A 57,421-nucleotide genomic window follows, 5' to 3' on the forward strand; every position below is an offset into this window, starting at 1 on the left:
GGTCGGCGTTCTCCCCAAACAACAAAAGCTAACCTTGTGTCTTGAGGTAGAAAGCGGCGTGCCTCGCTTCGTTGGGGCGCTCGAGGACGCGGGCGGCGCTAGGCCAGCTAAGGTGCTAGCCGAGTTACCCCCCTGCCCTATCGGCCAACCGCCCGCCGCTGTGTCGGCGTGGTTCTCGCACGTCTCTTCCATCGTCTTGCCTGAGCATGATGGTACCCTGCAGACGGCCCGGGATGCGGCCGAGGTGTTCAACCAGTTAGCCAAGTCAGGTAACACGCTGCGGACTTACCGTTCGGCAGTGCGTGGCTGGTGTCGTTGGGCGAGCGACCACAACCTCCCTGCCCTTCCCGCATGCAGTGATGATGTCGCTGCTTATCTCTCTGATATGGCACTGCGTGCACGAAAGGTATCTACGATCGATATCCATCGCGCCGCGCTGCGCTATCTGCATCACTTGGCGCAGATCGCCATTCCTACAAGCCATCCTCTGGTCTCAGGGGCTCTGGCAGGTATTCGCCGCAATGCAATCAACCCACAGCCGGAGCAGAAGACCGCTCTCACCTGGGAGTCATTGACGGAGGCAGTTGATGCGATACCCGGTCTGGATCCGACGTCGCGCAGAGACCGGGCCATCCTGCTTTTGGGCTTTGCCGGGGCGTTTCGTCGTTCTGAGCTATCAGGGCTGCTCATGTCCGATCTGACATTTTCTGAGGATGGGTTGATCGTTCGTCTGCGACATTCGAAAGGTGACAAGGCGCGGAAAGGCGAACTGATCGGCATCCCCTCTGGAATAACCCGTCACTGCCCTCTCCTCGCGCTTAACGCCTGGTTCCGTGTTGCGGGTATTAAAGAGGGGCCAGTATTTCGCAGGGTCTGGCTACCTGCCCAGGTCAGAGCCGGCATGCCCTCCTCTGCCCTGCCGAAGATCGGCGTGGATGCGCTTTCCGACCGTGCGATCGCAGACATTATTCGCAAGCGATGCTCCGCAGCCGGGTTGGAAGGTGATTTCTCAGGTCACAGCCTGCGGCGCGGTGCGATTAACACCGGCGCCCAGGATGGATACGACCTGCTCGAGCTCAAGCGTTTCTCGCGACACAAGAGCCTCCAGGTTGTCGAGACCTATATCGACGAAGCCAGTGTGAAGGCTCGTAATCCGGGCCGTAGCAGGTTCTGAGCGGCCTGATGCAACGTTGCATCATCCTCGGGATCTTAGAATGGCCTGCAGATCAGAAATTACCTGCTGTAACGTTCCGCAATCAGCTTCACTGAGATTGGCAGTCTCTTTGCGGATCTGGTCTACCAGCTTTGAGAATCTCTTAACCGGGCTGCCCTTTGAGCTGACAGGCCTTTTAGCCTTCTGGTCATGTTTATGCGACGAATCTGTTTTATTGAGCGCGGCTACAGTTAACTCTCCGCTCAATGCCCGTTCCATCAAATTTTTTCGACGATCGGGGGCCTTTTCACGAGCGATCCCGACTAGAACGTTCATCGGAACTCCGGCTCGACCTGCTTCGTCGAGGAAGTCGGCAGGGAGTGATAGTATCTGCAGACAACGACTGATGCGGGCCTGATCCATCCCCATCTCTGTTGCTGCTTGTCGCTGGGTCCACCCATTGTGTTCAATGAGGTTGGCGAGCGCTTGTGCTTCCTCCGCCGGTTGAAGGTCGACACGCAAGAGGTTTTCCACCAGCGCGGCGGAGCGCGCATCGCCCGTGTGTGGGATAGCAAGTATGCTGGTCCAGCCGGCTTCTTGAGCTGCGCGCCAACGTCTTTCCCCTGCGACGATGATCCAGTGCGTTCGATCGCTGGGATCCTCGCGTACGAGTATTGGTTGTAATTGCCCGTATGCCTTTAAGGAGGAAGCAAGTTCAGATATTTGACTCGGGTCGATGTGACGTCTTGGTTGATCGGGGTCAGGCGCCACCTCGCCTATTCGTACCTCAAAGCTGTGTTTGAATTTTCCTTCGCCAAGGAATGGTGCGTCTATTTTCGCCATAGTCTCTGCATGATTCCGGGAGAAGGTCGATTGCGGGCGTTCCTTGAATGGACGCTTCATTAGATTTCCTCCTCGCTGCTAGCAGTCACTGAGGCGTCGGTTGCGGTAACGAAGTTGCGACGTCCTGCTATCGCTTCGGCAAGTCGAACATAGACGCGAACTGCATTTGAGCGAGGACTAACCTCTACCGGTATCCTAGATGCCCATGCTGCATTACTAAATGACGTGCTAGCTGGTACGGGCTCTAATACCGGAGCCCTCGCTCCCATGACGTTGATCAAGTGCTCTACGATACCGACATCGACGTACTGGCTTTGCGAATACTGCGTCGGAATGATGCCGCCCAACTTTAGGCGAGGGTTGCTCCTGCGATGAACTTTCGCGATCGTATCGAGAATAAGGTTCACGCCCATCACGTCGTAGGGCTCCGTGCGGACGGGAACGTACACCGTATGAGATGCTGCAAGGGCCATCCACGTGAGGAAGCCGAGATGCGGTGGTGAGTCGACAATGATAAACTCATAAGAGTCGGCGACTGTCGCGAGGGCGTCTTTCAACAGTCCTTCGGTTCCAGGTTCGCGGCGGATATCCACTTCGGCTAGATCGATATGGCTCGGGCAGAAGTCGATAGGGAGGGTAATATCTGTTCCTTCAATCGATCCTTTTTTTACGATGCAGTCGATGAGAGAAGCATCCTTGAGCAAGGCGTGCGCCAGAGTCGCCCCTCGGCGGTAGAGGTCGACAATATGCATGCCTAGCAGAGCGGAGGTTGCACTTGCCTGTGGATCAACATCGACGAGCAGAACGCGATAACCCATTTTGCCCAAAGCCACAGCAATATTCAGTGCGCTGGTGGTTTTACCAACCCCACCTTTTTGATTGGCGAAAGTAATAACTGTGGTCTGTCGCTTCTCGTTATTAGCAAGCTGGCGCATTTCATCCATGATTTCGGGTGGAATAGGCTGCTTGCCATTCTCCCAGCGTGAGATGGTATGTCGATCGTAGCTTCGTCCTAGACGAAGGTTTAACGTCTCTTTGAGTTGGCTCTGCGAGAAGCCAAGCTTTTCTCTCATATCTTTAAACGACATCGGCAACGTCCTCCGCTTGGTGACTGTTGACGGTCAACAACCAACAACCAACATCAACAGAGCATATAGGAGTAGTAGCGTCAAACATTTTCAGAACAGATGGCTGCAGAAGAACTGCGTGATGCAACGTTGCATCACGGCGTCATGGTGTATGTGCGGACTTGTTTATTGGACTGCTTACATCGGCGGTGAAGCGGAACGCAGTTGACAAATAGGAGACGAGAGGAGAGAGGCGGACCAGAACCCGCCGTCATGGCTAAGCCGTGGCTCCTCGCCATGCTCCCGACCTGCGGTCGCTCCGCGTGGCTGCGGTGCCGGCGCGCGAGCGCACCGGGCCTAGCCCTGCCGACGGGTCCCGGTGCCGGAAATGGAGAAGGGAGAGAGAAAAGAAAATCTCGATCCCGGACCTTCTCCAATCACCGCATCCTCCCGCGTCACAGAGCGCAGGTGAGGTCCGGTCCTGCACGGATGCCAGAAGATGTCGAACGCCGATTTCCAACTCAGCCTGTTTGGCGATACCGCCCTTGATGGCAATGCGAACCTGTTCTGGGGCGAACTGGAAGGCGAAGAGTGCGATGCACCGGGCGCGCTGCTGCCTGCGGTCGAACCCCTCGTCATTCCTCAGACTGATTTCCGTCTCGCCGGTCTGCGTGGTCTGGCCCAGGGCTGGAAGGCGCGTGCGCGTGACAATATCGAGGCGATCAAGCTGGTCGCGACCCTCGAGCGTGAGGCCCGTAACGCGACGAGCGAAGAGCAGGTGCAGCTGAGCCGCTTCACAGGCTTCGGGGCAGGGGAGCTGGCAAACGCGCTTTTCCCCCGCGCCAATGAAGCCTATCGCGCAGGGTGGGAAAAGCTGGGTGCCGATCTCGAATCCTGCACCACCGAGGCAGAGCGCAGTGCCCTCGCACGCTCGACCCAGTATGCCCACTACACCCCTGAAACGGTCGTTCATGCCATGTGGGACTTCATGATGGCGCGCGGCTTTGCCGGCGGGTCCGTGCTGGAGCCGGGGTGCGGGACAGGCCTGTTCGTCGCATCGCGCCCGGAGAAGCTCGAGGGCAAGATCGCCTTCACTGGCATCGAGATGGACCCGCTCACGGCGCGCATCGCCGCGAAGCTCTATCCGAAGCAATGGATCCGCGCAGAGGACTTCATCCGTGCGAAGCTGAGCACGGGCTACGATCTGGCGATCGGCAACCCGCCATTCTCTAACCGCACCGTGAGCCAGGCCGAGCCGCGTGACCTCAAGGGGCTGTCGCTCCATGACTGGTTCCTGGCCCGCTCGATCAATGCCCTGCGCCCCAATGGGATCGCGGCCTTTGTGATCTCGCGCCACACCCTCGACAAGACCGATGCCCGTGCGCGCACGCTCATTCATGAGGAAGCCGAATTCCTGGGCGCCGTACGCCTGCCGGCCAGCACCATGCGCGCCGATGCCGGCACGGATGTGGTCGTGGATATCGTGTTCTTCCGCAAGCGCGAGATCGGCGAGATGCCGGGTGATGAGACCTGGCTGTCCTGCGTCGATATCGAGGGCACGAACATGGGAGATGGGGCCCTGCGCATCAATGCGTGGATGGAAGCGCACCCTGAGCAGGTCCTGGGCTTTCATGGCTGGGCCAGCACGGCCTTTGGCATGGACTACACCTGTGTTGCCCGCGACGGGCAGGATCTGGCAGACGCACTCCCCGAAGCCCTCGGCCGCATTGCACCTGCACTGCGTTTCCCGCCCGTGGCCGATAGCCGCATCGTCCGCCCTGCAAAGGAGACGCGCGAAGAGGGCGGCGACCTGCGTGAAGGCAGCTACTTCATGGAAGGCGGCATCCTGCATCAGATCGTCGGCGGGCAGGGGAGGGTGGTCGCCATTCGCAAGGGCGAGCAGAAGGAGGGCATCTTCCAGAAGCACGCGCGTATTATCGAGGCGATGATCCCTGTGCGCGATGCGACCCGCGCCGTGCTACGGGCACAGTTCGAGAACAAGCCGTTTGCCGGTCTGCAGGCGAGCCTCAAGCGTGCCTGGCTGAACTTCACGCGCCAGTTCGGCCCTATCAACCACACCAAGACGACAACCCGCGTCGACGCCGTGACCGGCGCCGAGAGCGAGACCCAGCGTCGCCCGAACCTGCAGACCTTCCTCGACGATCCCGATGTCTGGCCCGTGTCCTCGATCGAGCGTTATGACGAGGAGACCGACACGGCTGAGCCGGGGCCACTCTTTGCCGATCGCGTCATTCAGGCGCCGTCCGAACCCGAGATCCACTCTGTCCATGACGCCCTGGCCGTGTGCCTGCATGAAGCCGGACGCGTCGAGCTGCCGATCGTGGCCGAATTGATGGGGCAGAGCGAAGAAGCCGTGACGGCCGAGCTGGGCAGCAGCATCTTCCTCGAGCCGAGCCGCTCGAGCAATGACCGCCCGGTATGGGTGACGTCTGACGAGTATCTTTCCGGTGCCGTGCGCACCAAGCTCGCCGAGGCGCGCGAAGCCGCTGCGCGCGCAACGTCACAGCCCTTGAAGCTGTCCAGCCTGATCCTCTACCCGACGGCAAATATCATGGTCGCTGACGAGACGAATCTTATGCAGGCCAAGCGCCAGAGCTTCATCGCACGCATCTACTAGGTCGTAGTTGACATGACATCACCAACAGACCGCGTTGGCTTCAAACATTCTGCGCACATGGCGTGATCCCTGTAAACGGATCACGGGCTTTCTCGTGCTGAGATCTGTCCTCAGTGCTTAGGAAATCGTTGGGCACGCCACCATCCTTGATGGCCGCGAACAAGCCGACCCAACTCTCCGGTCGTCTGGAGAGGCTCACATCACCGGTTACTTCGTCCTTGTAAATATAGACCTCGGTACCCTCAAATTGGAAAGATGCCGGGAGACGCACGACTTGACTGCGCCCATTCGTAAAGATTCTAGCAGTCTGCGTCATGATACCCTCGACATCCATCATGATATATCCCCAAGCTGATCAATACCGAGATAGACATCAAGGGACGCATGCGCTCTGAAGCGCATCATCCAAGCGATGAAAGTGGTCAAGGTCGCTCAACATATCAGCACTAAGCCGTCTACCCCCACATTCTACAAGCGATATCCTGCTCCTCGACGCCTGAAGCATTGGCGTAGATAGCGGTGGTGGAGAGCTGGGCGTGACCGAGCCATTTCTGAACGAGATTAAGCGGAATGGCATTGGACACGGCCGCCACCCCAAAAGCATGCCGCAGCCCCCTGGGCGACGCAGCCACGCCGGACAGCCCGGCCTCCTCCATGACCGCATGCACAGCCCGCCAGCCGGTCATGCGCGACCACGGCCAGAGACGGGCCTCCTGATGACGCGCACCCTTGCGCTGAAGCGCGCGCAACCCATGAACAAGATCGAGGGCATCGAGCAGGGCAGGAGGAACAGGCACGGCGCGATAGATCCCCGCCTGACGTTTCTTGAGGGTCTCAAACACCAGCACGCCGGCCGCGAGATCGACGCGATCGGCCGTCAGGGCCAAAGCCTCGGACAATCGACATCCCGACCAGGCGAGGGTCATGCACAGGGTCCGCGCCTCACGCGGTGCCAGCTCGGCGGCTTTGAGGAAACGGTCGCGCTCGGCAATGGTCAGATATTTTCGCGCGCCCTTCGGATCAAAGAGCTGCATTCCCCCAGCGGATGCTGCCTTAACAAGCCGAGGTGCAGGAGGCCGAGCCTCCTGCCGGGAGCGCGAGGGCAGAGCCCTCGTATCTTTCTGCTTCACACCCTCTCCTTCCGGGACCGATACCCCCGCTTCACCTTTTGCCCGAGCAGAGCCTCAAGCGCGCCCTGGGCCGCTCCCCGATCGCGATAGAGCGCCACACGCAATTGACCGCCTGTGCCGATCCGTCCCCAGTGACGGATGAGGGCGGTGCCGCCGAAGAGATCTTCCTGCAAGGAGAGGCGGTAAAAGCGCCAGCAATTGGCAGCGGCGTCGATGCGCGTGAGATCGGCCTCTTCGGGAAAGAGGCTAAGCTGGGTGAGGGGGCGGGGCGGGGCCTTTCTGGGCGCTTTGGGCATTTATCCATGAGAACTGTATCACGAGCGCATAGCGGAAGACAGCGGGATCAACCGGAAGATCAGCGTTTTCAGGAACGGGACAGACCGGGCCGCCGGACGGGGAGGGGCGCAAGTGATACACTATTAACCATAATGTAACCTATCCAACCTTCTCTGCGGGAGGTTTCGATTGTCAACACAACTTAGCCGTTAGGTAGGCACCAAGTTTGTGGAAGCCTAAGAGCCTGTTTGGAAAGTGCGTCTCAGCCCCGACAGAGGGCCAGGCGCCTCATCTGGCCTCCACGCGAAAGCGCGGGTTTCCGATATTTCATGAAGGTCTACTGTATGATGAAGACGCCGAAAAACGCTCGTCATGGACTTTCCAAACAGGCTCTAAGAAACTTCGTCAAACCGGCATTAAATGTAGGTTGTTTTGTGCGGATTTATATGTTTATAATTACTATTTCAACTAATATCTCGAGAATAAAGATAAGCTGGATGCTTTGAAACGCATGGAGGTAGACGCATTCGTATTTCAGGGATCGCCACAGGAGCTCGATGAAGACGTTGTCCAGCCAACGTCCGCGCCCGTCCATGCTGATGCGGATCTGTCGTTGCTCCAGCACTTCCGTGAACCGGGGCGTCGTGAATTGCGAGCCCTGATCCGTGTTGAAGATCTCCGGCACGCCATAGCGGATCAGGGCTTCCTGCAGCGCCTCAATGCAGAAATCGGCGTCGATCGTGTTCGACAGGCGCCACGACAGCACCTTGCGGGTTAACCAGTCCATGATGGCCACAAGATACAGAAAACCTTTGCGCATCGGGATGTAGGTAATGTCCGAGCACCACACCTGATTGGGGCGATCGATCACCAAATCCCGCAGCAGATACGGATATTTCCGATGCGCCGGATGCGGGACGGTCGTGCGTGGTTTCTGGTAGATCGCCCGCAAACCCATTGTCGCCATGAGCCGACGGACATGCTTGCGCCCGACATCATGACCAAGTCTCTTGAGATGCTAGGTCATCTGCCGCGCCCCGTAACAAGGCATCTCCAGAAACTGCTCGTCGATCAGCCGCATCAACGCTAGGTTGGTGTCACTTTCCGGCATGGGCCGGTAGTAGACGCCAGACCGGTTCAACTGCAGCAGCGCGCATTGCCGTGCCACCGACAGACGAGGCAGTTTCAGGTCGATTATTTGCCGCCTCTGAGCACGCCCAATCGCACGGAGGCGGCAAATGATCCCGTTCCACTATCAACTGGCCGATCTTGGAATGGAGTTTCTCGACGTCGGCCGGACTGGCCGCGGCCTCGGGCGCCTGCTTTCCGTAGAAGGTCGCCGCCATGCCTTCGATCGCCTGACGCTTCCAAATTGCTACCATCGTCTGATGTACACCGTGCTTCGACGCCAATTCGGCCAGCGTCTGCTCGCCCCGGATCGCCTCCAGCGCCACCCGCGACTTGAACTCGCCCGAATACCGTTTCCGCGTAACCTTGCCCATAAACCCGTCCTCTCTCAGGCCGGTCTATAGCTTATGCCCCTGTCCGAAAAACCGGGGCCATCTCTATAGTTCCTCGATCCCTCGATTTAGGCCCTCTGCTCCGACATCCAGGTCCGACGCTCGCGTCACATTTTCGGCACTATCCAAACAGACTCTGCGATTATAACGACGCATAGTTCGAACCAAGAGTAATAATCCAAACATTACCCTTGGTTAAAACGTCATATATAATCTTATGTTTTCTATGTTTTTAGATAGTGCCGTCCCTCGAGAAAAGTAGGTATCTCGACATCGCCATCAAGTACATCAATCATGCCGACCGCATAACCTTGAGACCTGAGGTATTTTACTTCATTAAAAGCACCATTTACTTGTAGCCCAGCGCCTGGAGATCCCATAACTACCATGGTTGCTACGCTTGATCCAACGTTCATTTCGTTCCAGAACTGGTCCATCTCTGGAGTGCCGCCGCCGCATACTTCGGATATCTCGAGTGTTGTCAGTGGTCTCATCAGTACCATTTCCTCTGGTATTAGTCTTTTCCATTCATTTTTGTCTGAGCGCGCAGTTAGGAGCGCAAAAATACGCTAGCAGGCAATATGAGTTTAGAAAGAAAAAAATAGTTAACGTATCTAGACTCAAGGTCCTCTATAGATCGCCATAAGCATTGGTACGCTCCTGGGAGTTATGTCCGTATGATGAACGACCTAGAGGGTTCGAAAAACCCCTTTGGTCTGGGGCTGCTGGTGTGATTTTATTCCTTCTATGATGTTCGGTGGATAGCTTATGAAGCCGCTGGGGTTCTTTGATGTTGCCGAGCGGCTTGCCCGGTTAAGCGGGTTTGGTGACCAGCTCGAAGCGTTTTTCCGAGCGGTGGATTTCGAGGCGTTCCGCCTCGATCAGGAGAAGGCTCCGGCTTACTCAGATGGGAGCAAAGGCGGCCGTCCGCCATTCGATCCTGTGCTGATGTTCAGGATCCTGGTGATCCAGACGCTGCGTAATCTCTCCGATGAACGGACGGAGTATCTGATCAACGACCGTCTGTCCTTCATGCGTTTCCTTAGCCTGGCGTTATCGGATCGGGTACCCGATGCCAAAACAATCTGAGTGTGAATATACTTCCTGAACCTAGGCACAAAATTTCCCGGTATTTTTATACAATCAAGTAATTTCCATCCCTCAGACGGAAAGCCGCGGAAGGCGCTTTTTGACATGGAGCACTTATTTGCATGATAAGCATCGATGTAAAGTGAATATTCTAACAGTCATAGATACGATCTTTGGAATCGAAAGATTTTGTCCATTCCAGTGGGAGCAACGATGACAAGAGTTATAAATACGTATAAGTTAGGCGGCCGTCTTGTCAATTCATTACGTATCAGCTCAAATATAACGCGATTATCCATAGTGCAGAACGATTTTCTGCCGCCCCCCGAATGTTACGCTTATAATAAACTAAAATTAATATCGATAATAAGTGGGGATTTTAATGAAGACTCTTTTGAAATATTGAATTTTCTCAATAGAACCAAGTGGCCAGCAATAATAATATCTCGACACGTATCAATGCGAATATCTTTAAAATATACTCGGGCAGGAGCGCTCGATTGCGTGAGCAGTAGTATTTGTTCTGACCTCTTACTCGCAAAATGTATAAATATTTTTCGCCTCATGGATAAGCCGACCTTCAACGATTTTGCCGGGGATACTAGAGCGGTTTTGTCTATTGATTACAAAAAAAGAATCATCCGTGCGGATGATGGAACTCATATTAAACTAACAGCTTCTGAAACCACTTTCCTAGGTCTACTAGCCGAACGCCGTAGCGAATGCCTAAGTCGCGACGAGTTGTTGTCCCGGAATATCACGGGAAATGATACAAATTATCGATCCTTGAACGTTCTAATAAGCAGACTGCGCACAAAACTAGAAACCATAACAAACAACAAAGTCATTGATTCGGTGCGTGGCTATGGATATTCCCTTGGAGAGGACGTAGAGTTATTGAATGCACAGGCGTCGGAATAGATGACAAGCATTAGATTATCATCCTGATGATATTATTCTCTTCAATAAATACCAAATATCTGAGAGCCTTTTCGGAAAATTGTTGAAGTATGATACAAGATCTGGGTATAGGCGCCAAAGCAGAAGGCCCAAATGGCCGGGATTACCCAAAAGACGAAACGGTGTCCGTCCAACATGTCGGACAAGGAATGGGAGCGGATCGCGCCGCTGATGCCCGAACCGGGGGGCGTGGGCCATCTGCGGTAGGTTGAGTTCCGCGAGGTAATCAACGCAGTGCGCTATCTGGTCCGCTCGGGCTTCGGTTGGCGGATGCTGCCGATCTATTTTGGGCACTGGCGTACGGTCTGCGGCTGGTTCTGGGAACTGGCACGGCGGTTTCTGTTTCAGACTATCCGCGACGTGGAACTGATACTCAATCGAGAGCGATCAGGGCGTGAGACAAGTCCTTCGGTCGGGGTAATTAACAGCCAAAACATCAAGGCGCCACATGGGAAAACACGAGGCTATGACGCCGGCAAGAAGATCGTCGGCCGCCAACACCATATCGCCGTGGATGCAGACGGACGTCTGCTGATGGTCAATCTGACCCCGGCCGACATCTCAGACAGCGTGGGCGCGCAGATGACCCTGGATGCGATCCGCAAGCGCTGGCCCTGGGTGAAGCACCTGTTCGCCGACAGGGCTTACGACCGGCTCCAGTTGATGGACAAGGAGGCTTATCTGGACTTCGTCGTTGAAGTCATCCGACGCCGGGACGGAGCGAAGGCCTTCGAGATTCTGCCTCGTCAATGAGTCGTGGAGCGGATCTTTGGCTGGATGACTCGCTGGCGACAGCTCATGCGTGACTATGAGCCTCGTGCCGACGTCTCACAAGCCATGATTCTCGTCGCCATGAGTGCCAATCTCCCCCATTGCAACGCTCACCCCCTGCCTTTCCAAACAGGCTCTAAAATATATCCGGCATGATCGCCTTGCGAGGATACATGAAGATTTAATATATTATATCGTTATTATCCAAATATATCACATAATATTATAAGTTTCGGAGAAACTGCGATACATCTTCATGCAGGCTAAGATGGTTGATACCATTTTATAGCTGGAAAGCTTCCAACGTGAAACTCCGACAATATACTAATGCGCTTACCGTTTTCTCATATGTGTAGAGACAAGTGTGGTTGACAATTAATTCATCCACCAAAATGTTGCTATTATGCAACATGCGCGCCGCTCTTGCCGCAACGGGCGCGAAAACCAAAGTAACGCTATTGCAATAAAAAGACAGAAAACGCAGCCTCGTGAAACCAAGTGATTCCGAGGGCAAACTTTCATGAAAATCGTTAATTTGCGGAGACGAGGGCGATTGCTGCTGGGCGCGGCCATCATCCTTTCCCCTGTCGTAACGAATGTCGCAGCCCATGCGCAGACGGCTGCAGCGACCACGCATCATCGCAAGGCGGCCAGGCACAGCACGGCTCGCAAGACCACCACTCGTCCGGTCAACGGACCGCAGCTCGGCGCTCAGACAGCGCCCGCAGCCACGATGGTCCCCACACGCTCGCAGAACGCGCTGCGCAATGTTGCACCGGCAAGCGCTGTATCGTTCTCACAGGGTGGCAAGTCTGAAGAGCTCATCGTCGTCGGTTCAGCCCTGAGCACGGCCCATAACACGAGTGCCAATCCGGTACAGATCGTTACAGCCAAGCAGATCCAGCAGACGGGTGCCACGAACCTCAACGACTTCCTGTCGCGCCTGCCCTCGATTGGCTCGAGCGGCACGACCAACACCAACACCAATGGTTACGGCGGCGCGGCCTGCGTCGATCTGCGTAATCTAGGCCAGAATCGCGTTCTGGTGCTTGTGGATGGCAAGCGCACCACACCGAACGGCAACAACAACTGTATCGATCTGAATACGATCCCGGTGCAGATGGTCCAGTCGGTCGAAATCCTGAAGGATGGTGGTTCGGAACTTTACGGTGCCGACGCTGTGTCGGGCGTGCTCAACATCAAGCTGCGCCATGACATGAATACCGGCAACGTCACGATCCGCGGCGGCATCACCGGTCACGGCGACAACCGCACCGGCATGATCTCGGCCATGAAGGGCTGGAATTTCGATCACGACAAGGGCAACATCACCCTTGGTGGCAGCTACATGACGCAGGGCGGTATCCAGCAGCGCAACCGCTCATGGTCCGCTACATCTCTAGGCGCCCCTGGTACCTACCCGAACCAGCCAGCTCTACAGGTCGGTTCAATCATCACGCCGGGCGGCACCTATTTCGGTCAGGATACCGGCGCCACCTATGTCGGTAACATTGATACCGGTTCGCTTAGCCCTTACGACAAGAGCAAGCGTTACAACTACGGTCAGAACACGTCACTGATGAACGCCTTGCAGGATTCGACCCTTTCGGGCGATCTGCATTACGAGATCAACAAGCATTTCGACCTCTACTCGAACGTGCTCTACGCCCATCGCTCATCCAAGACGAGCCTTGCTCCTGAGCCTGCAATCGGCAGCGTACCACCCTCGCCGCTGCCCAACTCGATCATCCTCGGCGCCGATTATCCCGGCAACCCGACGGGTGAGGATCTGCAGCTCTATCGCCGTCTGAATGAGTTTGGACCGCGTATCGACAACAACGTCAGCGACACGGTCACCGGCATGTTCGGCGCGCGTGGCGACATCGTGCGCGATTGGAAGTACGACCTGTCCTACACCTATGGCGCAAGCCAGGTGACGGATGAGCTTCAGGGTGTCGGTAGCTATTCCAAGCTACTGCAGGAATGGGGCCTTGAAAACGCGGTCGATCCGAACGACTCTTATGGCGCGCTGATCTACAACCCGAACAGCTGTGCAGGCTCACCGGGCTGCGTGCAGTCCAACGCCTTTACGCGTCTGTCGCCAGGTGCCGCGCAATACGCCAATTACACCACCTATCAGCACACCATGTACCAGCTGCGCGACTTGAACCTGCGCATCCACAACAACCATATCGTTCATATGCCCTGGAAGGGCGGTGGCGATTTCGGTGTGGCGCTTGGCATGGAACACCGCGGCGAACAACTCTCGAACAATCCTGATCCGCTGGTGCAGAGCGGCTATTCGCTCACGAACACCGTGCAGGCGACATCGGGTGGCTTCAACGTGACGGAAGGCTATATCCAGGGCCATGCGCAGCTCCTCAAGGACGTTGCCTTCGCCAAGGATCTGTCGATCGACGGTCAGGGCCGTTACTCGTCATACAACACCTTCGGCGGTGCCAAGAACTGGAAGGTCGGTATCGACTGGGCACCGACGCGTGACATCCGCTTCCGCGGTACGCTGGGTACATCTTTCCGCCAGCCGAACGTCTATGAGCTGTACGGTGGCGTGGGCCTCAGCTATCCCGCGGCATCCGATCCCTGCGCTGGTGCAGCGAACCCTACTCTGATCGCGAACTGCATCAAGGGTGGCGTTGCCAACCCGCAGAGCTTCAACTCGGCGAACTCGGGCCAGGTACCCACGCTATCGGGCGGCAACAGGGCGCTGCAGCCGGAAACCGGTCGTACCTACACGTTTGGCACGATCATCACGCCGCGCTGGGTACCGGGTCTGTCTGCCTCGGTTGAATACTGGCATTACACGATTGGCGGCCTGATTGGCTCGCTTCCCACGCAGTATATCCTGAACCAGTGCTATCAGGAGAGCGTCCAGTCCTATTGCAACAATATCAACCGTCTGCCGAATGGTCAGATCAACACGGTTTCGGCGCTTGACCAGAACCTTGGCGATCTGCTGACTAGCGGTATCGATTTCGATCTGAATTACCGTCTCCGTGTCACACGTCATGACTCGTTCATGGTCGACAACAACTTCCAGCAGCTGGTCAAGTACAAGCAGCAGCAGCAGCCCGGCGGCGCATATCTGAACCAGACGGGTGCCCTGTTTTACCAGAACGGTGCCAGCCAGCCGCGCGTTCGTGATTACGCTACCCTGACCTGGCAGCACGACGCCCTCCGTGTTTCCTACATGTTCCAGTATATCGGTGGTGCGAACTGGAATGACGGTGGTGCCTTCCTCAGCGAGGAAAATCCGGCAGCGAACGCCCGTATCAAGACACCTGCAATGGTTCAGCAGGACATCTCGATCGGCTACACCTGGAAGCGCTGGAACTTCGAAGGCGGCGTGCAGAACATCGCTGGCAAGAACCCGCCTTTCGTCCTCAACGCAGCCTCCAACTCGCTCGATAGCACCTATGGCGGCTTCTATCCGGGCCGTTACATCTTCCTGCAGGCTGGTCTGAACTTCTGATCATACGTGTTCTCCCCCTCTAACTGGAACGAGACATATTTTCGTGGCGGATAGAGGGGAGAAGATAGACATGATTACTAATAGTGTATCACAGCAGACCTTCCGGCAGGATTTATAAAGGACATAGCCACCCGGATAGACGGCACGCCATATCCTGAGTGTGTGTGGGCGCGGATCATGATCTTTACTTCGTCCAGATGCCAGGTGTCGCCGGGCTGGGCCTTATTGCGACGCAGAGCGCGGACATAGATTTTCTATTGAAACCGAAACGAGTTTTATGTTTATTTAACGAGCTTGTTTAAAGACAAGCAAAAATTCAGATAGAGGCTGTGAAGGAATCAAAATGGATCAAGAAAATAGAGTATCCGAGCTAGATATTCCGCAAGATCTTACTCACGATGAAATTTCCGCCATAACAGGCGCATGGGGTGAAGGGTTCTTCCATGACGTTGGTTATGCAATTGGCGTCGCTGCGAAGGGCTTTGCATATGGTGTTGCAACCTCTTATGGTGGAATCTCCTAAATAACTTTAGGATTGTTGCTATGCTTGATTTATCTTCTAACGACCTGCCGTTGATTGACTTAGATATAGAAGACTTGGACTTCATATCTGGCGCTATCCCATGGAAGAAGATTGGGGAAATGGTTTTGCAGGGTGGCGAAGCTGCATATAATTTTGCTGGTGGAGTTTACGAAGGATTCAACTCTTTTTGAAAAATGCGGCAACAAAACTGCTAGCGGAGCATAGTATTCCGCTAGCAGTTATTACAAATTTAATATCTACAACCTTGAATATACCTGACGATAGCAGCAGTAACATAAGTCATGGTATGATTTTTGTCCTTTTATCTGGATTGTTAATTGCTCCTTTTATTGAAACTTTTGTATTCCAACATATAATATACAAGGCTTTTTACAAGAAACCATCGGTTTATTTTATTTCATCTATATTGCTGTTTTATACTATCCATATCGATGGAAGGGGATTTTTCATTGCTCTTTTGCCAGGATTATTAGGTGGAGCAAACTTTTCGCTATGCTATTTTCGTGCAAACCGTATGAAATTAAATGCGTTCATGACAACATCACTGTCACATTTATTGTGTAATTCTCTCATAATAATTTCTGCCTGTCTGTTTTGGCGTTGATTGTGTTGAAAAAGTCTCGCGCGAGCTTCTGGTTGGTATTTCGGTTCGATATAATGACGTATAGGGAGCTGTAATATCAAAGAGCGTGGTCAATGACTCGTCCGTGATGTGACATTGTTGATGGTCTCTGATTCCGTCTGCTGGAGGAGAGAGGTGGCCCCGGTTTTTCGGACAGGGGCATAAGCTATAGACCGGCCTGAGAGAGGACGGGTTTATGGGCAAGGTTACGCGGAAACGGTATTCGGACGAGTTCAAGTCGCGGGTGGCGCTGGAGGCGATCCGGGGCGAGCAGACGCTGGCCGAATTGGCGTCGAAGCACGGTGTACATCAGACGATGGTAGCAATTTGGAAGCGTCAGGCGATCGAAGGCATGGCGGCGACCTTCTACGGAAAGCAGGCGCCCGAGGCCGCGGCCAGTCCGGCCGACGTCGAGAAACTCCATTCCAAGATCGGCCAGTTGATAGTGGAACGGGATCATTTGCCGCCTCCGTGCGATTGGGCGTGCTCAGAGGCGGCAAATAATCGACCTGAAACTGCCTCGTCTGTCGGTGGCACGGCAATGCGCGCTGCTGCAGTTGAACCGGTCTGGCGTCTACTACCGGCCCATGCCGGAAAGTGACACCAACCTAGCGTTGATGCGGCTGATCGACGAGCAGTTTCTGGAGATGCCTTGTTACGGGGCGCGGCAGATGACCTAGCATCTCAAGAGACTTGGTCATGATGTCGGGCGCAAGCATGTCCGTCGGCTCATGGCGACAATGGGTTTGCGGGCGATCTACCAGAAACCACGCACGACCGTCCCGCATCCGGCGCATCGGAAATATCCGTATCTGCTGCGGGATTTGGTGATCGATCGCCCCAATCAGGTGTGGTGCTCGGACATTACCTACATCCCGATGCGCAAAGGTTTTCTGTATCTTGTGGCCATCATGGACTGGTTAACCCGCAAGGTGCTGTCGTGGCGCCTGTCGAACACGATCGACGCCGATTTCTGCATTGAGGCGCTGCAGGAAGCCCTGATCCGCTATGGCGTGCCGGAGATCTTCAACACGGATCAGGGCTCGCAATTCACGACGCCCCGGTTCACGGAAGTGCTGGAGCAACGACAGATCCGCATCAGCATGGACGGGCGCGGACGTTGGCTGGACAACGTCTTCATCGAGCTCCTGTGGCGATCCCTGAAATACGAATGCGTCTACCTCCATGCTTTTGAGACCGGATTGGAACTGCGGACCGGCCTTACGGCATGGATCAACCATTACAACGGAAAGCGGCCGCATTCGGCTTTGGCTGGACGCACGCCGGATGAGGCGTATCATGACGCGCCGACGCCCTTGGGTCCGGGGTTACCCCCGGACCCAAGGGCCAACAGCAACGCCGTCAACCTGGCGGCATAACAACGACCGGCTATAGCTTATCAGGCCCCAAGAACTGTCCGAACGGAGGGGGCCACCTCTTTCCGACGGGTCTGCAGGATTTCGTCGTGAACATAGCCGTCCTGATCCGCACCTCGTTCAGGCGCTAGAGATTCCCAGGCCGGGCCTTCTTGCGTCGCAGGGTGCAGGCATAGGTCGCACTAAATTTCAGGCTCCATCGACGGATCGTCTCATACGAGACGACAATGCCCCGCTCGAGAAGCATCTCTTCCACGAGGCGAAAGCTCAAAGGGAAGCGGAAATACAGCCATACCGCATGAGCGATCAGCTCACGAGGAAATCGGTGCCGTTTGTAGCTCACTGATGACGCTTTCATAACCAGCGCCTAACACGCCGCACTTAACTTAACGTGACATCATACCCATCCCCCCCTCGAGGTTATGTGCGCCTTGAGAAGGGGGACAGGACGATCTTGAGAGTAAGAGTAGGGGATTATGGGGCAATTTGCGTCCCACTACTGCACTGATAGATCATCGTATCAATTTAATTTGAAGATCTTGCAAATTATTTCGTTATGTGTCAGCGTTGGGGTCTGTTGTTAATAATAAACAATAGACCGTCAAACAATCGGTTGGGAGGTCATAAAAATGGAATACGATAATAACGAAGTAACAGATCTCACCTTGTCGGAATTAGACGAAATTTCAGGAGGTAGCGCAGCCGCATATAATGCTTGTGTTGCTGGATATTCTGGTCTCGGCGCTTTTCTAGGCGGAGCCGCCACTTCGGAAACGGGAGGATGGGGCGCCATACTTGGGGGAATGGCAGGGTCTTGGTATGGCTCTAACGCATGCCGTCCGCTTATGCAGTAGCCTTTTTCTTATCTTCAGAAGGGCAAACTTATGAATATCGCAAAATCTCTTTCATTTGGTACAAAGGTAGGCGTTCTTACTTTTGTATTTTGCTTCGTGGGTTTCTTCCTATTTGCCTCCGTGAGCCGGACTCCTGTTGATATAGTCTCAATGGAAGCCATAACAGCAATAGCTGTTTTATCTACACTTTTCTCTATAAAGTTCCTATCAGAGAAAGGTAGAAAATAATATAGTAGGCTATTTTTACCGCAGCAGGTTGTTTTACATTCAAAATATTTTATGTGAATTATACAATCCGCTACTTAGCTCTATTCGATATATAATAGTGGTAATGCTAAGAGCCTGTTTGGAAACTCACGGATGGGCATTTCTGCGGGTGAGACTGGCACCCATGGCGACGAGGATCATGGCTTGTGAGACGTCGATACGACGCTCATAGTCACGCACGAGACGTCGCCAGCGGGTCATCAAGCCAAAGGTCCGCTCCACGACCCATCGACAGGGTAGAATCTCGAAGCCCTTCGCTCCGTCCCGGCGTCGGATGACTTCGACGACGAAGTCCAGATAGGCTGCCTTGTCCATCAACTGGAGCCGGTCGTAAGCCCCGTCGGCGAACAGGTGCTTCACCCAGGGCCAGCGCTTGCGGATCGCGTCCAGGATCATCTGCGCGCCCGCGCTGTCGGAGATGTCGGCCGGGGTCATAACCTCTTGTTTGCGCATGCGGTGCCTTGATGCTCTGGCTGTCGATCACCCCGGCGGTCGGGCTCGTCTCGCGACCTAACCGCTCCCGATCAAGCATCAGTGCGACGTCATGAATAGTCTGAAACAGAAACCGCCGGGCCAGCTCCCGAAACCAGCCATAGACCGTGCGCCAGTGGCCGAAATGGATCGGTAACATCCGCCAGCCGCAGCCCGAGCGGACCAGGTAGCGCACCGCGTTAATCACCTCACGAAATTCGATCTCGCGTGGACGGCCCATGCGCCCCGGTTCGGGCATCAGCGGCGCGATCCGCGCCCATTCCTCGTCCGTCATGTCCGACGGATAACGCTTCGTCTTGCGGGCAATCCCGGCCATTCGGGCCCTCTGCTCTGGTGTCCACATCCAGAGCTTGAATCATATCCGCTCCAACTTTCCAAACAGGCTCTGAACGTAGCTACGAGATTGCAAAAAAACTTCGAGACATTTCAGAAAATTAACTATTGAATTCTAAAAATTGCAGAATATATTTTTTGTAATCAAATGACGAAAGGTATTCATCATAAACGATATTCAGAATCTTAGTGACAATGACTTTGATCCTGTTTCAGGCTGAATGAACTGGGGATATGCGGGGGAAGCTGCTTTATATGGTATCGCTGGTGCCGCGGCTGTCGCAGCAGCACCGTTTATTGCCGGGTCAGCTATTGGCGCAGGGGCCGCTGCTGGATTTGCCGTAGGCGGTGCAGCTCTCGTAGCTGGAGCCTCATGGCTAAGGCAGATGGCCCAATAGTAACGCTTATGTTTGCGCAAGGTTTGGCCATGCGCAAACATAGTTTCTGATGCGGAAGAAAAGATATGATTCGCCTTGAAATTCAAGCAATTTTTAGTGGGGTGCTAATATATTTTTTAGGGTCTTTATGTAGCATTTTGCAATATGCATACAGCAAAACGAAAATTTCTCCACATCCACCATCATACACTGCTGTTTCTCTTGCAGCAATTTTAGCTTCATGCATAATTATCTATTCTTATTTAGAGAATAGGGAAAATACGAAAAAAACCATCGATCTGTAAGCGATTTTTTCTTCATATCGTCAATTTTTTTCCTGATGCTATTTTTTTCATTTGATTTTTTTTGGTAATGGGTTTCAGGGGAGTTTCCCGTCAAGTCGGGAATGGTAAACGCAGGCGCTGAGAGGATCGGAATCCGGGCCTGCTTCCACTATTTCTCATTTAAAACAGTTACTTTGCATTGAAAAGTTCGTGTTAGCTCTACTAGCTGTTTCATTCCTATGTGTAACAATTACTCGTGCCATTGTTAGCGTATCGAGCACGTTTTCTACTGCCTGCTCTGATGTAGAATCAAGATTACTGGTTGCTTCATCCAGAAACAGAATACGGGGCGTACGATAAAGTGCCCGAGCTAGGATTACACGCTGACGCTGCCCTCCCGACAAAGTATGCCCCATCTCGCTAATCAGCGTCTCGAACCCCATCGGCATGCGCTGGATATCCGCCAGGATCTGAGCATCTCTCGCGCACTCTACAACCCGGGCTAAGTCCGTTGCCTCATCAAAACCAGCAATATTTTCCGCAATACTGCCTGACAGAAGAATATCGTCCTGAAGCACTCCCGCGATTTGAGATCGATATGCTTCGCGGTTAGACGGCCCCAGCTCTACGCCGTACCACAGAATCTGTCCTTCTTCCGGCTGAACCAGCCCCATCAGGATCGCCAACAATGTCGACTTTCCACAGCCCGACGGCCCCGTGATTGCGAGACTTTTTCCTGCTGGAACTTGCAAATTTACATTTCTAAAAACCCAGTTGTCTTCCTTGCCATACCGGTAGCCTACGTTCCGACACTCGAGGACTGCTCCGTCAGTCTCAGTTTCAAAGGCAGGAAAAGCAGCAAGCTTAGAACCCCTGTCACCCTCCGACACCTCGGCGTCGGCCAACGCAATATCCGACAGTCGGTCACACTGTACGCGCAGATTTCTAATCTTGAATCCAGCAGTTACCAGACTGCCGAAACGGCTGGAAAATTGGTCACGATAACTCAGGAACGCCACCAGCATTCCGACCGACATCTCCGCCGAAAGCACCATTCGTGCCCCCAGAACCAACATAAGCACACGGTCGATACCGAACAGCGCCTCCTGAGCACGCGCGAAAATCAAGTCGTATCTCTGGATCTTCAGACCTGCATTAATGCTATCGACCAGCTTGTTCCCCCAAGCAATTTTCCGGCGGTTCTCTAACGATAGCAGTTTGATCGTGCGCATCCCGCGAAGCGTCTCGAGAAAATGTCCTTGCTGGGCTGCTCCATGAACCAGTGCCTCTTCCGATATTTCCCGATAGGGTCCAAACAGAATAAGACGGATTATCAGATCCAGCACCGACGATACCACGACGATCGCCGCGAGCCATTTGCCGTAGATCACGATCATAACGAACATGCCGACTGCCATGATCCCGTCCATGATGCTCTGAACAAGATCGGTAGTGAATGTCTGCTGGATCGTCCCAAGACTTCCGAAGCGCGACAGGATGTCGCCGGCACCGCGCTTGGAGAAGAAATCCTGCGGTAGTCCCATCAGATGAGTAAATAGGCTGACATTCCACTGCACCGAAATTCGGGTGGATAGCAACATCACCATCCAGGAGCGAAAAGACGCGATGACAACCTGCACAGTAATGAGGATCGCCAACCCCGCAGCAACCGTCCAGAGAAGCGAGCGATCACCCGTTGTCAGCACTTCATCAATAATCACCTGTGAGAGCATGGGATTAACGAGTGCAATCACCTCCAGTCCAAGCGATAGTCCGCCGAGCGCAAGAAGCGCTCCCTTAAGCCCGGAGATATTCTGGAACATATCTCCGATTTTCAGGAACCGGCGATCGTCGCGTTTTTCAAATTTTGCTGCGGGCGTCAGCTCCAAGGCAACACCCGTGAAATGTCGAGACACTTCTTCGATCGATAGCGTCCGTGCGCCTCGTGCCGGATCGTTGATCAGGGCTTCATTGTCCCTCAATGACACCAGAACAACGAAATGGTTGAAGTCCCAATGCAGGACACAAGGGAGGGAGAGTTTTCCAAGCGCTGAAAGATCAAGCTTGACCGGGCGGGCATTCAGGCCAAAGCGATCCGAAATTTTAATCAAAGTACGTAGATTGAGGCCTGATCCCGAAACGGCGGCCTTACGACGAAGAGTTGCAAGATCAATCAGATGCCCTTGATAGCACAGGATCATGGCAAGACAGGCCAAGCCGCATTCTGCTGTCTCGGTCTGGAGAATAACTGGCACCTTGCGCCGGAACCCCGTCTGAATCGTCTTGAGCATCACAATGTCCCTTTTCGAGACATTAAATCAGAAGTCGACACCGACCGTAGTGTCGCAGATACTGACAAAACAGGATCTAGTAGCCACTGATATAGTCGCCTCTTATCAATGGCGATATCTGCCTCTACAGCCATACCGGGTGTCAGACGCTCCTGTTTCCCATATGCCACGATGTAATCCCGATCGGGGCGGACCCGGATCCGATAGATATCCCCCTGTGGCGGCGCAGAAGTCGTAGAGACTGCCGTTTCGGAAGTCCGTTCGTCTTTCGGCACGCTTCCCATCCGTTCCGGAAGCGGCGCTTTCGTAACCTCAACAACGGTGCCTTCATGCAAACCGAACCGTTGATAAGGATAAGCCGCGTATTTCAACAGAACCCGCTGCCCCGGCCTTACGAAGCCGATAGCCCGGCTATTAACATACAGCTCGGCCAGAAGCTCTCCGTTGTCCGGAAGCAGACTGGCCAGAGGCTGCCCAACCGAAACTCTTTGACCCACCGACACACGGACACCGTCCACAGTGCCACCAACACGTGCGTCGATTAACGTTTCTGCCTGTCCATGCGCTTGCGCAATTTGTCGGCCCAAGTCCGCCAACCGAACATCAATGTCGTTGAGGTCCTCACTCGTCTTGTAGGAATGTCGGTCAATTTTGTAGTGCAGATCTGTCATCTGGCCGCCAGTCTCCACCAATGTCCGCAAGGTCTGCGAATGCGTGTTCATGAACTGAACATAGGTATAGAGCTGACTCTGGAACTGGCTTTCTGTCACCAGATGCGTTCCGATCGCCGTTCGCATCTCATTCATCGCCCGCTCGATCAGCGGCAAGGAAGCATTATCCCGGCTAATCTGATCGTTCAACATGGACTGCTGTTTTTGTAACGCTATCAGTTCTTCTTTGTAGGAAGCCAATTCGAGTGGGGAATCCTGTGTCAGAAGCTTCCGCCGCCTTGTCAGCAGGGTCTGCTCGGACAACAGACTCTCGAGAGATTTCTGTCCTGTCGCCCCATCCTCCGACCAGCTGGATACGTCCAAGGAAAACAGTCGATCTGAGGCCTTTATGTGAGCGCCTTCCTTTACCGCAACTTGGGAGACAACCCCATTCTGATCAGCCTCTGCGATAACAAGACCTTCTGGCGGAAGCATCAGACCATTAGCGTGGATGCGGCGCGTATAGCTGCCAAAAACAACATAGACACAAAGGAGAACGACCAAAAAAACGGTACAAAGAGACGCAATCCGCCCGGAAAGCGGCTCAATGATCTGAACAGAACCAATCCAGGCTTCCTGACGCCATTTGAGCGCTTCCGCCCGGAACAGTGGGCGAGATGCTTCCTCAGACACAATTCCCTCACAGGCTCAACCGAAAAATCAGAAAACAATCTATCGATACTAGATTGATAGATTAGGAGGTTTCAGACAACAATCAAGAAATAAGACATCGTGGGATGACAGACAATTTTCAGAAAAATCCAACATCAAGGCTTGATTTTATTCATAACGCTGACACTCGTTACGAACCCGGCTTATGCTGACAGGCCGGGAACCATGACACTCACCGAAGCCCTCGCGCTCGCCTATCGCTCCAATCCCCAAATTCTTAGAGAACGATCTGTTCTCGAGCAAACGGATGAGGCCGTCCCAAAAGCTCTTTCTGGCTGGCGTCCTACGATCTCGGGAAACGCGGCTGCCAATTACAGCCAATCCAACTATGTGACTTATCCCTATGGCGGCTCTTTCCGCTACGATCAGCGTTTTGCCGCGCCTGGATATGGTGCCGGCGTCACTATTACCCAGCCTTTATTCATGGGCGGGAAAACGATAGCTTCCACCCGACAGGCCATGAATACAGTCCTTCAGGAACGGGCAAACCTGATACAGACGGAACAGCAGGTCTTTCAGAACGTCGTTTCGGCATATGTATCTCTGGTTCAGGCCCGCAAGGTTCTTGTTCTAACTGTAAGGAACGAAAAGACACTTGAAGGTCAGGTTCAATTGACGACACACCAGCTCGCCCTGAACCAAGCTACGCAGACCGATGTTCTTCAAGCAAAGTCACAATATGAAGCGGCCAGGGCAGCGACACGCCTAGCCGAAAGCGATGTCAACGTGGCAGAAGCAGCTTTTGAGCGCATGATCGGCAGGCCTGCCCCCGACCGCCTGCTGGTTCCATCGCCCGTTGCAGTTTTGCTTCAATCGACAAACGATGCACAACAAGCCGCTCTCGAAAATGCCCCCCAACTCAATGCAGCAAAATTCGCACTCGCTGCGAGCCAGAACGCAGTCAAAATTGCGATCGCGGGTCTGCTTCCGCAGATTTCTGCACAAGCCGCTTACGCGCGACAAGTGAACCAGAACGCAGCCAAGTTCACGCAAAATGCCGAATCAGTGACCGTGCAGGCTAGTGTTCCTCTTTATCAAGGCGGGGGAGAATACGCCCAGATCCGAGCAGCGCGGCGTGCGGTCGATGCAGCCCGACATGAGCTAGAAAACCAGCAACGGATTGCGATCCAAACGGTCATGAGTGCGTGGCAAAGGCTCAGATCCGATCGTGATCAGCTAACCCGCAACAAACAGGCCGTTTCCCTGGGGGAAGATGCATTACGTTCGATCCAGCAACAGGAATTGCTAGGTGTCCGGACAACCTTTGAGGTTCTTCAGCAACAGCAACTTCTTTTTCAGCAGCAAAAGACGCAGCTCCAAAATGTTGCCAATACTGTTATCGATTCCTACGCTCTCGCGGCTGCCATCGGACGTCTCACGGCTAAGGATCTTCGGCTTGATGTCACGCCTTACGATCCAACAGCTCACCTCAAACAAGTAAAAGAGAAATTGTTTGGCACTAAATGAGTGATTGTTATACTTAATTGTTTATTATAATATGCGAATGTTTAACCCATATGTTAATATTGATTTAATTATAAATCTAGTTAATTGTTTGTAAATAAACAAAAGCAATACTCAATAGCTTTCTCCCTTTTTGTAGCTGAAGCTGCAGAAATGCTCGCTTTCCTTCTCTTGCGTTAAGACCAGCTTGCACAGATCGATTTCGTCCCTGTGGCGGTCAACGAAATGATACCGATCCACGACATTATCCCAGAAGGTCGGATCCGCCCGCTGCATGATCCCAGCCCCTACAGAGATTCCTGTGCCTGGCAATGAGTGTATGGCCAGATCCTGACGCACCCAGACGGGCATGCAGGCCAGCAGCGCAACAGGGGCCACAACCCCAACCATAAGCCCCACACTGAACAGGATCCCGAGCAGCCTCTTCTGCCGCACCGCATCACGCAGTTGAGGCAGGGCAGAACGCAGAGCCTCACTCTCCCCTGCTAATTCCTTCTCAACCACGCCAATACCGGACAGAGCCCCCGTCAAACGCTCGCTGACCACCCGCTCGATCCCGACCCGGAACTCGGCCGGGGACATCCGCAACACCGAGCGCCCCTCGATCTCACCAAGACGCTGCTCGATTGCGTTAATCGCGCGCTTGACCTGCCCCAGATCCAGGCTGGTATCCGGCGGCATGGCATCGCGCCAGTCCTCGGGCAGACGTTCCACCGATTTGCGCAATACCGAAACCTCGGCCCGCAGATCATCGAATGCCTGTGCTGCATTACCGCTCATTCTAACGCCCTCTGCTCCAGCCTGTGTCACGCTTCGGTTTGGGCTCTGCCTCGGGCCTGCGCTCATGCCCCAGACGCGGCACACGTTCCTTCGGCACATCGAGCGCCCGGATCGACAGATCCAGCACCGATCCCGGCGTCACCCCAAATGACGCCCCCTTGCGCCGCAAAAGCGAGCGCATCTCCGCATCCTTCCCGAGCTGGACCAGCGCTTCATCCCGCGTCTGAGCGGTCTTAAGCCCCTCCCAGACCCGCATGAAACGCTGCGCCCGCAATCCGGGAGACTGCCGGATCCTGGCTTCCTGCAGGATCGCCCGCGTCAGAACCGCACCACGCTCCGCCCCCTCCAGGGTCAGAAGCGCCGCACGCGCATCGACTTCATGCCGCAGGGCCATGAGCAGATCATCAATGGCACCCGGACGTACACCCTCCAGAGCCTTTGTCGCTCTATCAAGCGACTGCTCCTGATGAGTCAGGACAGGGAGCCGCGCCTCATGCATCCGCCCCACAGCCAGAAAGGCCTGCGCATACCGGGCAACAGCCCGCTCAAGCAGTTCCTGAGGATCGGGAGCAGCAACAGGCAGCCGACGATCGGGATTGAGGCGCAACGAGGCAAAAGCATCATCCTGCCCCTTCGCAGAAACACCCAGATCCAGCCCCGCAAACGGATCCTCCCCCACCTCCGGCAGCACGATCCGGCTTTCCGGCACGCCCAAGCCACGCCTGAGCGCATAGGCCCGCGCTGGTCCCTCCGAACTCTCTCGACCACCATCCGGCTCCTGAGGATAATCCAGCGTGGTATCCTTGAGCCGCTCGCGCGACAGCCGCCGCACCAGCCCGTCCCGATCCCCGACATCGTCACGCGCCCAGTGGACGGACACGGCCTCGCGATGACGCGACAGCGCCACATAGGCACCGTGCCGGTCCATGCTGCCCGTGGCCAACACATGCGCCCGATCCACCGTCACACCCTGCGCCTTGTGAATGGTCGCCGCATAACCATGATCCAGCGCGTCATACGCGCGCAGGGACACGGATACGACACGCCCCTCATCACCCGCATGCGCCCCGTCCAGCCGGACAGAGACCACAGCCCCGCCCTCATCATCACCGGACAGACCACAGATCGTCCCCAGCGTCCCGTTCTTCACCCCAAGCCCACGATCATTGCGCAGGAAATACACCCGATCCCCCGGCGCAAACACGCGCTCACCCTGCGCCGTCATCACGGACAATGCCCGCTCGCGATCCAGCTCCCCTTCTTCCAGACGCAGCGACCGCGCCGCTTCGTTCAGGGCCCGCACATCCACCCGCCGATGCGCCAGCATGATCTGACGGCAACCTGAAGTGGCTCCGCCTCCTGCCCGCCCCGCCTGCCAGGACGCCACAACGGCAGCACGCGCCGCCTCCAGCGTCTCGTGCCCCCGCACCATCCCCGCCGCCTCATAGCGATCCAGTGCGGCACCGGTACGCCCCGTCGCCAGCTCCTTCGTGGCCTCCTGCTGCCACCCCGCGCCCTGACGGCGCACAGTCGTGATCTCCACCGACCCCACACGCTCGGCCACAGCCCGGAACGCCGCCCCGGCTTCGATTGCCTGCAACTGCTCGGGATCACCCACCAGAACCAGCTTGGCCCCGGCATCCTGTACGGCAGACAAAACGCGCGCCATCTGGCGCGACCCCACCATCCCGGCCTCATCGACCACCAGCACATCACCACGAGAAAGCAGATCCACACCCGCCGCCCAGCCTCGCTCCAGCGAGGCCAAAGTCCGGCTCCCGATCCCCGATCCTGCCTCCAGCTCTTCCGCCGCAATCCCCGAGAGCGCCGCCCCCCGCACACGATACCCGGCCGCCTCCCACACGGAACGGGCCACACCCATCAGCCAGGTCGTCACCAGATGCCTGACGTCAGATCACGGGCGACTGACAATCCGTATCTGTCTGCCGCATGGCAGAGAACGCGCTGAACAGAACCACATCGATGACGGCATGGGCCACGATCGGCCCGATCAATCCCCAATGCGACGCAGCCAGTCCCAGAGGGATCATGCCAAGGAAGAGGAACAGCCCATACAGGCTGAGCCGCCACTCCCTGAGGCTGAAATAGCCATGAACCAGAACGAACAGGAATGCGGTACCGATTACGCCGAGCCAGTATTGCAGGGCACTCCGGAACAGCACTTCCTCCCCTGCCCCGGCGAACAGCGAGACCACGATGATCGCAGGCCACCCCCTGACGGCCGAGGTCAGAGCGACATAGCGCCTGGTGACGCCCATCAGGAACGGTTGCCTCACCATGAGCCACGCCAGCTTACCCAAAACGCCGCCATAGAGGAACCCTGCGAGGATCGGGGCAATCTGACTGCCTCCCGGCGGAGACCCCATCAGAACAGACAGAAATTCGCGCTTCTGAAGAACCACGATCCCGATCCAGCCAAGCCCCCCACACACCAGCGTCGAAAGGATTGCGGCGCGCAGGGAAAAGGGGCGGATCTCGCTCGATCTTTCAGTATCCCGCGCCATGTTACTCACCCCATTCGAAGCAGAGATAAGATACTACCCACGCATAACCGGGAGACACCCGCAAGCCAGACACCCTATCAGACCGCTTTTACGGGCCCTGGATAGGCTTGCACGAGAGGGTCGTTGGTCAGGAGCGTCAGGCCCTCCACAAGGGCCTGTGCGACCAGAATACGGTCAAATGGGTCACGGTGTATTTCGGGCAAGCCTGATACGGCCACCGCATGGCGGCTCGTAATCGGCAGTTCCTCGTAATCGTTCTCGATCAGACCACGTCGAAGCAGATGGGGATCGACCTTGAAATCAGCGCGTCCCAACCCGGCCTTGATGGTGATCTCCCACAGACTGGCAGCACTGAAAACGAGAATATGATCTGGATCAGACAGAAGGGACCGGGCTTCTGCTGAAAGCCTGTCCGGGGCACCTGCGGCCCAGAGCAGGAGATGGGTATCGAGCAGAAGCTTCATGCCGGACCATCAAACAGCGTGGTGATGCTGTCCTGACCTATCCGGTCAAAATCATCGGGCACCTGGATCTGGCCCGCCATGAACCCCAGACGTTTCTTCGCAGCGCCTTCAGGAGCAGAAATCGGACTCACCCGCGCAATCGGTTTTCCGGATTTGGCAATGATGAAGCTCTCGCCCTTCTGGGCATCCTCGATCAGTTTCGACAGATGCGTCTTGGCTTCGTGAATGTTAACCGTTCGCATGGTTTTTCCCTGATCTGGTCCATATGACTTAGTCCATAAAATATTCCTATTCAACTAGAAGTTTCACAATTCCTAGGAGCAAAAACAGATAACCGCATGGGTTATCTATCGTTTCAGCGAGTCAGAAGATTGTATCGAAAATATTATTCAAAACAGGTCGCGTTGAGGAAGGGCGTCTAGGGTCTGCTTAAGATTTGACCCACTTCGTACCTGCGGGATAAGGCGCTGGGGGAACAGGTATGGCTCGAGGCGATTTGACGGATCGGAAATGGGCGATAATTGGTCCATTCCAGCCACCTGCTCCAGAGCGAGCTGGGATAGCGCGGCATAAGTATCGAGTGAATTACGCATGACGACGATCATGCGTCCGAAAGGGCTGAATTAATCCAGTCCTTCCAGCCGCGCGGTTTCTGCTAGTTCGAAGCCTGTGCGATGCAGGCCTTCGACAAGCTATGAAGGTCGCAGCTCGCTACCGCTTATGGAAGCCAGTCCCCGATGCCGGCCTCGCTGATCCTCTCTTTGAGTGTGTCGAGCCAGTTCTGAATCATCGCCCGGCGGAACGGATCAAGGGGCGTGCCGTCCGGACGAGATTTGCCCGCCGCCGCATCGTGAAAGGTCAGACCGTTCTCAAGCACGAGAGGGAGGCAGCTCAGTTTAGGAACGCGCAGAATAGCGGTTTCGCACCCTTCGAAGTTCAGCCTGTTTAATCTGCTGAGGACTTCACCATAGATGCGGTTGGGGTCATGCCCAGTAGGAACGGTCCATTCGTTGAATACGAACACGCCGCGGCTTGGACGAAAAAGTGCACTGGCCCAGAGCCGCTCCAGATAGGCGGTATCGCCGTGTTGCGGCCCAATCATGAAGGCGCCGGTGATGGAGACGCCCAGGCCCTCGGCAAGCTTGATGATGTTCTCGTCTTTCGCCCAGGTCTCGAGCGTGCGATCGCCACCGCCGACATCGACAACCAAGGACTGCCCCGAAGAAGCTGCCCTGCCGAAGATATCAGCGAACCATTCGCGCAGCTTCGCGGCTTCCTCCGAGGTTGGCCGTGGTACGCCGTACTTGTCGTAGAGCGTCTTTGCGATGGAAATGCCCGGATTGCGGGCATCACTGTCAGCGAGAAGTGGCGGTGTGCCTCTATATATGGCGATTTCACCTATCGCTGATAGAAGTGTCGATCCTCCGAGATTGCCTCGCCCTGTCTTAACAAGAGCGACGGGAGTTTTCTTTTTGCAGGGTTCTGCTGATGCCATGTGACCTTCCTCCTTGAAAAGCGACCTTTCGATCGTGCGAGGAGCCTGACACAGGACAATGTGAGCGCCGACAGTCTGTACGGCAAGCTGCTAGAAATTGCGCGCGTAGCCCTTAACCAGAAGCAACATCCCTTTGAGCATAAGAGATCTCTTTTCGCGAGGGACAGCCTCTATCATTGGCACACAGGCGCGTGCCCAGTCTGATTGCCGTTCGAAAAACGACATGCGCGGCAGTCCAGGAATTTGTTCAAAATCCGTTCCTCCGTCGGACGTCAACCCTGTCGCATCCAGTGGCGTCAAAGCTTCCAGTGGCAGATTCTCCGGCATCCCGGCAGGGCGCGGTCCGACATAGCAAGGCGGCAAGGGCTTGAACCGATCCTCTCCATAGCGGGGTGCGGCTTCCAGCATCTTCACCGGCCGCTTGATCTGCCCGATGACGACGCCCGGCGCATCGTCCTGAGCCGTCGTCTCAGAGCTGACCTGCACCGGCATTGTAGGAACCGCTGCGGATACAGGGGCGCTAGATGGCGCAGCCGGGGTCGGAGGGAAGCCCCGCTCTGCAATCTGCCGGATCTCGAGCTCGCGTTCTGCTCCCGCACGTGCGACTGAAGCCGCCTCGCGATCTGCGGTTTCCTGGGCAAGCTTAGCGGCCGTCGCGTCTCGACGATACTGCCTAGCCGCATCCTCTGCCTCCCGCTTTTCCAGTGCAGCTCGAACCGCTTTCCTGACGCGATACCAGGTGGACTTCACCGTGTTCACAGCAGCCGGTCCGCCGTGACGGGCTCTCAACCCATCAGCGTAGGCGGCGTCGGCAATGCGTCCCCAGCGAACACGGCCGCCGCTGATCGACCGCTCCATCATCTCGAAATTTTCGACCATCCAAAGATAGAGCGCGGAGTGTTGCCATTCGCCGCGCTCACATCGTCTGAGAGCGTCGTGAAGGGCGCTGCGCGGTGTCATCGCGATCATCGTCATGTGGCAGGCCCTCCGGTGTCTCCGCCCTAGCTACCACTCGACGGCATTGGATGCAAGATAGATGCGTTTTGGAGTGAATTCAGATGCAAGTCCGGTGCGAAGTAGATGCAAGTTTTTTCTTTCTCCATACACAAATGCACCCTCGCGGGTGCGTCCCCTGCGGGGCCCAGGGCGGCATCCAGCTCTGACCGGTAGCAGCGTTATATCGAAGTCGCTTTCGGTATGAGTGGCTTTGCTGTATCTGTTGTCAGATACAGCGTTGATGTACGTATCAATCTTGGGGATTTTCGGTATGCGCACCTTCTCAACCAGCGATCTCTCGCGGAAATCGGGAGATATCATCGCAAGTGCGCTGCAGGGCCCGACAGCCATCAGCCAACGTGGAAAGCCCCGTCTGGTGGTTCTCAGTGTCGAGCAGTATGAGGCACTCACCCAGGCGCAGCTTGACCGTCGCATTGTCGGAGCAACGGTGGAGATGCCTGACGCACTGGTAGGGGATGTCGTCCTCGCTATCGACTCATTCCTCTCTACAGATAAGGGGTAAGTATGTCTGGCGTGATCGAGCCAGGCGTGGTCCTACAATATCCCTATCTCTGACACTGGCAGGACGCCCGAGGGGAAACCAAGGGGCGCAAGGATCGCCCAGTCGTTGTGGCCGTTCTGTTTGTTGGACGGGATGGCTTGGACTATGTGCTGCTCCTGCCGATAACGACGCAGGCGTCGGGGGCCGAACGCAAAGCCATTGAAGTCCCCGCTACAGAGAAGTCACGCGCATCCCTCGATAAGTGTCGCAGCCAGTGGCTTCTACTGGACGAGTATAATCTCGATCCGCTGAAAGGCTCCTACTACCTGCGTCCCTCCTCGGTGACCGAGCAGTTCAGCAAAGCATTTATGGCTACAGCCCTCGGGCAGTTCCGACGGCTGCTTCCACAGGCTTGTCCGGTAGCACGATACCCTCGATACGGATCATTTCACGTCCCTAGATCCTGCAAGAATTTTTACGGCCGGGGTAAAACAATGAGGCGCTAAGTCGAAGCATATTGAGATTTTCAATCGGAGGCTGTCTGCGCTCACATCGTTCTCGGCGAGAATGTTCCCCATTAAGACAGTGGGGCTCACAATGGCAGAAAACGGCTTCGATCTACGCGACACACTTGCTCGGAACACACAGAACCAGGTCGTGATGATCAACCTGCTTCGGCAGCAGGGCAATCTCTTGGCGGAGATTCATCAACTGGTCAGCCCGCCTGAGCAGACCGACGCTCCTAGGCTCAAGACCCATTGATCCAGGTGGGAAAATCTGAAACAACTTCTGCGAAGAGACTGATGATAAGCAACTTGTATTGGCTAACGAATAAACAGATGAAGCGTCTGCGACCGATCTGCCTCAAGAGCCATGGTAGGCCATGCGATCGATGATCGGCGCGTGCTGAGCGGGATCATCTTCGTGAACTGCGATGGGATACGCTAACTGGAGTAAGTTAGCTGAAGCCTGCAGGAAGGAATAGACAGACGCTGAGAGCGGTTGCGTTGTTCCAGTGGGCAAAAGCCTGAACACGATCGATGTGTCGGGAGAGAGCGTGGGTGCTGGAGGCGGATGGGGCGAAGAGATTACGAATGGCGGAAAAAGCAGAAACGAAGCGCTGACATCCGCCTGATAAGCGAAACTGCTGCATGACCCGCTCACGTCTTCGCAGCGGGAAATCGCTGTCCTCTTCCCGATTGTTCAGACCCTTATGCGAGAGATGCCGGATCGAGAGACCGAGTTTGCGTCCAGCTGCTCTGTAGGCGTTCCGCCTGTCAGTATTCATGCCGTCCAGGTGCAACTCCTGCCGTTTCAAAAGTCAGGTGAGGAGGCGCATTGCGACTTTGGTATTCCGTCGTGTCGGGAGGATCTTGTCGAGAGCATATCCGTCCTGATCCACGATCCGCTACAGCCAGTAAGGCTGGCTATGAATCATGATTCGCACCTCATTCAAATGCGAGATATCGCCAGGTCGGGCCTTCTGGTGTTGTCGGGAGCCGGAATAGGCCGCAGCGAACTTTGAGTTTCACCGATCGAACGTCTCATAGGAGGCAACAATGCCTCGTTCGAGCAGTATTTCCCCGATCAGACGGAAGCCCTGTGGTAAGCAGAAATACAGCTACACTGCATGCGCAATCAACTCGCCCGGAAATCGACGTCGTTTGTAGCTCACAGATGAGGCGCTTATCGCCCGCTTTTAGCATTCCACACTCAACGTGACATCCCCCCTTTGGGAGCGCCGTGAAGGGCGCTGCGCGGTGTCATCGCGATCGTCGTCATATAGTAGACCCTTCAGTGTCTTCACCCTCGCTATCACCCGACAAAGACGGATGCGTGATAGATGCGTTTCGGATCGGTAGAAGATGCAGATCAGATGCGAAGTGGATGCAAGTTTCTGTTCTCTCCATATACAAATGCAAACTCTCAGTTTGAGCTGTGCGCCGCTTTCATAGGGGAGCGTTGCGACACCCGCGTAGGCACTCGGATCGGGTACGGTCTTTGCTCTTTCAGCGGGCATCGCGGGGTCGAAACTGTGCTTGTGAGGCGCGGGGTCAATACGATATAAGGGCCATTGATATCGTGATATCAGGAGATCTCATGGCACAGTTCGTTATCCGCAATCTGGACGACAGCGTTCATGCTGCGATCCGGCAAAGAGCCGCTCGACACGGTCGAGGTTTGGAGGCCGAGGTGCGCGAAATTCTGAGCAGAGTCGCGTCGGAAGAGGCTGGGATTGAGCCCGGGACAGGGCGAGGCGCTCGTATGGCCGCCCGTTTCGCTCAAGCAGGATTTCGGGAGGGGGAGGGGATCGAGGAGCTGAGAGGGACGGCTGCTACACCGGCGGCGTTCGACTGATGGTCATACTCGACACCAATATCTTGTCCGCCTTGATGAAGGCGCAGCCGGATCCTGTCGTGATGGGCTGGCTCGACCGGCAGAGCAGTGCAGCCCTTCGGACAACGTCAGTCAATGTGTTCGAGGTTCGCTTTGGTCTTGCCCGCATGGAGGCGGGTCGGAGACGGACTGCCCTGATTGAATCTTTCTCTGCCATGCTCGTAGAGGACCTGGGCGGTGCGGGTCTTGAGCTCGACGACCGTGCTGCTGATGTTGCTGCGATTATAGCCGCAGAGCGTGAGGCCGTCGGGAGACCTGTCGACTTTCGAGACACAGTGATCGCGGCCATAGCTGTGCGATACGACGCCACACTTGTCACAAGGAACCTCCGGCATTTCGCCGGCCTGCCTATCCCGGTAACCTCCCCATGGGGCGCTGAATGAGATTCTCCGCGATTTATACCCTGGAATTAACAGGCTTGGCACCAGAGGCATCAGCATAGAGGGGGAGGAAACGCGGCTACACGTGCTCACTTCGAACGCTTCAATGTGGAGCGCAAAAGGCTTGCCAGTGACGTCAGGAACATCTCCGAAAAAGTCAAAATCGCTGGAGACGCTTCATCAAGATTTCCCCACGCACACCAAGCATGTGAGGCATTGAATTATGTACAGCCCCATCATGAAGCCCACGCAACCAGTGCGCAAAACCTCTGCATGAACTGAACGATGCCCTCGCCTGGCGCAGCCAAGTTCCCGGAGTTGAACGGAAAATTTCGTTCCCTGCACGTTTCCGACTTGTTCGGCGAAACGATCTGCCGCAATTTCGTCGGTTACTGCCACCGGACCGTTTTGGGCCGTCTGGCGAGTCGAGGAAAAGAACCACCATGACCTGACCCCCAGACGCCAAAAACCCCGCCTCCCCCGATTTACCAGATCGGAAGAGCCAGGGTTCATGACAGATCGGAGATCTGGATAAAGGGCCAAGCTGATTAAGGCCCCCATCTAGCGATGCTCCCACCCGAAACGCAAGAGGTTTTTTGCGAACGGGAGAGATTTGTCTGAACGACCAGCCGGGAAGCGGTTCACGCAACCACTTTTCGATGGATGTTGAACCATGGAGTTCACCCCTCCCTTTGCAGGGCAGGACGGGTCGTATCGGCCCGGACGGCGGCGGCTGAGTGCAGCCATGCTGGAAGCCGAAGCCGAGCTGACACAGGAGCCTGCCGACTATCCGGCGCGTCGCGAGGTCCTTGGGCTGCTCAAATCACTGCGTGGCGCCCTGCCTGTGTCGGCGGCGGCGGCCAATACGCTGATCGTGATGATCGAGCACACCAGGGCGGAAGACTGGACGGCGATGGAGACGCCTTTCGTCTATGCGCATAACGAGACGCTTCTGAACTGGACCGGGGTGTCGCTCGCAACGCTGCGACGTCATATTCGCGAGCTTGCCGATGCCCGATTTCTGGTGGCCCAGGACGGCCGCAACGGACAGCGCGGGAAAAGGTGGCAGGGGACAGAGTCCCAGCGGACAGGGTTCAATCTGGCCTCGCTACGGCATCGCTGGCAGGATCTCGTCGCACTCAGCCGCTCGGAGACCCGCCGGCGGGAGGAACTGAGCTTCCTGCGTCAGGAAATCGCCTCGCTCAACGAGCAGGTGCGTCTTTTGTCCGATACTCTTGATCAGCCGACCATCATGGCAGAGGCACGTCGTCTCATGCGTTTGCGTCTGATGACGAATGAGACGGCCAAACTGCACGCGCTGCATGGACAGATGGCTGCGCATCTCGTGGCCCTTCAAGCTATCCAGACGCAGCAGAAAACGACTGTGGATAACCTCGCATCCGCCATGTCTGAGACGGCTAATCTGAGACCCATGGGTGCGCAAAATGAGACCCATTATACAAATACAAAAAACAATCTATCTCTTAAAAAAGTAGTCTCCGTAGCGGCTTTCAGCCGCAATCGCATTGAAGCAATGCGGCATGTACCGTTGGGTGATCCGCGTGAAAGTCCTCGCCTCGGACGCGAGAGCGCTCTTCGAGGGTTCAAGGGAACAGCTCAGTTCTATCTCGGAATTTGCACAGCCCTTCGCGAGATATGCCCTACTGTAACACCCAGCGCGGAGCAGCTGATCGACGCGGCCGAATATCTGTCAGGTCAGATCGGGGTTTCGTATCACGCCTGGGTGCAGGGATGTGGCGTTCTCGGTCGGCTCCAGGCGGCGATTGCCGTGATCATCATGGCCTCGCGCCTTGAGCGACAGGCCGTAATCCATGCCCGTGACGCCTATTTCAGAGCCCTTGTGGAGCGGGGAGCCCAGAACACCCTGTTCCTCGACCGGAGCCTCTATGCGCTTCGCGATGTTCGCAACCGGGAGGAATTGACCATAGGCACATTGGTCGAGACAAGGGGATCTGCCGATGTAGGATCGGCTACCATTCAGGGCGGGCGACACTGATCGGATAGCTGAGGAACTGTGGTGGTTTGCGTCGTGTTCGCGAGGACAAAAAATGAGTGATCTGGTTTTGTCGAGACGGGAATGTGTATGGCTGCGGCAGAGGTTCCAGCGCGAAACACCTGGGTCGGTTAGGCTTGATGAGGGTTTCCCTCTTCCGGGCTGGTATGGCTCGTGCAAGAAGAATCGTTATGTCCCGGCCGCACTCCAGACGATGATCGAGCGTGGATTAGCGACGACCCCACACCGCATCGAGCAGGAGCCGCGGTTCTATTTCACGCGTCTCGGTATAGACGCTATCCGAGCTGCGTTCGGGCATCCCAAGGGACTGAAACGCGAAGAATGTCCCGCGCTTGCGCAGGCAGTCGGCCGAGCGACGAGGCGCGCGATTATCCGTTGATCATGTAATCAGTCTTCTGTCTGGTCGTCTTCAGGCGCGGTCTCGGATGGGGCTCTGGCGAGGCGTCGCGTCCGTTTGCGGATTGGGCCACGGATCATCTCATTGCGGTTCTCACCGATCTCCAAAGCTGAACCGATGTGCGCTTTAACCCCTTCGGGACGGGTAAGGAGTAGTCTTTCGTCTTGGGTGATGATCTGCCGCCCTTCCATCGCGGCTGGCTGCAGGGGCACGAGCCCGTCGAGGCGATCCTGGGTGAGGACGAACCCGCCGGGATGGGTGTCAAGCTGACGTGGAAAGCCCAGAAGCTGGCGCGCCATGTGCAGTGTGAGCGCGAGACGCCGGTCCTTCGGATTGAGGCCGACTTCTATCAGACGCTCGCGGCAGATCTGCGGATCGTCCAGACAGAACGCGATATGGCGCGAAAGCTGGCCGGTCACGTCATCGGGCAGGCCGAGGACCTTGCCGACTTCACGTAACGCGCCTTTGGGCTGAAAGCGCTGGACCGTTGCGCAGAGCGCGGCCCTATGCCGACCGTAATGGCTGTAGATCCACTGGATGATCTCTTCGCGGCGATCGCTCTCGAAATCGACATCGATATCGGGCGGCTCCTTGCGGTCCTCGGAGATGAACCGCTCGAAAAGCAGGCCTGAGCGGACGGGATCGATGCTGGTGATCCGCAGCACATAGCAGATCGCCGAGTTGGCGGCCGAGCCACGGCCCTGACAGGCTATGCCCAGCGAGCGGGCATGCTGGACGATCGTGTTCACCGTCAGGAAATAGGGCGCATAGCCCAGCCGCTCGATCAGGGTGAGCTCATGTCTGATCTGGTCGCGGACTGTTTCGGGTGTGCCGGCCGGATAGCGTCGGGGCAGGGCGCTTTGAACCAGACGTGCGAGGGTCTCCTGCGGGCTTTCCCCCTCGATCATCGCCTCGCTTGGATACTGGTAGCGCAGATCGTCCAGCGAAAAGCGGCACAGATCGGCGATGCGGCTCTGGTTTGTCAGGGCCGCGCAGGACGAGATCCGGACAGGCCATGCGCTCGGGGCCAAGCGCATCGAGGGTGGTGTTCGTATGAATGGCAGTCAGCACATCGAGCAGGAGATGACGTTTCGGATCGTGCAGCCGGACATCGCCGGTTATGACGGTCTCGATCCCCATTTGCGCTCCTAAAGCCTGCAAGCCATGCAGCCGGCGCCAGGCATAGGGCTCGCGCCGATAGACGAGACCGAGATAGCGCCTGTTGCGATCGGGCGAGATGGCGCAGAGTGCTTCGATCTGAAGGCGCGTCGTCTCGATCGCGATGCCGGGCTGCAGGATCAGGACGAGATGATCGGCCGCCTGTTTCAGATCCGACCAGTCGAGCGCGAAGACCCCGCGCTCTCCCCGGTAATGACCGAGTGTGAGAAGCTTGCACAGCCAGCCCCAACCGGTGCGGTTGATCGGATAGGCGAGCAGCACGCTGCCATCCGACAGGGTAAGGCGTGTTCCCGGTATCAACCGGATTCCGACTTCTTTCGCTGCCCGATGCGCCCGGACCACACCCGATATACCATGCCAGTCGGCAAGCCCGATCGTCGCGAAGCCGAGATGCGCGGCCTGGGCAATCAGTTCCTCGGGCAGGCTTGCGCCCTGCAGGAAGGAGAAAGCCGAGAGCGTCCCCAGCTCGATGATCGGGGTTTGGGTCATGACCGGTCCTTGTCCTCGATCCGTCGATGCGGATGAGGGTGCCGGCTGCTATCGGGCGCACCCGGCGCGGGACGGCGCATGAGCACGAAGCCGCAGCGCAGCAGATGGGCGACCAGGCGCTCGGCGACCAGTCGGGCCATGAATTCATCGGCGTCATGGACACGCCGCCTGCCGTCATAGCGCAACCCATGCTGCAGGGCGTCGGCAAGCTCTTCGGGACGGGCGTTCAGCAGGGGATCGGTGGGCGGCATCATCAGAACAGGCCCTGCAGATGCCACTGGCCCGAACCGCTCCAGTCATGGACACCATCTCCCAGACGATAGAGCCACAGGCGCTGTCCTTTCTCCGTCTCGATCGTCCAGTAATCGCGCACAATCCCGAACGCGGCCGGATCCTGCCACCAGGCGCCGGCGATCCGCTCCGGCCCCTCGGCACAGACGATGCGATGCAGCATACGGCCGAGCCGGAACTGACGTGGGGCTCCATCGGGGAGCAGGGCTGTGACCTCGATCGGGATGGCGTGATCGAGCAGAACGACCGGGCGGGGAGCAATCTCCAAGGGGAATTCTCGTTCGACCGGTCCGTGCAGGCTGAGATGACGTGATTCTTCAGGCCAGGCGGCATCGACGCAATGCAACCGCGCGAGGGAGATTAGCCCCGGCGCACTGGCCAGACGATCGAGCAGCGTTGCCGGCCAGGTGCTGTGCGTCTCGCCATAACCGGGCAGGGCGGTCTCATGCTGGCGGATGGGCGCAGACTGCACGATGACGAGCTGCACTGCCTCGATGCCAAACCCCGGCTCGATCTGCGGGATCTGGTCGCAGAGCAGGCGGATCAGACGGGCGGGATCGCAGGTGGCGTCGGACGTGCCCACACGCACTGCCTGGATCGTGTTATCGACACGCGTACAGAGGAAATCGACGAGCCTTGCGCCTTCCCCGCGCTCGAGGAGCTGCGCACAGATTCCAGGCACAGGGGCCTCGATCACTGTTGCGATCGCTTCTGCCGTGCCGATCGGCTCGAACAGGGAGCGGGCGCATTGCACACCGCTGCGTTCTTGCACGAATGACAGGGGCATGGGTCGAAGACCGGCAGCCTGATCGAGGCAGTCGAGAAAGGCGCTCCCGAAGCGCTTGGCCAGGGGCGCGCGTGGCAGATCGAAGCACGACCCGATCGTCTCCAGGCCGAGGCGTTTAAGGCGCGGTGCCAGAGCCTTGTCGATCGGTAGGGATTTGCAGGGTAGGGCGCGCAGGGCTGCCTTATGCGCGCCAGGTGCAATAATTGCTGTCTGTTCTGAACGGGCAATTGCGCGCGAGGCGGCCGCACTATCACTGATGCAGGCAAACGCGTTGTGTCCAAAATTGCGCAGATCGGCGCAAAGCCGCTCGAGAAAGGCGGTTTCGCCCCCAAACAGATGGGTGCAGCCAGATAAATCGGCGAAAAGCCCATCCGGCGCGTCGGCGGCCACGAGAGGTGACATCCATAAACCCTAGGAAGTCAGGCGGGCGAGCGCCTCGCGGTCCTGCTCCCTGTCATGCTCGATGACGAGCAGGTCCGGATCGAGCGCCCTTGCATGGGCGAGCGTCATGCCGGCCCCAATCCCGGCGCGGCAGGCGGACGCATCAACTGCCGTCACGACACGCCTGTTGCCCTCAGTGGCGTGCAGCACCAGCTTGCGCGAGGCCGGATAAAGCGCGCTGTTCTCGCGGCGCAGCTGTTCGGTCGAGAAGAAGGGCATCCAGAGAGCGAGGAAGCGGCTCATGGTCGGGGCAATCGAGGGTCCAGCGTTTGGGCAATCCCGCACGCAGTTTCAGTAGGTCGGCTGACAGGCGGCGCGGGCCAGGAAGAGGGAGCGCGAGACCGGGCAGAGGCAACGGGCGTGACGGCTGGGCGGCGATCTGCCATCTGGTGGCGCAGGCACAGGCTTCGTGCGCCGTGCCTGCTCCTGTCTTGCTCTGGCGCAGGATGAATCCGGTAGCCCCTGTCGCCTCAGCGGCCAGGTTGAGCCGGCGCGCTTCGGTCAGGGTGAGCGCGCGATCGGTCTCGACAACCAGAATCATGGGCTCTGCGTGACGCAGGATATCCTCGCCGACCGGCAGAAGACGATCGGCAACGAGCTCGAGGCAGAAAAGGCGTCGCCGTGCGATGCCCAGCGCATCCAGACCTGCCCCGAAAAGCTGGGAGGGACGTGTGGAGAGCCAGAATACCGGGCGATCGCTGCGCGCCAGGCACGGCAGAAGAAAGGCGAGCGTGCTGCCGCGCTCGAGCGGAGAAGCGATCAGAAACTCATGCAGCGCGCCCGCCGTCAAACCGCCATTGAGATGGTGATCGATCGGGTCATAGCCTGTCTCCAGGCGGAGATTGGCGTGGTCTGTATGGTCGCGTCGCTCGATCTGCCGGATGCGTTTGCGCAATGTGTCGAGTGCGGTGTTGTCCATGTGCTCCTCCTTTCCAGAAGGAACATAAGGAGAACAAGCGGGGCAAAAGCAAGTGAATTCTGGTGACGGGGAGTCTGTCCTGTGGATTTGTGGAGTGCCGCCAGGGCGGGCACGTGCGCCCTATGGACAGGCTTTCACCCTGCCCACAGGGTGCCCGACACACCACAACCCCACAGGATCATGAGCAGGAGATTTTTCTCTTTTCTGAATTTCAAAAAGGGAATGAGTGGCTGCGTCGAAGGGGGGCTCTGATCGGGATATCGGGCTTGATACATTGTATCGATCAGGTAATTATGGCGCTAATGCAGGCAGGTTTCCCAACTCTTTTCCTGTCCTGCAGCTTTCATCCTGATCGCCCAAGCCTTGCGTGAGGGGGCGCCGCTCAGGCGTAGTTGGGCTTGCATCGATCCAGGACCTGCAACGCGACCTCGCCAAATTCGAGGTCACTCAGATTGATCGAGGCATGAAAGACCTTTCCGAAATTCTCATTGGAGCCCCAGGCGGAAAAGCCACCGCCCCGACCACGCGTTGCGACGATTCGTACCTGATCCCCCTGATCTTCCGGCCAGTCAATATAGATACCAGCTGATTCGGACATGGTAGTCAGAAAATCCTTGAAACCAAATTCCTCCTGGATACGCAGCCAGAACTCACGAGATTTCTGGTTTGACTCTGGCTTCATGGAGTCAAACGGTTCATCTGGGAGAGGTCGAGGCAAATGTGCACCGAAATCCTCGCTGCTATACAGTGCCTTCTTAAGGTTGGCCCCGATCCATTCCGTCGTAACCTGTTTGCGGGGAATGAAAGTCGACCAGCCCGAACGGGAGAAGTGACTTCCTCCCCAACGCTCCTTGCAGATCACGGCCACATATTTTCTGGTGCGGATGACCTGAGCACGTCGGGTGGGAATCTGCCAGGACGGAATCACGGTGCTCATGCGATGTCTGCAATCCTGAAATCAATAGTTTTACTGCCCGCAGAGTGAGCGGCGGGGATATCACGTTAAGTTGGATAGGCCGAGCGTCTTGTGTTTATGCTGAAATCATACGGCAAGAGCGGTCCCATTATCCAACTTAACGTGACATCACCGGAGCATGCTGTCCCAGCGTTACACGACGTCTCTCGATGAGCTTCTGACAGTCCAGTAGCACGAGAAAAAACTTCGTCTCGCAGGTGGAAATATCAGATAAGAACTTTGTTACGTTTTCAGATTGGAACTACACTATGGGCCAAATCACACTCTAGCATGGCCAATGCAATCCGGGGTCGGCCTGGGGTGAGGGACACGAAATGAGAATTATACATTTGCTGCCAGTCGCGATAATTGCGTTGGGATGTCGTGAACCGGCGACCGCTCGGAGTCAGGGCGGGGATAGTGAACATGCCGCAGCGGAACCATCAAAAGGCTCTGGCTCGAAGCGCATGGATTCGCATACCGGCCTTGGCTCATCAAAAAACGAATTTCTTGTCGTACATGGATTTCGACGCTACCAGATGGCTCCTGAAATCGATGTCACCCCACCTGAAGACACATCCAGGACCAACGTCACTCTGCCCTGGATAGGAAAAGTGGAGGTTTCGAATGGTGAGAGCTACGGGAGAGATCCGAATACGGGAACGAACCTGAAACCGTTTGGCGAAGCTTACGAAAACAGCAGTATCGTAGGTCGCGGCCTGGCAGCCCCGGGTCAGGTGGGTGTTGGAAACATGAATCCCTGACCCGGGGCTGCCAACGATTCCCAGACTATTGCTTTCCGGTGCCAGGTCGATTTGACCTAGCGCTTCCATTCTCCAAGCGAGACCGGGACCTGAAGAAGGACCTGGGAAATTGGCCGGTCCGAGACCAGTGTGGCATCCGGCTTCTGACTGCGCAGGTCAAGGGTGTAGCGATAGCTTTCATTACCTTTGTTGATAACCAAAGGTGTTACGCGACTTCCGTCTTCAATCGAAAGGCTGGCTTGAGCGCTGACCACTATGATGGCCTTTCGGGTGTCAGGCACGAAGGCGGATGCGACAAATCCTGCTTTGGCGCTGATACGGCCGTCGAGTTTGTGAGCCCATTTTTTCAGCTCTGCAACCGGGACCCTCTCCTGCGGTATCAGGGGAAGTTCAACCTGTCCGGAAAACTCAATGGCCTCGCCCGGCGATAGAGCTGCCATAACATTCGGGTTCTGAGCTCTCAGGCTCTGCTTCTCCGGCACGGTAATCCGACAATCTCCCTGACGGGTAATCGCGACGTGACCGCCTTCCGATGCGAGGTAGAGATGTGCGTCGCCGACTGGCTCGCTCCCTGGAGCAATCGTTCCACAGACTGTTAGCTTCATGCCGGTCGGCTGACCGTGGTCAGTCTCAATAGCCTCATACACCGCCAGCATCCTGTGCAGGTTTGATACGGGGGTTTCGGTATAATGTGCACGGACATCGACATTCTCAGCCAGTGCGGGAGAGGAGAAAGCCAACAGCCCCGAAAATAGGATAAACTCTCTACGCATAACTCATGACTCCATGACCGACCTGCGCACCAATCGTACGCCGTCGCAGAAAACAAGACAGCACCCCTCAAGTCCCGCCACGAGAATACATAGTGACAGGGCGTCAGCCCAGGCGAGAAGAAAAGTAAGTGAAATGAACACTGACAAGATTGATGCGCATGCGGGGCCGAGTTTCCTCTGAACAATTCCTGCCGTTAGATAAGCATACATCATGACTTGCAGAGAGATGAATGCTCCCATCATGATTGCGCCTGACGGGGTTGTCTGTAGATTAAAGTAACCCGAGAGATTATAGAAAACATGCAGGATGATGGAGATGACTAGTATGGGCAGGCGCAGCATCCCTTGGGCCACCATGAATGGCATCATCGTCAGAGTTTCGTGGAAAGGTACTCGCCAGAGGTTCAACACGAACTGAAGTGGCGTGCTCCCACCGGCCATCCCATATTCAACGACCTCCACGGATGCCGAGAACATGGAGACAAGGTAGCAGGTGCAGAAACGGGCATTGTCAGTCGCCACGTTTTTGCGGAAATGTGTGAGCAACGTGGCAACACAGAGGTATTTCGAAATTTCTTCAATCGAAGCGTTCAACACTATGACCCACGGGTAGCGTGGGAGCATCGAACCCGCAGTTATCTCAATAAGCCATGTTGCGCAAAAGAACGCCGCACAGACCGAGAGGGAAACCATGAACCTCACGTGTCTGAAGCGGGGCAGTTTTCCAGCAAGCATTCGTAGGCCCACGTATATTCGGAGTTATGGAAGTCCTCAGTCATCAGTCTGGCAATCTCGAGCATCCGGATATAAATACGGCTTCTCTCCGAGAGGTCAGGCAGGGACTGCGGGCGGTCAACCCGCGTTGCGGATATCGTAAACTTACCCGAGGCAGGCCCTCCGGTAGTCAGATAAATGATGTCAGCACCAGTCTTTTCAGCCAGCCATCCTGTACCTGGATACATTGGCCATATTTTCCCGCAGACTGGAGCGAAGAGCCGACCTTTCCTGTGGCTGAACAAATCCGGCATCATGATGCAGACACCTGATTTTCTCAATATCTTTATGGCGTTCGCAATTCCGCGCTGGTTGTTGTGGATGACATTTCCGTATTTCCTGAGGTGGACAGCTAGATTGTCCCAGCTCTGATTTCCGGGATTTTTGCTCGGCTCGTCGTAAAAGACGGCGATATCGCGTCCACGCAGCTGACCAGCAATCGAGAGTATGGCGGGGACAAAGAGACCTATGTGCGACAGGCAGACGATGATGCCGTTATCCATTTCCTCAAGAACCCTATTGAGGTCCTTGTCATACTTCGAGACCTTGAGAGAATTTTGCACCGGGTCGAGGCCTGAGTTGAAAATTTCGGCTTCGAACACGGATAAGTCATTGTCCTCGGGGAGGTGAGCCCTGTTTGGAGGCATCGCCGGGCCACTATCCCCTCCCGGCGCATCGCAGTCCATATTATCGAGTTTAGCGAAATAAGCGTCCACCGCTTCACGAGTGGGGGCGCCATTACTGCCGGCCAGGATAAGTTCATGAGCCCTTAGAAGACCCAGTCGAATGGCATCGGACTGCTCCACCGCCGCTTTCCAGCCGCTCGCCGCGTAATGCGGTCCCCCACCTCTCCATTCGGAAAAATTCTCGCGGATGAGACGCTCAAGCGCGATGAGCACTGCCTTCTGGAGGTCCGCATCATCGCCCGCCATGGGGCGCTCCAGCACCAGTCCGCTTTCACCAGGGCCGCGCTGCGGGACCAGGACCGTTCTTTTGGCCATATGCTGGCTCATGGTTTCAACAAGCGGGAAGCTTCTGTCCCTGTCCATGAAGGAGAACGTGTCGTATCCCTCACCAGAGCCGTAAAATCTCTCGCACGGATAAATGATATAGTCGCTGTTCGGAGCCAAAACGGAACCAACAAGGGAGCCGATGTCGTTTCTTGACGAGTTTATGAAATCCGTATTCGCCAGACCGTCCGGGATTAAGGATAATGTATCACGCAGCACGGACGGTATCTCGGGGACGACAACCAAATATCCAGGCATGACAGTCCGCTTGCTGAAAGCCTGCCCCCATTAAGGGGCAGGAAAAAGGGGTGTTAGAAAGAGAAAGTCTTGCTGCAGAAAGAACTGTATTCGCCCATATACTTGACGTTCTTCGCCTCCCCGGCAGCGGCATGAAGGGCCTTGGATGCGTCCGAGGCCATGGCCGCCAATGCATTGATGTGAACCTGGGCGTGGGGAGCGAGAGTGTGAACGGTATCGAGAACAGGTGCCATTACTTCAGACCTTTTTTCCGCGATTCGACCGTAATATCACGGTCTTGACTATCTAATTACAGCGAAGAAATCTCGTCAACATAAATATCAATCGAAATGATGATTTATTGATTTGATAATATACATTAGTGTGACTAATTATTTTGTAAGATTTTTTATATAATACATCTATGAAGTTATAAGCACTTCTCAGATACATCAAAACATACCCCAACATGAGTATAATTAATCTCTCATTGGTAGATTATGTTGTCAAATCGGAATATTTATTGGAGGCCATGTTTGTGCTGCACTATATTACAAAGGATTTCAGTGTGTCATATTATGACTTACCGGCTACATGTCAGGCGCCACGACAATGATGGCTATCGATATTTGCGGCCGTTCTCGGCGAGCCCTTTCTGCCTGACATGTCTGCCCACAAGGACGCCCACTGAACCGAGCTGTCACGTTAAACTTTGTCGTGGTAGGTGCGGACGATGAGAGCGTCCTCAGCCAGCTATAAAGGGCACCGTTTTCTTCGTGAGTTGATAGCCCGCGCGGTCTGGCTGTATTTTCGCTTCCGGCTGAGTTTCCGCCTAGCACTACTTTGGCAGAAAACATTGGAAAGGGATTCCCTTGACGCCCGATCGCTGCTTCATAGGAGACCGGCTATGATGAGGGCTGGCGATGGACGGGGATTGGTGAGCGGATCTGGACGCATGGCTTGAGCCGTTTATGGCGGGGTTTGGCCATAAGGCGCAGCACACCATGTGCCCGGCCTATATTGCTGGGCTGATCGGTCCGGGCGATCGCAAGAGCATCCAGCCGATCGCGGCCCGGACGGGCGAGGTTCCGTATGATCGGCTGCATCACTTCGTCAGTGCTGGCGTGTGGGATAGCGCGCCGCTCGAGGCGGCCCTGTGGGACCAAGCCGATCACCTGGTGGGTGGCCCACGATCATGGCTGATCGTCGAGGACACCGCCTTACCCAAGAAGGGTACGCATTCGATCGGCGTTGCTCCGCAAGATGCTTCATCCCTCGGCAAGAATGCCAATTGCCAGACCATGGTCTCCCTGACCATGGCGGCGCACGAGGTCCCGGTCATGGTGGGCCTGCGGCTGTTCCTGCCGGACAGCTGGATCACTGACCCGATGCGTATGACCCGTGCACACATACCCGAAGACTATCAGACCGCCAGGAGCAAGCCCGAGATTGCGATTGCGTAAATCGACCGGATGAGAGCGGCAGGTATACGGTTCGGCTGCGTGCTGGCCGATGCTGGATATGGCCTGACGGCATCGTTCCGCCAGGCCTTGAGACAGGCGGGGTCTGTATTGGGCCGTCGGCATTCCGCGTCACCAGAAAGTCTACCCGCACGATGTCCAACTGATCTTCCCCGAGAGTGCGCGCAGTCGGCCACGCATCCGTCATGTGCCCGATCAGCCCTCGGTCAAGGCCGAGGTGGTGCTGGAGACCGCCACATGGCGACGGATGAGCTGGCGACGTGGTACCAAGACCGGCCTGGCCGCCAGGTTCGCCGCAATGCGGATCCGCATTGCGGACGGACCGCCCCAGCGTATCGGCAGGCTTGGGGCACAGCACATGCCGGGCGAGGAAGCGTGGCTGGTCGGAGAGCGGCGAAGCACCGGCGAACGGAAATATTATCTGTCCAATCTACCGGCCGATACGCCGCTCAAGGACCTCGCCCGGGCGATCAAGGCACGATGGGTCTGCGAGCAGGCCCATCAGCAACTCAAGGAGGAACTCGGCCTCGATCACTTCGAGGGGCGATCGTGGATCGGGCTGCATCGGCATGCTCTGCTCGGCATGATGGCCTATGCCCTCCTCCAATCCTGTCGCCTCAAGGCAGCAGGGCGGAAAAAAAACCATCACGGGTGCGCCGCCTCAGCCCAGTGTGCCAGCGATCCGTCAGTCCATTCTTGATCGCATCCTCCGACCACCATGCCGGCAGTGCCCTCACTGCGGCAGGACGCTCAGTCCACCCTCATCACAGAAAATGCCAAAGTAGTGCTAGGCTCAGGACTCATAACCAGAAGATGACGGTTGCTGCGAGGCAGATGGCTGAGAAGAAGACATTTGGGCATCTGTCATAGCGAGTTGCGACCCTCCGCCAGTCCTTGAGCCTTCCGAACATAATCTCGATGCGGTTGCGACGTTTATATTTTCGCTTGTCATATTTGACCGGTTTTCCGCGGGATTTCCGCCCCGGAATGCAGGGCCTGATCCCCTTTTCCTCCAAGGCATCCCGGAACCAGTCGGCGTCATAACCTCGGTCCGCCAGCATCCACTGTGTCATAGGAAGACTGTCCAGCAGGGCAGCGGCACCCGTATAATCGCTGATCTGCCCCGCAGTCATGAAAAAGCTCAGCGGTCGTCCGTTCTGATCGGTGACTGCATGCAGTTTGGTATTCATGCCGCCTTTGGGGCGACCGATCAGGCGGCCTGGATCCCCTTTTTTAGCCGCAGGCTCGAAGCAGTGCGGTGCGCCTTGAGATACGTCGCATCAATCATAATCGTCTGAGGCTCGGCTTGCGCAGCAGACAGACCATCCATCATCCGCATGAAAATGCCCATGTCGCCCCAACGCTTCCAGCGGTTGTAGAGCGTCTTGTGTGGACCATACTCCCGGGGCGCATCACGCCAGCGCATGCCATTGCGGTTCACAAAATGATGCCGCTCAGCACACGGCGGTCATCGACACGAGGCTTGCCGTGGCTCTTGGGAAAGAACGGCCGCAGACGTTCCATCTGTTCATCCGTCAGCCAAAACAGATCGCTCATCTTCAGTCTCCTTGCAGAGCCTGAATCAGATTTCAGCATTCAAATCAATGGGTCCTGAGCCTAAAGACCTCATGCATGATCGATGAAGACGCTGGTGATCTGCCCTTTTTACGATTCTTCATTCAGGAAAACCTGTGACCGTGCAATTGCTGCATCGATAAGGGCGATTGCCTCTTCCAGAGCGGTGTAATCGATTGCGAGCGGCTCAAACGGGACGGGTGCCGGTTCTGCGGTCTCTACTACCTCGACGATATCCATTGAAAACGCGCTATCATCGCACCGTGGCCGTCCCCGTTTGCGGCCAGGAAGAGGACGTACGGGAGGAAGAACTGCGTCACGCAGAGGTTCGAACCCTTTGAGTGCAAAAAGCCGTCGCGCCGTACGGTGGGTCACTTCGGTCACAAGACCCTCGGCAAGAAAGCGCTCGAGCAGGAGATAGGCAGCTTTCAGGGAGATATCGAGCAGGTCAGCGAGCCGTGTAGCCGATAGCAGGGGAAAAGCTGCAAGAAGGTCGATTGCTGTGCCTGCCCGCGAATTGCGTCGACGCGCCCCGCTATGAGCTCTTGCATGATGCCACTGGCGTTCGAGCCCGAGGACACGTGCATGTATACCTTCTGCCTCATCGGCCAGTGCATCGAGAAAGCAGGGGAGCCACGCCGATCGCTCCCAGGATGTGCCTGATGCAAAGGCCCGGGTTCCTGTCAGGGGAAGCCCGACACGCAGAAGTCCTGTTTCCTGCCAGAAGGCTACAAGCGCCCCGCGCATGGGAGAACGACTGTTCGCGTCATCGATCCACCGGTGGAATGCCCGGGCCGCCCCGAGAAGCGGCCCCACTGCTGCACTCTCGGAACGCAGAAGCTCCGTGGTCTGCCGGATCTGTGTCGTCTGGATGCGTGTTGGCTGAACGAGCCACCGATACTGCTCGAACGCAATTTTCGCATTGTCGATGAAAGATCCTCGATCGATCGCGTCTTCGCCCGGAATTACCGGGCGCAAGCCTTCCAGCTCGGCCGCCAGATACCACTGATCGATAACGTAACCATCCACGCGTGCGCAGATGCGTGCGGCCTCAAGCCGCTCACGAAACAGAATGGCGGGGAGCAGGGGATGATTATGGAGACGCTGGTCCAGTCGTCCTATTGCGACAGCGGCGCGGGTGAGTGCGCCATAGAGTGCATTGCTTGGAGACAGGGGGCGGTTCTGCAGATCAAAAGGGCGTGTCACAGATCGTCCAGGCTGGCAGGAACTGGGCTTTGAAGTGAAGCCAGGCGCCGCACACAAGCGGCAGAAGATCACGATCATCTCTGGAAAGGGCAACGCGCTGGACTGGCAGTTTCCCGGTTTCGACGACGTATTCGAGGGTCTGGCGGATGAGATCGGAGTGCGTGATTACGAGCCCGGAGAGGCGCCGATATGCAGCAGCTTCAGGTGCATCGTCAGTGCTTGAAGTGATGGATGCCATGACCTCTTGTGCTCTCGGACTAATGCGCTTCGTACATCTTTACGCTCATCAGGACGAGGCATCATCTTACCCTAATATGAACTTAGATTCAAGTAACGTCTTTTCCTAAATTCAGTCCCCTCCCCCTACTTCCGATAATTTCTATTATCGGAAGTAGGGGGGATCGGCGGAAAACGGCGCTGGAGGGGCCGAAAAGCGTGTCTCAAAGGCGCGGTTTCGATGCAGCGCAGGTCATCTCCCTGCCTATACGGCCGCGCTCAATGAAGGATGTCAGCTTTCGCTTCTTTTCTGCCGTTTAAATGGCAGATGTGGTTTGCTTAAAGCAGACATCGGCATCAGTCATCTTCTGCTTCATTCTCATGAACAATCGTGATACGTTTGTCCATACACGCAAGGAGGCTGAGTATGTCTGCCGTCACATTCCGGGTAGATGAAACACTGAAGGCAGCCGCTGTTGAGAAGCTGTCTGCTCAAGGCATTTCGCTTTCTGACGCACTGCGCGACACCCTCGCATATATCGCTGAAACGGGCCGCTCTCCGGTCAAGCGCACACTTGTCACAGACGAGGACGCTCAGCTTATCGAGATTGTGCGTGAACGTCTCAAAAACCGTGCCCAAAAGCATCGTATGACTTTTGCGGAGCTTAAGAGCCGTCATCGCGAATGAAAGAGTATTGTCTTGAATTCGACGATAGAGCGCTCAGGGAATGGGATGCTCTTGACGGCAGTGTGCGGAAGAAATTTGAAAAGAAGCTGGAAAAGCTGATCTGGTATCCTCACTCTTCAGGAAATGAGCTTCATCGCGACCTATCAGGGTTTTACAAGATCAAGCTTCGCAAAGATGGCTACCGCCTTGTTTATCAGGTCATCGACGAACGGATCGTCATCTATGTGATTGCCGTTGGCCGCAGAGCCGATAACGAGATTTACGAATTGGCGTCGAAACGGAAAGAGTGAATTTACTTTCTGCTAGGGCCTGTTAGGTCTTGATGTGGTCTGCGGCGGCTGCGATGCAGATGACGGCCATGAAGGAAGCGGCGGTTTTCTCGTATCGCGTGGCGACGGCTCTCCACTCCTTGAGGCGCGCCCACAGGTTCTCGACCAGATGCCGGTGCCGATACGCCCATTTCGGACAGGCGACCTGCGGTTCGTTGCGTTTGGACGGAATGACAGGGCGTGAGCCCCGGTCCCACAAGGCCTCGCGAAACCGGTTCGCGGCGTAGCCCCGATCGCAGACGACGTAGCGTGGAGCGTGCGGCAAGGCGTCGAGGAGCGCCATGGCTGAGGGGAGTTCATGCGCCTGACCTGGCGTCAGGGTGAAAGACAGGGCCTTGCCGCGCCCGTCGGCGGCGACGCAGACCTTGCTGCTAAAGCCTCCACGCGAGCGGCCAAGCGCTTCACAACTGCCTCCGCGTTCTCGGAATCCCCCTTTTTAGCCGCTCCCGCCGCCTTGTGATGAGCCCGGATGTTCGTGCCGTCGAGGAACACCATGCCCAAAGCAGGATCCCGGTCCTTTACCCGTTCGAAAAGCGCCTGCCAGACACCCGCTTTCGCCCACCGAATGAACAACTGGGCCGCAGTCCACCAAGGGCCAAGTTCAGCGGGAACGGCCCGCCATTTCGTCCCGTTCTGGTGCCGCCAGAAGATCGCCGAGACGGTCCGCCGCAGATCGCGCGGCGGGGTTTTACCTTTCGGACGGACCGCCTCAATCAGAGGTTCCCACACCGACCACGCATCATCGGAAAACACAGACTGCATCATGCTCATCACAATGAGCTATGCAATCTCATACATGTTCCAAGACCTAACAGGCCCTAGAAAGTCAGCTTCCGCCTCATCTCGGACGTCAGAGCGCGGCTCGACCTCTCCCAGGAGCTGACGTGCTAAGAGGGTGCAGATTGGTGCCCGCGGATTCCGGAGCGGTTCATTCATCGCAAAAGCCGTTTTTGTGTTTCAGGTCAGTTGAAAGCGCCGCTTAGATCTTCGTAAGTCGTGCGCTCGGCAACCATTCCGGCTTCGCTGGCGGTGACCTCGCGCTCGAGGACGCGGTTCTTGTCGAAGCGGATGCGCACCTGCGTTGCTGCTGCCGCGTCGCCGCAGTTCAGGGTTAGGACGAACTGGGTCCAACCATAGGCCGAGACGCTCGCCGTGTTGACGTCGCTCAGCGAGGCAACCACGGATTTAGGGATGTATACGGTCGCAGGCCCGACCGTGAGCGATAGTTTTTCGATCGGGGAGCAGGTCGTGCGGCCGCCGGAGCAGAGATGGACCGAGTGGCTTGACGTGATGGCGGTTACCAGCGTTGCTGTTACTTTCGTGCCGGCTAAGGTTGTCTCAAGGGTGATCGTGCCGGTTGCGGGGATTTCTGTCGGTGTCGGGGTCCGGGACTCCGCGCGGACAGGGCTGTCCCCAAGGAACACGAGGAGGGCGCAGGCGAGCAAAGCCAGGAGGCGGTTGCGCAATAGCGGGCAGAGCGGGGGCATTGTCGTCTCCGATGGTGCCACAATTCAAGGTTTTAACGGGAAGAGAACGTGCAGGCAGGAGCGTAGGGTAAGCGCTTATGGCTTTTCCATTAGAATGCAATTCACAAAGCGGCTCCAAAATTCAATTCCTTGTTCTGTGGTAAATTATATCATCGGAAGCAGGGGGGTAAAAAGACTTGTGCATAAGCTGCGTTTCTCGACGCAGAAAGTGATACTGTCTTCAATATAGTTGCGGCGCGGTTGTATCGGGTTTATGGCGTGATGATTAATTTGCAGCGATGACTGGCGTGTATCCGGATATGAAGCGTGTTCTAGTCATAGGGTGTCCCGGAGCGGGAAAGTCTATAGCGGCGAAGAGGCTGGCAGCGAAAACGAATCTGCCGCTCATACATCTGGACCGGCATTACTGGGGTTCTGGCTGGGTTCCTACCAACGACCGAGTTTGGCGTGAGAAAGTTATATCTCTTGCGTCGCGCGAAAGCTGGATAATCGACGGCACTTACGGAAGCACACTGGAAGAAAGAATATTTCGAGCGGATACGATTATTCATCTGGATTACCCGACGGCAGTTTGTTTGTGGCGTGTAATCAAACGCACGTTTATGCAATTTGGGAAGGAACGCGTTGATGAGTTTATCCCAGGGTGTCCGGAGCGATTCAATCTCGGTTTTCTTAAGTTTGTCCTGCTTTATCGTCGCCGACTTAGATTGGTACACCTCGCCAAAATATCAAAATTCTGCGGTGCACGACACACTTTCACGCGCCCGTCCGATCTCGAAAAATTTCTCGAATCGTTGTCAGAACCATCGCAGCGAGAACAGGTGGCAAGCGATTCTAATCCACAGCGTCTCGCATCAACGGACCAGATGCGCGCGCAAAGCATCGATAAAAACTCGAACCTTGGAGGATAGGCTGCGATGTGCCGCATAGACGGCATGTACCTCCACCTTCTCCGCCTCATAGTCTGGGAGCAGTCTCACAAGTCGCCCTTGCTCGATTAAGGGGCTTGCCAAGAAGGCAGGCAAACGCCCGACACCTCCCCCGCTCTCAAGGACGACCTGCAGGACGGCGGGCTCAGGGATGACGGATCGAACAGCGACGAGTACGCGATGCTCGCGATCAGAGCGATCCCTGAAACGCCAGATAGACGGTTGATCGGTCCACCCAAGCAACTCGTGATCGGCCAAGTCGTGTGGCGTTTGGGGCCTACCTCTTTCCAAGAGGTAGGCCGGGCTCGCGCAGGGCCATAATTCGATCCTCCCCAGCTTGCTGGCGAGCAGGTCAGAGTCAGCCATTGCCCCTATCCGGATTGCCACGTCGACATCCTCCCTCGCCAGATCGACGATCCGGTTCTCGGCCTCAAGATGAACGCGCAGATCAGGGTAGTCTCGCAGAAAATGCGGCAGCATCGGCGCCACCAGCCCGATTGCGAATGTCGTTGCTGCGCTGATTTTTAGAACGCCTCGAGGTTGCCCTGTCACCCCATCTAGGGCCGCGGTAGCCTCATTCAGATCGTCCATGACGCGTCTTGCGTGGATCAGGAGTATGCGCCCGGCCTCGGTCAGTCTGAGGGCATGCGGGCCGCGCTCGAACAGCTTTGCCCCGATTTCCCTCTCCAGACGGAACAATGCCCGGCTGAGCGATGATTTAGGCGTTCCCGTGGCGCGCGAGGCCGCGTTGAGGCTCATGGTCTCTGCTATGCGCAGAAAGCTGCCGAGATCATCTGAGTTCATGGGCTCGTGTTCCAGATATGGAACAAGATGTCTACGATGACGCACCTGCCCTGTCCAACGGGCACGGCTTATCGTGCCTCTTCAGTAAGGGGGCCGAGATGTCAAAACCAGTCATTCTGATTACGGGCGCAACCGGACAGCAAGGCGGGGCCACGATCCGCGAGATGCAACGTCGAGGGCATTGGCACATTCGCGCGCTTGTTCGGGATCTGAAGGCGCCAAAAGCAGTCGCTCTGGGAAAGCATCGGGTTGAGCTCGCTCATGGTGATCTGGATGATAAACACTCCCTGCGATTGGCACTTGATGGGGCTGAGGGCGTTTTATCTATCCAGTCGCCGATGAAGATCGGTCCAGCTGGCGAAGAGCGACAGGGGAAAAGGCTTGCCAGCCTCGCCAAGGAGAGTGGCGTGCGGCACTTCGTGCAGTGCTCCGCAGGCGGGGTTGAGCGACGGAGCGGCGTGCCTCATTTCCAGAGCAAATGGGCAATCGAGAAGCACATCGAAACACTCCGTTTGCCAGCTACGACTTTGCGTCCAGCGGCCTTTATGGAAAACTTTTCGAGCCTGATCTTCCGGATCACTATGCTCTCCATGATGAAGACCTATCTGGGGCCGGATCAGGCCATGCAGCTTGTCTCTGTGCAGGATGTTGCCTGGTTCGCTGCAGAGGCGTTCGAGAAACCTGATCAGTACCTTGGTCGGATCATTGAGCTTGCAGGCGACAGCGTGACGGGCCGCTCCGCTGCATCAATTTTGAAGGATGCCGGGATACGGCCTTGCCGCAGCTTTACGATCCCCTCTGTCATGCGAAAGCGCCTGCCCGAGGACTTTCGTCTGATGTTCGAGTGGATCGCCCGAGACGGCTTCAAGGCTGACATTCCCGCTCTGCGGAGCGAGTACCCTTCATTGCTGACGCTCGAGGACTGGGCGCTGCAACGCACGTAGGATAGCTGCGAACGCCTGTCGTTGTCTGCTGATCGGATCGGGCGATAAGGCATAGCGAGATAAGATTGCCGATAAGCGGAAATTAGCGATTTTGCGCCATTTTCCTACTTCCGATTCATTATATTATCGGAAGTAGGGGGTGCGCGGAAATCAACTGCGGATGGGCCGGAAAGCGCGTCTCAAATTCTATTTTCAGAAAGCTGCCATTTGGCTGCATTCCGTAAGGTGTCATGCACAAGTCCTGTGTCACTTTCGCCAAAGGTGACACAGGACGTAATGCCTGGGCTACCGTCAGAGACCGTTTGAGAATGTCTATGGATGGCTGACGCGGCGGAGCAGAAGGCTGCTCATGGCGACATCGATCATGGCGCCGGACACGTCCAGGCGCTTTTCGTAGTCGCGGACGAGGCGTCGCCACCGTGTCATCCAGCCGAACGTGCGTTCCACCACCCATCGTCGCCGCAGCACCTGGAAGCCCTTTGGCTCGGGGAGCTTGCGGACAACCTCGAGGGTGAAGTCTTGAAATGCGGCAAGGCTCGACAGCTTGCCCCGGTCGTAGGCGCCATCCGCAAACAGGTGCTTGAGCCAGGGCCAGCGCTTGCGCACGGCCGCCACAATCAGTTCAGCCCCGGCCGCATCCTGCACGTCCGCCGTAGTCAGGTTCGCCATCAACAGCCGTCCGTCCGTATCCACCGCGATATGGCGCTTGCGACCCTTGGTTCGCTTGGCGGCATCGTAGCCACCGCCATCTGGTGCATGCGGCGCTTTCACCGTCTGACTGTCGACCACGCCTGCCGTAGGACTCGCCTCCCGACCCACCCGTTCGCGGTCGATCATCAGCGCGATGTCATGAATGGTGCGAAACATCAGGCGACGCACGAAGCGCCGGAACCACCAATACACCGTCTGCCAAGGACCGAAGTTCGTTGGCAGCATCCGCCAGCCGCCGCCACTGCGGGCCATATAGCGGATAGCATTCAGCATCTCGCGCATGTCCGCCGTGGGCTTGCGACCGCGCTTCGCCACCGGCGGGAGGAACGGCCGCACCCGCTCCCATTCGGCATCCGTCAGATCCGTCGGGTAGCGCTTCGTACTCTTCTCAATATCGGCCATCCGGCCACGGCTCACTCGGGTCCACATCCCAAGCTTGAATCATGCCCAACTCAAACTGCCAAGACCATTCTCAAACGGTCTCTTAGGTCCTGTTAGGTCTTGAGATGATCTGTGGCTGCGGCGATATGGATGACGGCCATGAAGGAAGCTGCTGTTTTCTCGTATCGGGTGGCGACGACTCTCCATTCCTTGAGGCGGGCCCAGAAGTTTTCGACGAGGTGTCGGTGCCGGTAGGCCCATTCTGGGCCAGCGACCGGAGCTTTATTGCGTTTTGGCGGGATGACCGGGCGCGAGCCCCTGTCCCACAGCCTCTCAAAACTGGTTTGAAGCATATCCCCGGTCACAGACGACGTAGCGTGGAGCGCGCGGCAAGGCGCCAAGGAGCACCATGGCAGAAGGGAGTTCGTGGGCCTGACCTGGCGTCAGGGTAAATGACAAGGCTTTCCCGCGCCCATCAGCGGCGACGCAGACTTTGCTGCCAAAGCCTCCACGTGAGCGGCCAAGTGCTTCACGATTGCCGCCGTGTTCTCGAAGTCCCCCTTTTTAGCGGCTCCCGCTGCCTTGTGATGAGCCCGAATGTTCGTGCCGTCGAGGAACACCATGCCCAAAGCGGGGGCCCAGTTCTTTACCCGCTCAAAAAGGGCTTGCCAGACGCCGGCCTTCGCCCAGCGGATGAAGAGTTGGGCTGCGGTCCACCATGGGCCGAGCTCAGAAGGAATAGCTCGCCACTTCGTCCCATTCTGATGCCGCCAAAAATTTGCCGACATGGCCCGCCGCAGATTGAGCGGCGGCGTCTTGCCTTTCGGTCGGGCCGCTTCGATCAATGGTTCCCACAC

General features: G+C 56.4%; 49 protein-coding genes and 12 pseudogenes (1 of these 61 cut by a window edge). 23 read left to right on the forward strand and 38 right to left on the reverse strand.

The genetic code is table 11. The features are described 5' to 3' along the window. A partial coding sequence (locus P5689_RS15175) for a tyrosine-type recombinase/integrase (protein ID WP_285533933.1) occupies nt 1-1,174 on the forward strand: 1,174 nt, incomplete at its 5' end. Nucleotides 1,175-1,195: 21 nt separating this feature from the next. On the opposite strand, the gene P5689_RS15180 is transcribed toward P5689_RS15175, so the two are convergent. Together P5689_RS15180 and P5689_RS15185 are read right to left on the reverse strand one after the other, a co-directional pair. After that, on the reverse strand, nt 1,196-2,056 hold the full coding sequence (locus P5689_RS15180) for a ParB/RepB/Spo0J family partition protein (RefSeq protein ID WP_285533934.1): 861 nt from the start codon (nt 2,054-2,056) through the stop codon (nt 1,196-1,198). After that, nucleotides 2,056-3,084 (reverse strand): AAA family ATPase, encoded by a 1,029-nt coding sequence (locus tag P5689_RS15185; protein WP_285533935.1) that lies wholly within the window; start codon nt 3,082-3,084, stop codon nt 2,056-2,058. Before P5689_RS15185 ends, P5689_RS15180 begins: the two co-directional genes overlap by 1 nt. Nucleotides 3,085-3,562: 478 nt before the next feature. Here P5689_RS15185 and P5689_RS15190 point away from each other — a divergent pair, with 478 nt between their 5' ends. After that, a complete protein-coding gene (locus P5689_RS15190) occupies nt 3,563-5,701 on the forward strand; it encodes a hypothetical protein (RefSeq protein WP_285533936.1) in 2,139 nt (712 codons plus the stop codon). Nucleotides 5,702-5,741: 40 nt separating this feature from the next. On the opposite strand, the gene P5689_RS15195 is transcribed toward P5689_RS15190, so the two are convergent. The 5 genes and pseudogenes from P5689_RS15195 to P5689_RS15215 all read right to left on the reverse strand — a co-directional run bounded on the left by P5689_RS15195 (nt 5,742) and on the right by P5689_RS15215 (nt 9,121). Next, on the reverse strand, nt 5,742-6,038 hold the full coding sequence (locus tag P5689_RS15195; protein WP_285533937.1) for an AbrB/MazE/SpoVT family DNA-binding domain-containing protein: 297 nt from the start codon (nt 6,036-6,038) through the stop codon (nt 5,742-5,744). 118 nt (nt 6,039-6,156) lie between these two features. After that, nucleotides 6,157-6,735 (reverse strand): site-specific integrase, encoded by a 579-nt coding sequence (locus P5689_RS15200; RefSeq protein WP_285533939.1) that lies wholly within the window; start codon nt 6,733-6,735, stop codon nt 6,157-6,159. Nucleotides 6,736-6,827: 92 nt separating this feature from the next. After that, nucleotides 6,828-7,127 carry a WGR domain-containing protein gene (locus tag P5689_RS15205; RefSeq protein WP_285533940.1) on the reverse strand — a complete coding sequence of 100 codons (300 nt, stop codon included), beginning with the start codon at nt 7,125-7,127 and terminating at the stop codon, nt 6,828-6,830. Between the two features lie 479 nt (nt 7,128-7,606). Then, nucleotides 7,607-8,609: pseudogene (locus P5689_RS15210) on the reverse strand (IS3 family transposase); the annotation flags it as partial. A gap of 242 nt (nt 8,610-8,851) precedes the next feature. Continuing rightward, complete coding sequence (locus tag P5689_RS15215) at nt 8,852-9,121, reverse strand: hypothetical protein (protein ID WP_285533941.1); 270 nt, start codon at nt 9,119-9,121, stop codon at nt 8,852-8,854. Between the two features lie 274 nt (nt 9,122-9,395). On the opposite strand from P5689_RS15215, the pseudogene P5689_RS15220 reads away from it, so the two are divergent. The 8 genes and pseudogenes from P5689_RS15220 to P5689_RS15250 all read left to right on the forward strand — a co-directional run. Then, nucleotides 9,396-9,713, forward strand: a pseudogene (locus P5689_RS15220) (transposase); the annotation flags it as partial. Nucleotides 9,714-10,280: 567 nt separating this feature from the next. Then, nucleotides 10,281-10,637 (forward strand): winged helix-turn-helix domain-containing protein, encoded by a 357-nt coding sequence (locus tag P5689_RS15585; RefSeq protein WP_352230634.1) that lies wholly within the window; start codon nt 10,281-10,283, stop codon nt 10,635-10,637. A 132-nt stretch (nt 10,638-10,769) separates the two neighbouring features. Beyond that, nucleotides 10,770-11,603 (forward strand): annotated as a pseudogene (locus P5689_RS15225) (IS5 family transposase). Nucleotides 11,604-11,967: 364 nt separating this feature from the next. Then, nucleotides 11,968-14,937: a TonB-dependent receptor domain-containing protein gene (locus P5689_RS15230; protein ID WP_285533942.1), complete on the forward strand. Its 2,970-nt coding sequence runs from the start codon at nt 11,968-11,970 to the stop codon at nt 14,935-14,937. Nucleotides 14,938-15,280: 343 nt separating this feature from the next. Beyond that, nucleotides 15,281-15,460 (forward strand): hypothetical protein, encoded by a 180-nt coding sequence (locus tag P5689_RS15235; RefSeq protein ID WP_285533943.1) that lies wholly within the window; start codon nt 15,281-15,283, stop codon nt 15,458-15,460. Nucleotides 15,461-15,480: 20 nt separating this feature from the next. Then, a complete protein-coding gene (locus tag P5689_RS15240) occupies nt 15,481-15,651 on the forward strand; it encodes a hypothetical protein (protein WP_162993563.1) in 171 nt (56 codons plus the stop codon). After that, entirely contained in the window at nt 15,648-16,085 is a 438-nt protein-coding gene (locus tag P5689_RS15245) for a type II CAAX prenyl endopeptidase Rce1 family protein (protein WP_285533944.1), read from the forward strand. The genes P5689_RS15240 and P5689_RS15245 overlap by 4 nt, the downstream gene beginning before the upstream one ends. Before the next feature lie 214 nt (nt 16,086-16,299). Beyond that, a pseudogene (locus P5689_RS15250) lies at nt 16,300-17,482 on the forward strand (IS3 family transposase). Between the two features lie 139 nt (nt 17,483-17,621). Here P5689_RS15250 and P5689_RS15255 read toward each other — a convergent pair. The 4 genes and pseudogenes from P5689_RS15255 to P5689_RS15270 all read right to left on the reverse strand — a co-directional run. Then, nucleotides 17,622-17,801, reverse strand: a pseudogene (locus P5689_RS15255) (IS6 family transposase); the annotation flags it as partial. Nucleotides 17,802-18,687: 886 nt separating this feature from the next. Further along, nucleotides 18,688-19,435: pseudogene (locus P5689_RS15260) on the reverse strand (transposase). A gap of 827 nt (nt 19,436-20,262) precedes the next feature. Then, a complete protein-coding gene (locus P5689_RS15265; RefSeq protein WP_285533945.1) occupies nt 20,263-22,377 on the reverse strand; it encodes a peptidase domain-containing ABC transporter in 2,115 nt (704 codons plus the stop codon). Beyond that, nucleotides 22,377-23,720 carry an HlyD family efflux transporter periplasmic adaptor subunit gene (locus tag P5689_RS15270; protein WP_285533946.1) on the reverse strand — a complete coding sequence of 448 codons (1,344 nt, stop codon included), beginning with the start codon at nt 23,718-23,720 and terminating at the stop codon, nt 22,377-22,379. The genes P5689_RS15265 and P5689_RS15270 overlap by 1 nt, the downstream gene beginning before the upstream one ends. Before the next feature lie 204 nt (nt 23,721-23,924). Here P5689_RS15270 and P5689_RS15275 point away from each other — a divergent pair, with 204 nt between their 5' ends. Further along, nucleotides 23,925-25,226 (forward strand): TolC family outer membrane protein, encoded by a 1,302-nt coding sequence (locus P5689_RS15275; RefSeq protein ID WP_285533947.1) that lies wholly within the window; start codon nt 23,925-23,927, stop codon nt 25,224-25,226. A gap of 111 nt (nt 25,227-25,337) precedes the next feature. On the opposite strand, the gene P5689_RS15280 is transcribed toward P5689_RS15275, so the two are convergent. The 7 genes and pseudogenes from P5689_RS15280 to P5689_RS15310 all read right to left on the reverse strand — a co-directional run bounded on the left by P5689_RS15280 (nt 25,338) and on the right by P5689_RS15310 (nt 31,462). Next, nucleotides 25,338-26,003 (reverse strand): DUF6118 family protein, encoded by a 666-nt coding sequence (locus tag P5689_RS15280; RefSeq protein ID WP_285533949.1) that lies wholly within the window; start codon nt 26,001-26,003, stop codon nt 25,338-25,340. A 283-nt stretch (nt 26,004-26,286) separates the two neighbouring features. After that, nucleotides 26,287-27,888 (reverse strand): annotated as a pseudogene (locus P5689_RS15590) (AAA family ATPase); the annotation flags it as partial. 25 nt (nt 27,889-27,913) lie between these two features. Further along, the gene (locus P5689_RS15290; RefSeq protein ID WP_285533951.1) at nt 27,914-28,528 is read right to left on the reverse strand and encodes a CPBP family intramembrane glutamic endopeptidase; all 615 of its coding nucleotides are present in this window, start codon (nt 28,526-28,528) and stop codon (nt 27,914-27,916) included. A 77-nt stretch (nt 28,529-28,605) separates the two neighbouring features. Continuing rightward, nucleotides 28,606-28,992: a type II toxin-antitoxin system VapC family toxin gene (locus tag P5689_RS15295; protein WP_285533952.1), complete on the reverse strand. Its 387-nt coding sequence runs from the start codon at nt 28,990-28,992 to the stop codon at nt 28,606-28,608. Next, nucleotides 28,989-29,234 carry a type II toxin-antitoxin system prevent-host-death family antitoxin gene (locus tag P5689_RS15300; RefSeq protein WP_285533953.1) on the reverse strand — a complete coding sequence of 82 codons (246 nt, stop codon included), beginning with the start codon at nt 29,232-29,234 and terminating at the stop codon, nt 28,989-28,991. Before P5689_RS15300 ends, P5689_RS15295 begins: the two co-directional genes overlap by 4 nt. 476 nt (nt 29,235-29,710) lie before the next feature. Next, nucleotides 29,711-30,487 (reverse strand): hypothetical protein, encoded by a 777-nt coding sequence (locus P5689_RS15305; protein ID WP_285533954.1) that lies wholly within the window; start codon nt 30,485-30,487, stop codon nt 29,711-29,713. Nucleotides 30,488-30,577: 90 nt separating this feature from the next. Further along, nucleotides 30,578-31,462: a hypothetical protein gene (locus P5689_RS15310; RefSeq protein ID WP_285533955.1), complete on the reverse strand. Its 885-nt coding sequence runs from the start codon at nt 31,460-31,462 to the stop codon at nt 30,578-30,580. A 292-nt stretch (nt 31,463-31,754) separates the two neighbouring features. On the opposite strand from P5689_RS15310, the gene P5689_RS15315 reads away from it, so the two are divergent. From P5689_RS15315 to P5689_RS15325, 3 genes and pseudogenes are all read left to right on the forward strand, one after another. Next, nucleotides 31,755-32,006, forward strand: coding sequence for a type II toxin-antitoxin system prevent-host-death family antitoxin (locus P5689_RS15315; protein ID WP_285533956.1), 252 nt, complete (start codon nt 31,755-31,757; stop codon nt 32,004-32,006). A 576-nt stretch (nt 32,007-32,582) separates the two neighbouring features. Next, on the forward strand, nt 32,583-32,747 hold the full coding sequence (locus tag P5689_RS15320; protein WP_285533957.1) for a hypothetical protein: 165 nt from the start codon (nt 32,583-32,585) through the stop codon (nt 32,745-32,747). A 44-nt stretch (nt 32,748-32,791) separates the two neighbouring features. Continuing rightward, nucleotides 32,792-32,930 (forward strand): annotated as a pseudogene (locus tag P5689_RS15325) (IS5/IS1182 family transposase); the annotation flags it as partial. 13 nt (nt 32,931-32,943) lie between these two features. Here P5689_RS15325 and P5689_RS15595 read toward each other — a convergent pair. Continuing rightward, on the reverse strand, nt 32,944-33,273 hold the full coding sequence (locus P5689_RS15595; RefSeq protein ID WP_352230632.1) for a DDE-type integrase/transposase/recombinase: 330 nt from the start codon (nt 33,271-33,273) through the stop codon (nt 32,944-32,946). 812 nt (nt 33,274-34,085) lie between these two features. On the opposite strand from P5689_RS15595, the gene P5689_RS15330 reads away from it, so the two are divergent. The 3 genes from P5689_RS15330 to repC all read left to right on the forward strand — a co-directional run bounded on the left by P5689_RS15330 (nt 34,086) and on the right by repC (nt 36,779). Beyond that, nucleotides 34,086-34,343, forward strand: a complete 258-nt coding sequence (locus tag P5689_RS15330) for a FitA-like ribbon-helix-helix domain-containing protein (protein ID WP_285533958.1) — start codon at nt 34,086-34,088, stop codon at nt 34,341-34,343. Further along, a complete protein-coding gene (locus P5689_RS15335) occupies nt 34,343-34,765 on the forward strand; it encodes a PIN domain-containing protein (RefSeq protein WP_285533959.1) in 423 nt (140 codons plus the stop codon). The genes P5689_RS15330 and P5689_RS15335 overlap by 1 nt, the downstream gene beginning before the upstream one ends. 670 nt (nt 34,766-35,435) lie before the next feature. Continuing rightward, entirely contained in the window at nt 35,436-36,779 is a 1,344-nt protein-coding gene (repC, locus tag P5689_RS15340; RefSeq protein WP_285533960.1) for a replication initiation protein RepC, read from the forward strand. Nucleotides 36,780-37,184: 405 nt separating this feature from the next. Here the strand turns inward: repC and P5689_RS15345 are convergent, their stop codons facing one another. The 7 genes from P5689_RS15345 to P5689_RS15375 all read right to left on the reverse strand — a co-directional run bounded on the left by P5689_RS15345 (nt 37,185) and on the right by P5689_RS15375 (nt 42,237). Then, a complete protein-coding gene (locus tag P5689_RS15345) occupies nt 37,185-38,102 on the reverse strand; it encodes a hypothetical protein (protein WP_285533961.1) in 918 nt (305 codons plus the stop codon). Beyond that, on the reverse strand, nt 37,990-38,862 hold the full coding sequence (locus P5689_RS15350) for a PHP domain-containing protein (RefSeq protein ID WP_285533962.1): 873 nt from the start codon (nt 38,860-38,862) through the stop codon (nt 37,990-37,992). The genes P5689_RS15345 and P5689_RS15350 overlap by 113 nt, the downstream gene beginning before the upstream one ends. Then, nucleotides 38,859-39,116, reverse strand: a complete 258-nt coding sequence (locus P5689_RS15355) for a hypothetical protein (protein WP_285533964.1) — start codon at nt 39,114-39,116, stop codon at nt 38,859-38,861. The genes P5689_RS15350 and P5689_RS15355 overlap by 4 nt, the downstream gene beginning before the upstream one ends. After that, a complete protein-coding gene (locus tag P5689_RS15360; RefSeq protein WP_285533965.1) occupies nt 39,116-40,342 on the reverse strand; it encodes a DNA polymerase Y family protein in 1,227 nt (408 codons plus the stop codon). The genes P5689_RS15355 and P5689_RS15360 overlap by 1 nt, the downstream gene beginning before the upstream one ends. A 9-nt stretch (nt 40,343-40,351) precedes the next feature. Further along, complete coding sequence (locus P5689_RS15365; RefSeq protein ID WP_336718656.1) at nt 40,352-40,624, reverse strand: hypothetical protein; 273 nt, start codon at nt 40,622-40,624, stop codon at nt 40,352-40,354. Continuing rightward, on the reverse strand, nt 40,515-41,300 hold the full coding sequence (locus P5689_RS15370) for a hypothetical protein (RefSeq protein WP_285533967.1): 786 nt from the start codon (nt 41,298-41,300) through the stop codon (nt 40,515-40,517). Before P5689_RS15370 ends, P5689_RS15365 begins: the two co-directional genes overlap by 110 nt. 382 nt (nt 41,301-41,682) lie before the next feature. Next, complete coding sequence (locus P5689_RS15375; RefSeq protein WP_285533968.1) at nt 41,683-42,237, reverse strand: hypothetical protein; 555 nt, start codon at nt 42,235-42,237, stop codon at nt 41,683-41,685. A gap of 151 nt (nt 42,238-42,388) precedes the next feature. Between P5689_RS15375 and P5689_RS15600 the strand changes: the two are divergent. Both P5689_RS15600 and P5689_RS15380 read left to right on the forward strand, forming a co-directional pair. After that, nucleotides 42,389-42,448, forward strand: a pseudogene (locus P5689_RS15600) (DUF4113 domain-containing protein); the annotation flags it as partial. A gap of 274 nt (nt 42,449-42,722) precedes the next feature. Further along, nucleotides 42,723-43,019, forward strand: a complete 297-nt coding sequence (locus tag P5689_RS15380; protein ID WP_285533969.1) for a hypothetical protein — start codon at nt 42,723-42,725, stop codon at nt 43,017-43,019. A gap of 56 nt (nt 43,020-43,075) precedes the next feature. Here the strand turns inward: P5689_RS15380 and P5689_RS15385 are convergent, their stop codons facing one another. Genes P5689_RS15385 through P5689_RS15400 form a run of 4 tightly spaced genes read right to left on the reverse strand, consistent with a single transcriptional unit; the run spans nt 43,076 to nt 46,067 of the window. Continuing rightward, a complete protein-coding gene (locus tag P5689_RS15385; RefSeq protein WP_285533970.1) occupies nt 43,076-43,792 on the reverse strand; it encodes a hypothetical protein in 717 nt (238 codons plus the stop codon). A 3-nt stretch (nt 43,793-43,795) separates the two neighbouring features. Next, a complete protein-coding gene (locus tag P5689_RS15390) occupies nt 43,796-44,485 on the reverse strand; it encodes a hypothetical protein (protein WP_285533971.1) in 690 nt (229 codons plus the stop codon). 5 nt (nt 44,486-44,490) lie between these two features. Then, a complete protein-coding gene (locus P5689_RS15395) occupies nt 44,491-45,834 on the reverse strand; it encodes a hypothetical protein (RefSeq protein ID WP_285533972.1) in 1,344 nt (447 codons plus the stop codon). 53 nt (nt 45,835-45,887) lie between these two features. Further along, entirely contained in the window at nt 45,888-46,067 is a 180-nt protein-coding gene (locus tag P5689_RS15400; RefSeq protein ID WP_285533973.1) for a hypothetical protein, read from the reverse strand. 717 nt (nt 46,068-46,784) lie between these two features. Between P5689_RS15400 and P5689_RS15410 the strand changes: the two are divergent. Continuing rightward, a pseudogene (locus tag P5689_RS15410) lies at nt 46,785-47,994 on the forward strand (IS701 family transposase). Between the two features lie 100 nt (nt 47,995-48,094). On the opposite strand, the pseudogene P5689_RS15415 reads toward P5689_RS15410, so the two are convergent. The 3 genes and pseudogenes from P5689_RS15415 to P5689_RS15425 form a co-directional block, all read right to left on the reverse strand. Next, nucleotides 48,095-48,851, reverse strand: a pseudogene (locus tag P5689_RS15415) (IS5 family transposase). A 108-nt stretch (nt 48,852-48,959) separates the two neighbouring features. Continuing rightward, the gene (locus P5689_RS15420; protein WP_285533974.1) at nt 48,960-50,075 is read right to left on the reverse strand and encodes a hypothetical protein; all 1,116 of its coding nucleotides are present in this window, start codon (nt 50,073-50,075) and stop codon (nt 48,960-48,962) included. After that, entirely contained in the window at nt 50,059-50,313 is a 255-nt protein-coding gene (locus tag P5689_RS15425) for a type II toxin-antitoxin system RelB/DinJ family antitoxin (protein WP_285533976.1), read from the reverse strand. Before P5689_RS15425 ends, P5689_RS15420 begins: the two co-directional genes overlap by 17 nt. Before the next feature lie 405 nt (nt 50,314-50,718). On the opposite strand from P5689_RS15425, the gene P5689_RS15430 reads away from it, so the two are divergent. After that, on the forward strand, nt 50,719-50,979 hold the full coding sequence (locus tag P5689_RS15430; protein ID WP_285533977.1) for a type II toxin-antitoxin system RelB/DinJ family antitoxin: 261 nt from the start codon (nt 50,719-50,721) through the stop codon (nt 50,977-50,979). Beyond that, nucleotides 50,976-51,269: a type II toxin-antitoxin system mRNA interferase toxin, RelE/StbE family gene (locus tag P5689_RS15435; protein ID WP_285533979.1), complete on the forward strand. Its 294-nt coding sequence runs from the start codon at nt 50,976-50,978 to the stop codon at nt 51,267-51,269. The genes P5689_RS15430 and P5689_RS15435 overlap by 4 nt, the downstream gene beginning before the upstream one ends. A gap of 22 nt (nt 51,270-51,291) precedes the next feature. Here P5689_RS15435 and P5689_RS15440 read toward each other — a convergent pair. From P5689_RS15440 to P5689_RS15450, 3 genes are all read right to left on the reverse strand, one after another. Beyond that, a protein-coding gene (locus P5689_RS15440) for an IS5 family transposase (protein WP_408868582.1) occupies nt 51,292-52,061 on the reverse strand; the annotation gives its coding sequence in 2 pieces (ribosomal slippage) (nt 51,292-51,731 and nt 51,731-52,061; 771 coding nt in all). Nucleotides 52,062-52,270: 209 nt separating this feature from the next. Next, nucleotides 52,271-52,795 (reverse strand): hypothetical protein, encoded by a 525-nt coding sequence (locus P5689_RS15445; protein ID WP_285533981.1) that lies wholly within the window; start codon nt 52,793-52,795, stop codon nt 52,271-52,273. An 854-nt stretch (nt 52,796-53,649) separates the two neighbouring features. Then, nucleotides 53,650-54,528, reverse strand: a complete 879-nt coding sequence (locus tag P5689_RS15450) for a LysR family transcriptional regulator (protein ID WP_285533983.1) — start codon at nt 54,526-54,528, stop codon at nt 53,650-53,652. A 98-nt stretch (nt 54,529-54,626) separates the two neighbouring features. Between P5689_RS15450 and P5689_RS15455 the strand changes: the two genes are divergently transcribed. Continuing rightward, the gene (locus P5689_RS15455) at nt 54,627-55,472 is read left to right on the forward strand and encodes an NmrA/HSCARG family protein (RefSeq protein WP_285533985.1); all 846 of its coding nucleotides are present in this window, start codon (nt 54,627-54,629) and stop codon (nt 55,470-55,472) included. 312 nt (nt 55,473-55,784) lie between these two features. Here P5689_RS15455 and P5689_RS15460 read toward each other — a convergent pair whose 3' ends face one another. Next, nucleotides 55,785-56,612, reverse strand: coding sequence for an IS5 family transposase (locus P5689_RS15460; RefSeq protein ID WP_285533987.1), 828 nt, complete (start codon nt 56,610-56,612; stop codon nt 55,785-55,787). A gap of 65 nt (nt 56,613-56,677) precedes the next feature. After that, nucleotides 56,678-57,421, reverse strand: a pseudogene (locus P5689_RS15465) (IS5 family transposase); it runs 24 nt beyond the window's last position.

Origin of the sequence: Asaia sp. HumB (assembly GCF_030263835.1) — a bacterium.
Classification (GTDB): domain Bacteria; phylum Pseudomonadota; class Alphaproteobacteria; order Acetobacterales; family Acetobacteraceae; genus Asaia; species Asaia bogorensis.

Coding starts and splice junctions, on each gene's coding strand:
- P5689_RS15180 (WP_285533934.1), bottom strand. CDS start 2,056: ATGAAGCGTCCATTCAAGGAACGCCCGCAATCGACCTTCTCCCGGAAT.
- P5689_RS15185 (WP_285533935.1), bottom strand. CDS start 3,084: ATGTCGTTTAAAGATATGAGAGAAAAGCTTGGCTTCTCGCAGAGCCAA.
- P5689_RS15190 (WP_285533936.1), top strand. CDS start 3,563: ATGTCGAACGCCGATTTCCAACTCAGCCTGTTTGGCGATACCGCCCTT.
- P5689_RS15195 (WP_285533937.1), bottom strand. CDS start 6,038: ATGATGGATGTCGAGGGTATCATGACGCAGACTGCTAGAATCTTTACG.
- P5689_RS15200 (WP_285533939.1), bottom strand. CDS start 6,735: ATGCAGCTCTTTGATCCGAAGGGCGCGCGAAAATATCTGACCATTGCC.
- P5689_RS15205 (WP_285533940.1), bottom strand. CDS start 7,127: ATGCCCAAAGCGCCCAGAAAGGCCCCGCCCCGCCCCCTCACCCAGCTT.
- P5689_RS15215 (WP_285533941.1), bottom strand. CDS start 9,121: ATGAGACCACTGACAACACTCGAGATATCCGAAGTATGCGGCGGCGGC.
- P5689_RS15585 (WP_352230634.1), top strand. CDS start 10,281: ATGGATAAGCCGACCTTCAACGATTTTGCCGGGGATACTAGAGCGGTT.
- P5689_RS15230 (WP_285533942.1), top strand. CDS start 11,968: ATGAAAATCGTTAATTTGCGGAGACGAGGGCGATTGCTGCTGGGCGCG.
- P5689_RS15235 (WP_285533943.1), top strand. CDS start 15,281: ATGGATCAAGAAAATAGAGTATCCGAGCTAGATATTCCGCAAGATCTT.
- P5689_RS15240 (WP_162993563.1), top strand. CDS start 15,481: ATGCTTGATTTATCTTCTAACGACCTGCCGTTGATTGACTTAGATATA.
- P5689_RS15265 (WP_285533945.1), bottom strand. CDS start 22,377: ATGCTCAAGACGATTCAGACGGGGTTCCGGCGCAAGGTGCCAGTTATT.
- P5689_RS15275 (WP_285533947.1), top strand. CDS start 23,925: ATGACACTCACCGAAGCCCTCGCGCTCGCCTATCGCTCCAATCCCCAA.
- P5689_RS15280 (WP_285533949.1), bottom strand. CDS start 26,003: ATGAGCGGTAATGCAGCACAGGCATTCGATGATCTGCGGGCCGAGGTT.
- P5689_RS15290 (WP_285533951.1), bottom strand. CDS start 28,528: ATGGCGCGGGATACTGAAAGATCGAGCGAGATCCGCCCCTTTTCCCTG.
- P5689_RS15295 (WP_285533952.1), bottom strand. CDS start 28,992: ATGAAGCTTCTGCTCGATACCCATCTCCTGCTCTGGGCCGCAGGTGCC.
- P5689_RS15300 (WP_285533953.1), bottom strand. CDS start 29,234: ATGCGAACGGTTAACATTCACGAAGCCAAGACGCATCTGTCGAAACTG.
- P5689_RS15305 (WP_285533954.1), bottom strand. CDS start 30,487: ATGGCATCAGCAGAACCCTGCAAAAAGAAAACTCCCGTCGCTCTTGTT.
- P5689_RS15310 (WP_285533955.1), bottom strand. CDS start 31,462: ATGACGATGATCGCGATGACACCGCGCAGCGCCCTTCACGACGCTCTC.
- P5689_RS15315 (WP_285533956.1), top strand. CDS start 31,755: ATGCGCACCTTCTCAACCAGCGATCTCTCGCGGAAATCGGGAGATATC.
- P5689_RS15320 (WP_285533957.1), top strand. CDS start 32,583: ATGGCAGAAAACGGCTTCGATCTACGCGACACACTTGCTCGGAACACA.
- P5689_RS15595 (WP_352230632.1), bottom strand. CDS start 33,273: ATGAATACTGACAGGCGGAACGCCTACAGAGCAGCTGGACGCAAACTC.
- P5689_RS15330 (WP_285533958.1), top strand. CDS start 34,086: ATGGCACAGTTCGTTATCCGCAATCTGGACGACAGCGTTCATGCTGCG.
- P5689_RS15335 (WP_285533959.1), top strand. CDS start 34,343: ATGGTCATACTCGACACCAATATCTTGTCCGCCTTGATGAAGGCGCAG.
- repC (WP_285533960.1), top strand. CDS start 35,436: ATGGAGTTCACCCCTCCCTTTGCAGGGCAGGACGGGTCGTATCGGCCC.
- P5689_RS15345 (WP_285533961.1), bottom strand. CDS start 38,102: ATGATCGAGGGGGAAAGCCCGCAGGAGACCCTCGCACGTCTGGTTCAA.
- P5689_RS15350 (WP_285533962.1), bottom strand. CDS start 38,862: ATGACCCAAACCCCGATCATCGAGCTGGGGACGCTCTCGGCTTTCTCC.
- P5689_RS15355 (WP_285533964.1), bottom strand. CDS start 39,116: ATGATGCCGCCCACCGATCCCCTGCTGAACGCCCGTCCCGAAGAGCTT.
- P5689_RS15360 (WP_285533965.1), bottom strand. CDS start 40,342: ATGTCACCTCTCGTGGCCGCCGACGCGCCGGATGGGCTTTTCGCCGAT.
- P5689_RS15365 (WP_336718656.1), bottom strand. CDS start 40,624: ATGAGCCGCTTCCTCGCTCTCTGGATGCCCTTCTTCTCGACCGAACAG.
- P5689_RS15370 (WP_285533967.1), bottom strand. CDS start 41,300: ATGGACAACACCGCACTCGACACATTGCGCAAACGCATCCGGCAGATC.
- P5689_RS15375 (WP_285533968.1), bottom strand. CDS start 42,237: ATGAGCACCGTGATTCCGTCCTGGCAGATTCCCACCCGACGTGCTCAG.
- P5689_RS15380 (WP_285533969.1), top strand. CDS start 42,723: ATGGATTCGCATACCGGCCTTGGCTCATCAAAAAACGAATTTCTTGTC.
- P5689_RS15385 (WP_285533970.1), bottom strand. CDS start 43,792: ATGCGTAGAGAGTTTATCCTATTTTCGGGGCTGTTGGCTTTCTCCTCT.
- P5689_RS15390 (WP_285533971.1), bottom strand. CDS start 44,485: ATGGTTTCCCTCTCGGTCTGTGCGGCGTTCTTTTGCGCAACATGGCTT.
- P5689_RS15395 (WP_285533972.1), bottom strand. CDS start 45,834: ATGCCTGGATATTTGGTTGTCGTCCCCGAGATACCGTCCGTGCTGCGT.
- P5689_RS15400 (WP_285533973.1), bottom strand. CDS start 46,067: ATGGCACCTGTTCTCGATACCGTTCACACTCTCGCTCCCCACGCCCAG.
- P5689_RS15425 (WP_285533976.1), bottom strand. CDS start 50,313: ATGGCATCCATCACTTCAAGCACTGACGATGCACCTGAAGCTGCTGCA.
- P5689_RS15430 (WP_285533977.1), top strand. CDS start 50,719: ATGTCTGCCGTCACATTCCGGGTAGATGAAACACTGAAGGCAGCCGCT.
- P5689_RS15435 (WP_285533979.1), top strand. CDS start 50,976: ATGAAAGAGTATTGTCTTGAATTCGACGATAGAGCGCTCAGGGAATGG.
- P5689_RS15445 (WP_285533981.1), bottom strand. CDS start 52,795: ATGCCCCCGCTCTGCCCGCTATTGCGCAACCGCCTCCTGGCTTTGCTC.
- P5689_RS15450 (WP_285533983.1), bottom strand. CDS start 54,528: ATGAACTCAGATGATCTCGGCAGCTTTCTGCGCATAGCAGAGACCATG.
- P5689_RS15455 (WP_285533985.1), top strand. CDS start 54,627: ATGTCAAAACCAGTCATTCTGATTACGGGCGCAACCGGACAGCAAGGC.
- P5689_RS15460 (WP_285533987.1), bottom strand. CDS start 56,612: ATGTGGACCCGAGTGAGCCGTGGCCGGATGGCCGATATTGAGAAGAGT.